Here is a 57,671-nt window from a genome sequence, read left to right as displayed (position 1 = left end):
CGCGCGGTTCAGCCACGCCAAGCGCGACGCCCACGCCGACCTGACCGGCAAGCGCGCGCTGCTGACCGGCGGCCGGGCGAAGATCGGCATGCACATCGCGCTGCGGCTGCTGCGCGACGGCGCGCACCTCACGATCACGACCCGCTTCCCGCGCGACGCCGTGCGCCGCTTCTCCTCTCTGCCGGACTCCGCCGACTGGCTGCACCGGCTGCGCGTGGTCGGCATCGACCTGCGCGACCCCGCCCAGGTGATCGCACTGGCCGACTCCGTCGCGGCGCAGGGGCCGCTCGACATCCTCATCAACAACGCCGCGCAGACCGTGCGGCGCTCGCCGGGTGCGTACTCCCTGCTGGCTGATGCCGAGCTCCAGCCGCTCCCGAACGGACCGCTGCCCGAGATGGAGACCTTCGGGCACACCGCCGACCCGCATCCGCAGGCGCTGCAGGCATCGGTCGACGCGCATCCGCTGCTCTCGGTCGCCGCCCTCGGCGGCACCGTCGCCGAGCAGGGCGGGCAGGCTCTGACCGCCGAGGATCTCGCCCGGCTCGCCATGGCGCCCGGCTCCTCGTCGCTGGAGAAGCACGCCGACGGCACCGCGATCGATGCCGGCGGTCTCGTGCCCGACATCAACCGCGTGAACAGCTGGGTGCAGTCGGTCGACCAGGTCGACCCGCTGGAGATGCTCGAGGTGCAGCTGTGCAACACGACGGCGCCCTTCCTGCTGATCAGCCGACTGCGGCCGGCCATGGCCGCGTCCACCGCGCGTCGCAAGTACATCGTGAACGTGTCGGCAATGGAGGGGCAGTTCTCCCGCCGGTACAAGGGGCCAGGGCACCCGCACACCAATATGGCCAAGGCCGCGCTCAACATGCTCACGCGCACCAGTGCCGGCGAGATGCTCGAGACCGACGGCATCCTGATGACCGCGGTCGACACCGGATGGATCACGGACGAGCGTCCGCACTACACGAAGGTGCGTCTGGCCGAGGAGGGCTTCCACGCCCCGCTCGACCTGGTCGACGGCGCCGCGCGCGTGTACGACCCGATCGTGCAGGGCGAGGCCGGGGTGGACCTGCACGGCGTGTTCCTGAAGGACTACGAGCCCAGCCCCTGGTGAGCCGCGCCGGGCCGCGGAGGCGGTGAGCGCGTCCCGATCTGCGGACAGAGTCACGATCTGCTGAAGGTCCGCTCGAACTCGCCCGCAGATCGGGACAGGCCCCGCAGATCGGGACGACTCGGACGCCGCGAAGGGTCGGATGCCCGGGCCCGAACGGGCGGATGCCCAGCATCACCGCGCCCGCGGCAGCCAGGCCTCCACGAGCAGGCCGCCCTCGGGGCGGGCGGTGAGGCGCAGCAGGGCGCCGTGCGCGCGGACGATGCTCTGCGCGATGGCCAGTCCGAGCCCCAGGCCGCGCTGCTCGCCCGGGGCGTCGAGCGGCTGCGTGTCCGTGCGCCGAGTGCGACCCGCGCCGCGCTGGAAGGGCTCCGCGAGCGTCGCGAGCAGGGCATCCGGGATGCGCGGACCGGTGTTCGCGACCGCCAGCAGCACCGAGGACTCGGTCGTCGAGATCCGCAGCCCGATGCGCCCGTTCTCGGGGATGTTGTGCACGATCGCGTTGTGCAGCAGGTTCGTGATCAGCTGCTGCAGCAGGGTCGGCGAGCCCACCACGAACCCGGGGTCGGTGGCCGACTCGATCACGATCCCGCGGCGCTCGGCCAGCGGCAGCAGCGTCTCCACCGCCTCCTCGGCGAGCAGCGACAGATCCACCGGCTCGCGATCGAACGCCTGCCCGTCGGCGCGCGCGAGCAGCAGCAGCGCCTCGGTCAGATCGATCGCATGCCCGTTCACCTGATGCAGCCGGGCGAGCACGGCATCCGCATCCCGATCCGGGTCCGCCTGCGCCACCTCCAGCTGGGTGCGCATGATCGCCAGCGGCGTGCGCAGCTCGTGCGAGGCGTTGGCCGCGAACCGCTGCTGCTCGGCCACCTGCGCCTCGATGCGGTCGAGCATCATGTCGAAGACGTCGGCCAGGTCGCGGAACTCGTCGCCCCTGCCCTCCAGGGCGACCCGACGCGAGAGATCCCCCTGCGCGGCGAGCCGGGCGATCTCCCCGATGCGCTCGAGCGGCGCCAGCATCCGGCCGGCGACGAACCAGCCCCACAGGAAGCCGATCGCGAGCAGCACGACGATGATCCCCACCGACCCCGGGATCAGGTAGTCGGCCAGGAACTGCCGCAGCTGCCACGGGATCGCCGTGTGCAGCAGCGCATCCAGGGTGGGGATGAAGCTGCGCAGCAGCTGCAGGGTCCAGCCGGCCGCCACGATCAGCGCGCCCGCCATGCCGAACGACCCGGCGTAGCTGAGCGTCAGCTTCATCCGCGCGCTGAGGCCGCGGCGGCGAGGGGACACCGGCGCCGTCATGCGTCGGCGTCGATCCTGTAGCCGACGCCCGGAACGGTCGCGATCACCCAGGGCTCGCCGAGCCGCTTGCGCAGCGCCGAGACCGTGATCCGCACGGCGTTGGTGAACGGGTCGGCGTTCTCGTCCCAGGCGCGCTCCAGCAGCTCCTCCGCGCTCACCACGCCGCCCTCGGCGCCCACGAGCACCTCCAGCACCGCGAACTGCTTGCGGGTGAGCGCCACGTACCTGCCGTCGCGGAAGACCTCGCGCCGGAACGGGTCCAGACGCAGGCCTGCGATCTCGCGCACAGGCGGCCTCGCGTGCACGCGGCGGCGGTCCAGCGCGCGCAGCCGCATGACCAGCTCTCGCAGCTCGAACGGCTTGGTGAGGTAGTCGTCGGCGCCCAGCTCGAAACCGGACGCCTTGTCGTCCAGGCGGTCCGCCGCGGTCAGCATCATGATCGGGATGCCGCTGCCGGACGCAACGATCCACGCCGCCACCTCGTCGCCGGAGGGCCCGGGGATGTCCCGATCGAGCACCGCCAGGTCGTAGGAGTTGATGCTCAGCAGCTCGAGTGCGGTGTCGCCGTCGCCGGCGATGTCGGCGGCGATCGCCTCGAGACGGAGCCCGTCGCGGATGGCCTCCGCGAGATAGGGCTCGTCCTCGACGATCAGCACGCGCATGTGAAGGATCCTACGCACCGGCGCATATCGGGAACATATCGAAAAGCGCATACGTCCTCGCAACGGGCGCGCGCGTGGACTGGTCAGCATGAACTCATCTGCCGCCGAGGCCCGGCGCAACCGACGGGCCGCCGCTCTTTTCGCCACCCTGGTGGTCGCGCTGATCGCCGTGGTCTTCGTGGTGCAGCAGGCCCTGACCGGGGCATCCGCCTCCACCAGCCCGCCGCCGCAGACCGGGCAGGTGCAGCAGGAGGCGCCGGTGAAGCAGGCCGGTGCCGACGACGACGGGCGCATCACGGCGGCAGACGGGCTGATCGCCGAGGGCAGGCCGGCGGGCGTGGACGACGACGTGCCCGCCGTGACCAACCTCGATCCCCAGCTGCTCGCGGCGCTGCGTCGTGCCGCCGCCGCGGCGTCGGCCGACGGGGTCGAGCTGAGGGTCAACAGCGGCTGGCGGTCGCGGGAGTTCCAGGACCGGCTGCTGGAGGACGCGGTGAAGAAGTACGGGTCGGCGGAGGAGGCCGCGCGCTGGGTGGCGACCGCCGATGCCTCCGAGCACGTCTCCGGCGACGCCGCCGACATCGGCCCGTGGAAGGCGGCCGACTGGCTGGGACGCCACGGCGCCGCCTTCGGGCTGTGCCAGATCTACGGCAACGAGCCCTGGCACTTCGAGCTGCGCGCGAAGGCGTCCGCAGAAGGGTGTCCGCGGATGCTGCGCGATCCCACGGAGCGGAGGCGATGAGCGTGCTGATCGAGGAGGGACGAGTGGACGAGATGACAGCCACGCGCTTCGAGGGGCCCACGCTGCAGCTGATCCGGGGTGCCGTCGCCGAGAACCTGCGACGGATGCGCACGGGAGGACCGGTCATGGCTGTGGTCAAGGCCGACGGGTACGGCCACGGCGCGCTCGCCGTGGCGAATGCGGCCGTGGACGCGGGAGCCGAGTGGCTGGGGGTCACCGACGTGACCGAGGGCGCCCTGCTGCGCGGGAGCGGGATCGGGACTTCGATCCTCGCCTGGCTGCATCCGGCCGGGATCGACGTGGTCGCCGCGGCGCGGAACCGTATCGACGTCGCCGTCGGCTCCGTTGACGAGCTCGCCGAGCTGATCGAGGATGCCGCGACGGCCCGTCTCGTCGACGAGGGGGCGCGCGTGCGCGTGCATCTGCACCTCGACACCGGCATGGCGCGGGGCGGCTGCCCCGTGCGCGACTGGGATCGGATGCTGCAGCTCGCACGTCGCGGACGGGATGCCGGGCTCCTGCGGATCGTCGGGGTGATGGGGCACCTGCCGCAGGCGGACCTGGCCGATCCTCGGGCGAACGTGCCGTGGGTGATGCGTCTGCGGCACGCCCGCGACACCGCCCTGCGCGCGGGTCTGGCCCCGCTGATCGCGCATCTCGGTGCGACCTCGGCGGCGCTGAGCGATCCGTCCACCCGCTTCGACCTGGTGCGGGTCGGCGCAGGGCTGGTCGGCATCGACCCGTCCCGCACGGTGGAGCTGGCACCCGCCGGACGGTTCACGGCACCGGTCGTGCACAGCGCGGAGGTCGACGCGCGCACCCCGATCGGGTACGGCGGCGCGCATGTCACGGATCGGCGCACGTGCATCTCGGTGCTGGGGGTCGGCTACGCCGACGGCATACCGAGGGAGCTGTCCCGTGACGCGTGCGTGGAGATCGGCGGCAGGAGGCATCGTGTCGTGGGGCGGGTGTCGATGGACCAGATCGTGATCGACACCGGTGACGTGTCGTACCCGCGCGGGAGCGTCGCGACCCTCTTCGGGCCCGGCGGGGTCGCCCCGACCGTGCAGGAGTGGGCCGACTGGGCGGGGACCATCCCGCACACCGTCGTCACCGGCATCGGTGCGCGAGTGGCGAGGACCGTCGCATGACCCGGGTGCTGGTGGTCGGCGGCGGGCAGAGTGCGGAGCACGAGGTGTCGCTGGCGGGCGCGGCCGGCGTCGCCGCGGCACTGCGCGAGACCGGGTTCGTCGTGGACGAGATCACGATCGGCCGCGACGGATGCTGGTGCAGTGACGGCGTCGCGCTGGGGGAGTCGCCCGCGCTGTCCCTGCGCGGTGCGCTGGAGGCGATGGCGCGGGCCGACGTCGTATTCCCCGTGCTGCATGGACTGAACGGCGAGGACGGCTCGCTGGCCGCGCTGTGCAACCTGGCCGGCGTGCCGGTGGTCGGGTCGGGTGTGCGGGCGGGCGCGATCGGCATGGACAAGTGGACCACCAAGCTGGTCGCCGAGGCCGTCGGCATCCGCACCGCGCGGGGAGCGCTGGTCGGCAGCGCCGACATCGGCGACGTGGAGTTCGAGAGCCCGGTGGTCGTCAAGCCCGTCGCGGCCGGTTCGAGTCACGGGGTGACACTGGTCACGGATGCCGGTGAGCTGCAGGACGCACTGTGGCGGGCGGCGCGGTTCGACGACCGCATCCTGATCGAGGAGGTCGTGCACGGACGGGAGATCGACGTCTCGGTGCTGCGTGAAGCCGGGGGCGTGCGCTGGGCGACTCCGCCGCTGGAGATCCACGCCTCTGCGGCGGACGGCTCGGCGCTGTTCGAAACCGCGGCGAAGTACGACGGCTCAGCCCGCTTCACGACGCCCGCGGACCTGACCCGACGGGAGCGCACGGCGCTCACCGCGGCGGCGGTGCGGATGTTCGACGCCCTCGGCTGCGCGGGCGTCGCCCGGATCGACTTCTTCCTCACGGAGGATGGCCCGGTGCTCAACGAGGTGAACACGATGCCGGGGATGACGGCGCACTCGCAGGTGCCGCGCATGTTCCAGGCCGCGGGGGTCGGCTACGGCGAGCTGGCCGGACGACTGGTGGAGGCGGCGCTGTCCGCGCACGCGAAGTCCGCGAACGCGCGGGCCGGCGCGGAGATCGCAGGATGACCGCCGGGAGCGGCACCGCGGCATCCTCCGCCGGAGGTGCTCCGGCCGGGACGACGAAGGCGGGGACCATGCCTCCCGCGGCCGCCCGGGCCAGGGAGAGGTGGCCGGATGTGATCAAGGGGGTCTGCATCATCCTCGTGGTGATGTGGCACGTCGTCGTCAAGCACAGCTCCGACCTGCCGTGGGAGGACGCGGCCGGCGTCCCGGAGATGTGGACCGTGGTGAGCGCCCAACTGCTGCCGCTGCGGATGCCGCTGTTCTTCGTGGTCTCGGGCATGTTCGCGGCGAGTGCGGTGCTCGCGCCCACGCGCGCGCGGCTCGCGACCCGGGCGCTGCGGCTCGCACTGCTGTACCTGCTCTGGGTCGTCATCCAGACCTTCGCGCTCGCCGCAGCCGGGCCGGACTTCGACACCGCACGGGCGACGGATGCCTGGAGCCTGCTCCTGCAGCTGACGGTCAGCCCGACCAATCTCTGGTACCTGCTCGCGCTGGCGCTGTACCTGCTCGTGGGCAGGGTGACTCGTCGCATCCCCGCGGTCTTGCTGCTTGCTCTCGGCTTCGTCGTCTCGGCGGTCGCGGCGGCCGGGATGCTGCCCGACAGCGGCAACCTCTGGCAGGTCGTGCAGAACGTCGTCTTCTTCCTGGCGGGCCTGCGCCTGCCGGGGCTGGTGCGCCGCTTCGCCGCGCGCGCGAGCTGGGCGACCGCCGCAGGGCTCGGCGTGCTCTACGCCGCCTCCCTGGTGGTCGTGTCGCTGCTGGGCGCGCGACAGTGGTTCGGAGTGTGGACACTGCTGTCGGCGCTCGCCGTGGTCGCGGGTATCAGCGCGTGCGCCCTGATCGACAGGTGGGAGCCGCTCGCGGCGCCGCTGCGCTGGATCGGCCGGCGGACCCTGCCGATCTACGTGATCCACATGATCCCGCTGGCCCTGCTGGATCGGATGCTGCGGGGCGTGGAGCCCTGGGTGTACCGCGGGCCCGTGCTCGCGATGATCGAGCCGCTGCTGATCACCGCACTGGTGATCGCCGCGAGCCTGGGCGCGCACGCGCTGCTGCGGCGGATGCGGGCTGAGGCGCTGTTCGACCCGCTGCTGCTGGGTCGGTTCGGTCGGAGGGCGGCGCGCGTCTGAAGGACGGATGACATTCTGAAGGATGCCAGGCGCACGGGCGTCCTTCAGAACCGCAAATGTCCTTCAGAAGCGGCGTGCCGCGGCGCGCGAAAGCGATGCGGCGGACGGACACGAACGCCAGATGGCCCCAAAGTAGGACTATCTTTGTGTGACCGTCGACCGAAGATGCAGGAGGCCTCCGTGCGATCGACAAGCCAGACCTCGCATTCGGCGGGCGAGCTGTTCGCGCTCGTCCGGGATGGGAAGGCGCACTCGCGCGCGGATCTCGCGCGGATGACGGGGCTCTCCGCATCGACCGTCGCGCTGCGGGTGGACGCACTGGTCTCCAGCGGCTACCTGGAGGAGGTCGGCCAGGGCGAATCGCGCGGTGGCCGGCGTCCCCGCGCCCTGGCGGTCAAGGCCGCCGGCAGCGTCGTCGCGGGCGTCGACCTGGGAGAGCGCCATGCGACGATCGTGCTGCTCGACCGGCGTGGAGAGATCGTGGGCGAGGCATTCGAGAACGTCTCGCTGCTCGACGGCGTGGAGGCCGTCGTGACGCAGGTGTGGGCGAGCACGCGCCGGCTCGCGGAGGAGAGCGGCGGGATGCCGCTGGCCGGCATCGCCATGAGCCTTCCCGGTCCCGTGGACTCCCGCACCACGCGACTGCTGTCGCCGACCCGGATGCCCGGGTGGAACGGCGTCGACGTCGGCGAGGTGCTCGGCGCCGTGACGGGCCTGCCCTTCCTGATCGAGAACGACGCCAATGCCATGGCGGTGGGGGAGTACATCGAGCGGGATGCCGCGTTCGAGCAGATGGTCTTCGTGAAGGCCGGGAGCGGCATCGGCTGCGGCATCGTGGTCGACGGCGCGGTGTACCGCGGCTTCCGCGGCGTCGCGGGCGACATCAGCCATGTCGCCCTGCACGACGCGCCTCCCGTGATCTGCTCCTGCGGGCGCGCGGGCTGCTTGGACGTGGTGGCCAGCGGCTCCGCCATCGTCGACGCGCTGAAGGAGGCCGGTGAGCGCATCGACAGCCTCGACGACGTGCTGGCGCTGGCGGAGAACGCGCATCCCCGCGCGACGGCGCTGCTGCGCGAGGCGGGCGCGCGCACCGGCGAGGTGCTCGCGACGATCATCAACTTCTTCAATCCGCAGGCGCTGGTCGTCGGCGGGCGCCTCGCGACGGCGGATGCCTTCGTCGCAGGCATCCGCCAGGCCCTGTTCACCCTCTGCCTTCCGATGTCCACCGATGCGCTGCAGATCGAGGTCAGCAGGGCCGGGGCGCTGGCGGGAGCACGCGGGGTCGGCTGGGAGCTGCTGGAGACCATGCTGTCTCCCGCGCGCATCGATGCAGAGCTGCGCGACGCCACCCCGGCCTCCCGATGAAAGTTCGATCAGCGAAGCATCTTTGACCAAAGCCGATTCAAGCGACCGGAGTTCGGTCGCTTGATTGAATAAGCTCTTTCGTATGTCCGAAACAGCTTCGCTTCCCCGCATCGCCATCGCCGGTATGGGCATCGAGTCCAGCACCTTCTCGCCGCATCGAGCCGGTGATCGCGACTTCCTGCGTCTGGAGGGCTCGGCGCTGGTGAACCGCTACGACGCGCTGCGCGAAGGGGAGCTCGCCGACCGGGCGGAGTGGCTGCCCGTCTATCACGCGCGCTCGATCCCCGGCGGCGCGGTGCTCGCCGACACCTACGCGTCGATCAAGAAGCGCATCTGCGACGGTCTCGCCGAGATCGTCGCCTCGGGAGACGGACTGGACGGTCTGCTGCTCGACATCCACGGCGCCATGAGTGTGGTGGGGATGGACGACGCGGAGGGCGACCTCATCGCCGCGATCCGCGAGGTGATCGGGCCGGACGTGGTCGTCTCGGCGACCATGGACCTGCACGGCAACGTCTCGCGCACGCTGGTGGAGAACGTCGATCTCATCACCTGCTACCGCCTGGCGCCGCACGAGGACGCCTGGGAGACGCGCGATCGCGCTCTCCGCAATCTCGTGGTCGCGCTCGAGAGCGGCACCGTGCCGCACCGTGCCTGGGTGCGCGTGCCGATCCTTCTTCCCGGTGAGAAGACCAGCACGCGGGTGGAGCCCGCGAAGAGCCTCTACGCCCGCATCCCCGAGATCGAGTCCCGTGCGGGCGTGGTCGACGCGGCGATCTGGATCGGTTACGCCTGGGCCGACGAGCCGCGCTGCCACGCCACCGTCGTGGTGACCGGCACCGACGAAGCCGTCACCGCCGCTGCGGCCGAGGAGCTCGGGCGGGCCCTGTGGGACGTGCGCGACGACTTCGAGTTCGTCGGCCCTCCCGGAACCCTCGACGAAGCGGTGGAGCGCGCCCTCGCCTCCGCGACCACCCCCTACCTGATCAGCGACTCCGGCGACAATCCCGGCGCCGGCGGCACCGGGGATGTGACCTGGACGCTCGCGCAACTGCTGCAGCGTCCCGAGCTCACCGGGCCGGACTCGCCCGTCACGCTGTGCGCCTCCGTGTTCGATAAGGGGGCGATCGACATCCTGCGCACGCATGCCGTCGGCGACGCGGTCTCGGTGGAGGCCGGCGCGCGCATCGACGACGGCCCGCACGGACCGGTGCGGGTGGAGGGCGTGCTGCACAGTCTGCACGAGGGCGATCCGGATGCCGGCGGCATCGCGGTCGTCCGCGTCGGGGGCCTGCACGTGATCATCACGGAGCACCGCAAGGCGTATCACGACGTCAGCGACTTCACCTCCATCGGGCTCGATGCGCAGAACGCGGCGATCATCGTCACGAAGATCGGCTACCTGGAGCCGGAGCTCTACGACATCCAGCGCGGCTGGACGCTCGCCCTCACGCCGGGCGGCGTGGACCAGGACCTCGGGCGTCTCGGCCATCACCGCATCCAGCGGCCGATGTTCCCGTTCGACGCGTTCTCTCGCGACCCGGACCTGACGGCCGAGATCGTGCGCTGACGGCATCCGATCTGCAGTTATTTCGCCACTCGAAACAAGTGTGTTATTCAAACGTGACGCATCGGCTTTGTTTCGCGCACTTGCTTCGTTCATAATTCAAAGTGCGTGACACATCGAACGAACGACCGACGAGGTCGGACGTCGCGAACAAGGAGGTTTCCATGCGCACCCAGACGCTGCGCCGCCGGATGCTCGCCCCGCTCGGGGCGATCGCGGTGGCGATGATCGCCCTGACCGGCTGCCAGGCCGCGCAGAGCGGCGACGCCGGCTCCGCCGGGGACAAGGACACGGTCAGCTACGCGCTGCCCGTCGGCACCGGTCCGAACTGGATCCTGCCGCTCTCGGCGCCCGACAAGATGGCGACCCACAACAGCGCCATCAAGGCGACCCTGTGGCCCCGCCTGTTCGAGTACAACGGGCAGTCCGGCGACATGGGCTGGGACAAGAAGGGATCGGCCGCCGAGTCCTACGAGTTCTCGGAGGACGGCAAGAGCATCACCATCACGCTGGGCGACCTCGACTGGTCGGACGGCAAGCCGGTGACCTCGCGCGACGTCGAGTTCTGGTTCAACCTGGTCAAGGCCAACGCCGAGAAGACCGGCGGCTACTCCAAGGGCAACATCCCCGACAACGTGACCTCGTTCACGACGGTCAACGACAAGACCTTCACGCTCACCATGGACAAGGTCTACAACCAGGACTACTTCGTGGGCAACCAGCTGAGCCTGGTCTACCCGATGCCGCAGCACGTGTGGGACAAGACGAGCGACGACGGCGAGATCGGCGACTTCGATCGCGACCCGGCCGGCGCCGTCAAGGTGTTCGACTACCTGTTCTCGCAGGCCGAGGACATGAAGACCTACGCCACGAACCCGCTCTGGAAGACCGTCTCCGGTCCGTACACCGTGAAGAGCTGGTCCGACTCGGGCCTGGTCGAGCTGACCGCCAACAAGAAGTACACCGGCGCCGACAAGGCGCAGATCGAGAACGTGCGCTTCCTGCCGTTCACCTCGGCGGACGCCGAGATGAACGTCGTCCGCTCCGGCGAGGTCGACTACGGCTACATCAGCGCGTCGCAGCTGACCAACGACAAGCAGTTCACCGACCTCGGCTACGGCGTCGAGCAGTGGGCAGGATGGTCGATCACGTACATGCCGTACAACTTCGCCGGACCGCACAAGAACCTGTTCAGCCAGCTGTACGTGCGTCAGGCCCTGCAGCACTCGATCGACCAGGAGACCATCTCCGACGCGATCTGGCACGGCGCGGCCACCCCGGACTACGGCCCCATCCCGCAGACCGTGCCCTCGGACCAGCTCTCCGACGCGCAGGCGAAGAACCCGTACCCCTTCGACCTCAAGAAGGCCGCTCAGCTGTTCACCGACCACGGCTGGAAGAAGAACTCCGACGGCGTGCTCGAGTGCGCGGCGCCGGGTGAGGGCGCCGACCAGTGCGGTGCCGGAATCGCAGCCGGCGACCTCGCCGAGTTCGTGATCACCACGCAGAACGGCTCGCAGGAGACCGACAACACCATGGCGGAGATCCAGTCGTCGCTGGCCAAGGTGGGCGTCAAGGTGACCGTCGACGCCAAGCCGCTGGACACCGTGCTGACGCAGGCTCAGGAGTGCAAGACCGGCGAGGGCACCAAGTGCACGTGGGACCTGGTGTTCTTCGGCACGGCGGGCAGCTGGTACTTCAGCCCCTACGCCACCGGTGAGCGCCTCTTCGCCAAGGACACGAAGTGGAACGCCGGCCAGTACTACAACGCCGAGGCGGAGTCGCTCATCCAGGAGATGATGTTCTCCTCCGACTCCGAGACGAGCAAGAAGTACTCCGAGCTGCTCGCGAAGGACCTGCCGGTGATGTGGATGCCCAACCCGGTGTACCAGGTCTCCGTCGTGCGCAAGGGCCTCGAGATCGGCACCCAGGACCCGGGCGGCAACTTCATGCCGCAGCGCTGGTCCTGGAAGTGACCGGCAGAGCCTGAAGGATAGGACATGAGCGTGGTGGACGCAGCGCAGCCGACGGCTGCGAAGAAGAAGAGCGACAGCCGATTCTGGTGGTACCTGCTGAGGCGGGTCGGCCAGGGTCTGATCGTGATCCTGCTCGTGACACTGATCGTGTTCGCGCTGCTCCACCTCGCCATGCCCGACGGGCCGGCCACCGGCATCCTGGGGATGCAGGCGACCCAGGCCCAGATCGACGCCTTCAACAAGGCGCACGGCTTCGACCTGCCCGTCTGGCAGCAGTACCTCAACTTCCTCGGGCAGATCGCGACGGGAGACCTGGGCGACTCGTTCAAGCTGAACCGGCCGGTCTCCGACGCCATCGCGCAGCGCCTGCCGAAGACGCTGATCCTCGCGCTCATCTCGATGCTGGTGGCACTGATCATCGCGATCCCGATGGGCATCTTCCAGGCGGTGCGCCGCGGCCGGACGTCGGACTACGTGCTGACCACGTGGAACTTCATCGTCTACTCGACGCCGTCGTTCTTCCTCGGGCTCATCCTCGTGATCGTGTTCTCGCAGTCGCTGCGGATCCTGCCTGCGCAGGCTCCGCAGGGCGAGAGCGTCGCCGCCGTCCTGGCGAACCCCGGCGGACTCGTGCTCCCCGTCCTCACCGCCGCGCTCAGCATCATCGCGACCTTCTCGCGCTACATGCGCTCGTCGACCATCGACAACCTCTCCGAGGACTACGTGCGCACCGCCCGAGCCAAGGGCACGCCGGTCGCCGTGGTCGTCGCGCGCCACGTGGTGCGCAACTCCCTCACGCCGGTCATCGCGATGCTCGGCTACTACCTGCCGGTGATGTTCGGCGGCATGATCGTCGTCGAATCCCTCTTCAACTACCCGGGCATGGGCCTGCTGTTCTGGACCTCGGCGCAGACGTCCGACTATCCGGTGCTGCTGGGCTGCATCCTGATCATCGCCGTCGCGACCGTCATCGGCTCCCTGCTGGCCGACATCATCCAGGCCCTGCTCGACCCGCGCACGCGAGAGGAGCTCTCGTGAGCACTCCCTCCCCGACCTCCACCGTGGCGCTCGCCACCCGCACGCTCAGCCCGCGCCAGCGCGGCATGCGCCGGTTCCTGCGCAACAGGCTCGCGGTCTTCGGCATCGTCACCATCGCGCTGTTCCTGCTGTTCTGCTTCGTCGGACCGCTGCTGTACCCGACCGATCAGGTGCACACCGACCTGCGCAGCACCATGCTGCCGCCCGGATCACCGGGGCATCCGCTGGGGACCGATGATGTCGGCTACGACATCCTCGGCCGTCTCATGGCCGGCGGGCAGATCTCGATCCTCATCGGCCTCGCGGCGGGCGTGCTCGCCACCGTGATCGGCACGCTGTGGGGTGCGATCGCCGGTTACGTCGGAGGCGTCGTCGACACCGTGATGATGCGCATCGTCGACGCGGCGATCGCGATCCCCGCGACCTTCCTGCTGCTGATCCTCTCGGCGGTGCTGCGCCCGAGCGTGCCCCTGATGATCTGCGTGATCGGACTCGTGTCCTGGCTCGTGCCCGCTCGTCTGGTGCGCGCCGAGTCGATCTCGCTGAAGTCCCGCGAGTATGTGCTGGCCCTGCGGGCCATGGGCGGCTCGCACTCCCGCGCGGTGCTCAAGCACGTGGTGCCGAACACGGTCGGCACGATCGTGGTGAACGCGACGTTCCAGGTCGCCGACGCGATCCTGCTGGTCGCCTATATCTCATTCCTGGGGATGGGACTGCAGAAGCCCGCGACCGACTGGGGCGCCATGCTGACCAGCGGCATGACCTACACCTACGCCGGCGCCTGGTGGCTGATCTTCCCCGCCGGCTTCTGCATCGTGCTCACCGTCTGCGCCTTCAACAGCATCGGCGACGGGCTCCGTGACTTCTTCGACGTGAAGGGGCGTGCCGCATGAGCGACGCACTGCTGTCGATCACCGGCCTGGCCGTGTCGTTCCGCACCGAGGACGGCCCGGTCGAGGCGGTCAAGGGCATCGACCTCGAGGTGACGGCGGGCGAGGTGCTCGCCCTGGTCGGCGAGTCCGGGTCCGGCAAGTCGGTCACGGCCATGGCCGTGCTCGGGCTGCTGCCCCGCACGGCATCCGTGACGGGCTCGATCCGCCTCACCGGCCGTGAGCTGCTCAGTCTGGACGAGGACGCGATGAACTCGGTCCGCGGCGGCGAGATCTCGATGGTGTTCCAGGAGCCGATGACCGCGCTCAACCCGAGCATGCGCATCGGCGACCAGATCACCGAGGCGATCCACAACCACCGCAAGACGGGCAAGGATGCCGCCTGGGCGCGCGCCGTCGAGCTGCTCGAGCGCGTCGGCATCCCCGACCCGGAGCGACGTGCGAAGAGCTACCCGCACGAGCTCTCCGGCGGGCAGCGTCAGCGCGTGGTGATCGCCATCGCGCTGGCCTGCGAACCGCAGCTGATCATCGCCGACGAGCCGACCACGGCGCTGGACGTGACGGTGCAGGCCGAGATCCTCGATCTGATCCGCGCGCTGGCGGCGGAGTCGGGCACGGCCTTCCTCCTGGTGACGCACAACATGGGCGTGGTCGCCGACATCGCCGACCGGGTCGCGGTGATGTTCCGCGGCACCATGGTCGAGGTGGGGAGCACCCGCGACGTGCTCACCGCGCCCCGTGAGGACTACACGAAGAAGCTGCTCGGCGCCGTGCCGACGCTGCCCGACGCTCCGTCGGCCGTCCGTGCGGATGCTGCGGAGCAGACGCCCGCGCCGGTGCTGGACATCGTGTCCGCGGCGGTGACGTACCGCCGCGGCGGCCGCTCGTTCAAGGCGCTCGACGGCGTCAGCCTGAGCATCGCGCCCGGCGAGATCGTCGGCCTGGTCGGCGAGTCCGGATCGGGCAAGTCGACGCTGGGGCGGGCGGCGCTGGGCCTGCTGCCGCTGTCCGACGGCACGATGACCCTCTTCGGGGAGCAGATCGGTCGCGGAGGCGTCTCGCGACGCCGGGAGCGCGAGCTGCGCGGCCGGGTCGGCGCGATCTTCCAGGATCCCGGTTCCAGCCTCGATCCGCGGATGACGGTGGGGGAGGCGATCGCCGAGCCGATGCTCGTGCAGCGTCGTCGCTTCCCGACCAGTCCTGCGCAGCGCAGGGCACGCGTGGCCGAGCTGCTCGATGCGGTGGAGCTGCCCCCCGGCTACGCCACCCGCTACCCCCATGAGCTCTCCGGAGGACAGCGCCAGCGCATCGGACTGGCCAGGGCCATCGCACTCGAGCCGGAACTGATCATCGCCGACGAGCCGACCTCGGCGCTCGACGTCTCGGTGCAGGCCGCGGTGCTGGACGTGCTGCGCGATCTGCAGCAGAAGATGCATTTCGCGTGCCTGTTCATCAGCCATGACCTCGCGGTCGTGCACGAGATCTCCGACCGCGTCGCGGTCATGCTGAAGGGCGAGATCGTCGAGACCGGCTCGGCCGACGACGTGCTGCTCTCCCCGCAGCACCCGTACAGCCGCAGGCTGCTGGGATCGGTCCCGGTGCCCGATCCCGCCAAGCAGGCGCTGCGTCGTGAAGCCAGGGCGGCGGCACTGCACGCATGACATCCCCTGCTGTCCTCGGTGTCGATGTCGGCGGATCCAGCGTGAAGGCGCTGCTCGTCGACGCCCGATCCCCTCTCTCGATCCCGCCGGAGCCGCTGTTCCGCGACCGGATGACGACTCCGCTGGCCGACCCCGTCGACGGCCTCGCCGAGATCGTTCGGCAGGTGCGGGGCGAACGCTCCCTGCAGCGCGTCGTGCTGTCGATCCCCGGCCTGGTCGACCAGGCGAACGGCGTCGTGATCCGCTCCACCAACATCCCGTCGCTGGACGGATGCCACCTCGGAGAGCGCCTGGGAGCACTGCTCGGCGTTCCCGTCGACGTGGTCAACGACGGGCACGCCGCCGCCGTCGCCGAGGCGACCTGGGGCGCCGGCGCGGGCAGCGACGACAGCTTCGTCCTGGCGCTGGGAACCGGCATCGCGGGAGCCCACGTCGTGGACGGGACCGTGGTCCCCGGAGCGCACGGATCCGCCGGCGAGCTGGGGCACATCACCGTCGAACCGGACGGCGCCCTGTGCTCCTGCGGGCGACGCGGCTGCCTCGAGACGATCATCGGCGCCCCGGCGCTGCGCACAGCCTGGAACAGTGCGGGAGGCGAGGGCGGTCCCCGCTCGCTGCTGGCCGCGTTCGGCGCAGGCGAGGCGCGCGCCCAGGGCATCGTGTTCCACGCGGCATCCGCTCTGGCGGAGGCGCTGCTCACCCTGTGCGCCCTCGTCGACCCGGGGCGGATCGTGGTCGGGGGCGGGCTCGCGCAGGCGCCGCACGCCCTGGTCACCCTGGCCGAGGGCCTCGTCGGCGAGCGGGCGACCTTCCACCGCGTGCCGCCGATCGTTCCCGCGACACTGGGCGGCTGGGCCGGCGCGAACGGCTGCGTGCTGCTGGGGCTTCAGGCGGGCTGAGCCCCGAAGCCGCTCTGCGCCCTGATCGGGGCGTTACAGCCGGTCGACGCCCGTGACGTGGATCACGGCTTCGCCGGCCTCGTCGGATGCCGCCAGGTCGACGGTCGCGGAGATGCCCCAGTCGTGATCCCCGGCGGGGTCGTCCAGGATCTGCCGCACGGTCCACTGCTCCGCGCCCTGCTCGATGAGCAGGAGGGCTGACCCGCGGGCATCCGCCCCGGTGAGGATCTCGTCGTGCTCGGCGAAGTACGCGTCGAGGGCGTCGGACCAGCCGTCGAAGGCGGGATCCAGGGCATCCAGCGACTCGAGGTCCTCGCGGGCGGCGAGCTGCACGCGACGGAACAACTCGTTGCGCACCAGGATGCGGAAGGCGCGCACGTTCGCGGTGAGCCGCTTGGGCGCGGGCGGGACGACCGGCCCTTCCTCATGGTCGACCAGCACGCCGCTCACCAGCTCGGCCCACTCGTCCAGCAGGCTCGAGTCGACCTGGCGCACCAGCTCGCCGAGCCACTCGATCAGGTCGCGCAGCTCCTCGGTCTTCAGATGCTCGGGGATCGTCTGAGAGGCCGCGCGATAGGCATCCGAGAGGTAGCGCAGCACCACGCCCTCCGACCGCGCGGTCTTGTAGAAGGCGACGTATTCCCCGAACGACATGGCACGCTCGTACATGTCGCGCACCACCGACTTGGGATGCAGCTCGAAGTCGCGGATCCACGGCTGTGCGGCGCTGAAGGTCTGGAAGGCGGCGGCGAGCAGCTCCTCGAGCGGCTTGGGCCACGTGATCTGCTCGAGCAGCTCCATGCGCTCGTCGTACTCGATTCCCTCGGCCTTCATCGCGGCGACGGCCTCGCCCCGCGCGATGAACTCCTGCTGCGAGAGGATCGCGCGCGGGTCGTCGAGGGTCGACTCGACGATCGAGATCATGTCCAGGGCGAAGGTCGCCGAGTCCGGGTCGAGCAGCTCGAACGCCGCGAGGGCGAAGGGCGACAGCGGCTGGTTGAGGGCGAAGTTCGGCTGCAGGTCGACCGTGAGCCGGATGCCCTCGGGACCGCTCTCCACCACGCCCGATTCGCGCAGCGTCCGGTAGATCCCGAGTGCTCTCAGGGCGAGGAGGCGCTGCTTCGCCCTGGGCTCGTGATTGTCGTATACCAGCGCGCGCATATTGCCGAACACGTCGCCGCCGCGCGCGATGACGTTGAGCATCATGGCGCTGGTGATCTGCATGTGCGAGGTGAGGGTCTCGGGCTCGGAGGAGATCAGCTTCTGGAACGACGGCTCGCCCCAGGACACGAACCCGTCCGGCGCCTTCTTGCGGATGATCTTGCGCTTCTTCTTCGGGTCGTCGCCGGCCTTGCGGATCGCCGCGAGGTTCTCGGTCTCGTGCTCCGGGGCCTGCGCGACGACCGTGCCCGCCGTGTCGAAGCCGGCGCGGCCAGCGCGCCCTGCGATCTGGTGGAACTCGCGGGCGTTCAGCTGCCGCATCCGCTGGCCGTCGAACTTGGTCAGCGCGGTGAGCAGCACGGTGCGGATGGGCACGTTGATGCCGACGCCGAGCGTGTCGGTGCCGCAGATCACCCGCAGCATCCCGCGTTGGGCGAGCTGCTCGACCAGACGCCGGTACTTCGGCAGCATCCCGGCGTGGTGCACGCCGATGCCGAGCCGCAGCAGCCGCGAGAGCGTCCTGCCGAACGCCGTGGTGAACCGGAACCCGCCGATGAGGTCGGCTATCGCATCGCGCTGCTCGCGTGTGGCGACCTTCGCGCTGGCGAGCGCCTGCGCGCGCTCCATCGCCGCGGCCTGCGAGAAGTGCACGATGTAGACCGGGGCGCGGTCCGTGTGCAGCAGGTCCTCGATGGTCTCGTGGATCGGCGTCGTCTCGTAGAAGAAGTGCAGCGGAACGGGCCGCTCCACGCCCGTGACCACGGCCGTCTCCCGTCCGGTGCGCCGGGTCAGATCGGATGCCAGCTCCGTGACGTCGCCGAGGGTCGCGGACATGAGCACGAACTGCGCCTGAGGGAGCGTGAGCAGCGGCACCTGCCATGCCCAGCCCCGGTCGGGGTCCCCGTAGAAGTGGAACTCGTCCATCACGACCTGGCCGACGTCGGCATCCGCACCCTCGCGCAGTGCGAGGTTCGCGAGGATCTCGGCCGTGCAGCAGACGATCGGGGCGTCGGCGTTCACCGCCGAGTCGCCGGTGACCATGCCGACGTTCGCGGCTCCGAACACGTCGACCAGGCTGAAGAACTTCTCGCTGACCAGCGCCTTGATCGGTGCCGTGTAATAGGTGCGGCGCCCCTCGGTCAGCGCGGCGAAGTGGGCGCCGATCGCGACCAGCGACTTCCCCGTGCCCGTGGGCGTGGACAGGATGAGGTTCTGACCCGAGACGATCTCGATGACCGCCTCGTCCTGCGCGGGGTACAGGCTGATGCCGGTGGACTCCGCCCACTCCACGAACGCCAGGTAGACGGCATCCGCATCGGCGCCGTTGACGGTCGTGGGATCGAGGAGGGTCACCCCTCGATCCTTTCACCCCTGCCGCGTCACCGATTCACTCGAGCTCGAGCTCGATCCTCAGGAACGCGCGCACCTCGGCGTCCTCCGGCAGGGTGATGTAGTCGCCGTCCGCGGCCTCGTCGGCGTCCTTCGAGGCCGGCCGAAGATAGCACTTTCCGGTGAAGGGACGGGTGCCTTCGGCTGTGACCGCCTCGCACTGGCCGATGATCTCGCCGTCGACGAGGGCGATGACGTCGGCCCAGGGACGCTCGAGGTCGGGAGAGAGGGAGGCCGGGATGACGAAGTCGACGGCCCCGTACTCGCGGTCGGCGGTGACCTGCGGTTCACCGATCTCGCCCGTGTAGGGCGATGCCGCGGCCGAGATCCTGGTCTGCTCGATCACGATCTCCGCGACCTCGTCGCGCTCGGCCCGCAGACTCGACGACGAGAAGACGCCCTCGCCGCCCGGCAGCAGGTCGGCGCTCCCGAGTGTGCGGTCGAGGATGCGTCCCTTCGAGTCGTACGCCGTGATGTCGTAGAAGGTCGACACGGCCTGCGTCTTGGAGGGGTTGCTCAGTGGTGCGAACAGCCGGGTCTCTCCGTCGGCCCACGGCGCGGCGACCACGGTGCCGAACTCGAGCGCCGTGTCACGGACGCTGACGGGGATGCCGTGCACCGTCTGCGGTTCGCGTGTCGCGGTCGGCGACGGCGAGGCGGACGGCCCAGGTGCCGCCGCCGGCCGCTGCCCCAGCATCCCGAACAGCAGGATGCCGGTGGTGACCGTCGAGGCCACCAGCACGACCGCGGCGATGCCCAGGGCGATGAGCAGGCCGCGCCGGAGGTCACGGGGTGCTGAGACGTTCTGCGGCGCGGTCATTGGATCGTGTCCAGGGTGTAGTAGCCGGCGACGACGGCGTCGTCCGGAAGCGTGGTGATCGGCTCCGGTTCGTCGCGTGAGGCCGGGTCGAGGGTGCAGCGGAAGTCGAATGCGCCGGATGCGGGGATGTTCTCGTAGTCCCAGCAGACGCCGAGCACCTCGTTGTCGACGGCGGCGACCAGGTACACGTGCGCGGCTCGCCCCTCGACGCCGAGCGTCGAGGTGTACTTGCCGCCGACCAGGCCGTTGTCGCCGCTGCGGGCCTCGTCGAGGACGACGGTGCCCGTGCTGCGCGGCTCCTCGTGCTTCAGGCTGGTCTGCTCGATCTTGATCGAGGCGACGTCCAGCATGTTCCCGATGGTCACGCCCGTGAAGAGCGTCACCTGCCCCGGAAGCATGTACACGCTCGAGGGCCAGCGGCTGAGAAGCACGGCATCCTCGTCGTACAGGCTCACGTCGAAGAAGACGCTGACCGCTCGCGTCTTGTCGTCGTTGCGGATCTGCGAGTACAGCGAGGTGAAGCCCTTGGCATCCGTGTCGGTCATGAAGAAATAGCCGAAGTCGATGTCGGACACGACGTCGACGGGGATGCCGTGCACCGTGCGGTCCCGGTCGACCTTCTCGGTCGGCTTGGGCGTCGGGGTCGAGCCGGGGTCCGCGGCCGCGCTGTCGTTCGTCACGGACAGGATGGCCGCAGCCGCGCCGAAGCCGAGCGTCGCGAGCAACAGCACGGCGCAGACGATGGACAGCGCCACCAGCAGGCCGTTGCCGCCCGCCCTGCGCTGCGTCGCGGCGGCGGGCGCCGCGGGCTCGGGCGCCTGGTGCGGGATCTCCGGTATCGTCATCGACTCGCCTCCTCTGGATCGGAGCATAGCGGCGGCCTGGCGCCCACGCCGATGGGGTGTTGTCCCCACTCTCCTGGAGGCTGGGTCAGGCCTTCTTCACCAGCGACGACTTCAGCAGCATCGCGCCGAAGCCGTCGACCTTGCAGTCGATGTCGTGGCCGTTCACCGGGTCGATCAGGCGGATGCCCCGCACCTTCGTGCCGGCCTTGATGCCCTGGGGTGAGCCCTTCACCTTGATGGTGGTCGTGACCACGACGGTGTCGCCGTCGGAGAGGACGTTGCCGACGGCATCCTTGACGACGGGCGCGGCATCGGTCTCGTCGGCGGACTCCGTCGCCGAGGGCGACCACTCGTGCCCGCACATCGGGCAGACGAGCAGTGCGCCCATCTCGTAGGCGTGCTCGCTGGAGCACTCGGGGCACAGCGGAAGCGCGTCGGTCATGCGACCACCATATCGCGATATGATGAATTCGTCATTCCATGCAGATGAGGAGGAGAGCGGATGCTGAGCGACCCGACCCGTCCGCTGTACGAGGTGAAGGCCGGCCTGTTCAAGGGCCTCGCGCACCCGATCCGCATCCGCATCCTGGAGGTGCTGTCGGCATCCCCCGAGGCGTCGGTGTCCGAGCTGCTCGACGACACCGGGCTGGAGGCCTCGCACGTCTCGCAGCACCTCGCCGTGCTGCGACGCAACCGGCTGGTCGTCTCCGAGCGGCGCGGCAGCCTGGTCTACTACCGGCTCGCGTATCCCGAGGTCGCCGACCTGCTGCGCGTCGCCCGCACCCTGCTCGGGGAGATCCTGCAGACCACCCAGCAGCAGCTCGTCGAGCACGACGGACTCCCCGAGATCCCGGTGCGGGCGTGACCCAGCGCGGGCTGCGGGGCCTGCTCCCGTCCCGCACCGACTACTCGGCGCTGCCGCGCACGTGGCGGGGCGATCTTCTCGCCGGCGTCACGGTCGGCATCGTCGCGCTCCCGCTGGCCCTCGCCTTCGGCGTGAGCTCGGGCGCCGGCGCGGAGAGCGGCCTGGTCACCGCGATCATCGCGGGCATCGTCGCCGCCGTCTTCGGCGGCTCGAACGTGCAGGTCTCGGGTCCGACCGGGGCGATGGTCGTGGTGCTCGCGCCCATCATGGCCGCTCAGGGCACCGGAGCCCTCGCGCTGATCTGCCTGCTCGCCGGTGTCCTGGTGCTGCTGGCAGGCATCCTGCGTCTGGGGCGCACGATCAGCTACATCCCCTGGCCGGTCATCGAGGGGTTCACCCTCGGCATCGCGGTGATCATCTTCCTGCAGCAGGTTCCGACCGCCACCGGGACGACGCCGGGAGAGAGCACGAACGCCGCCATCTCGGCGGTGCAGGCACTGCTGACGGCGTCCTGGCCGAAACTCGGCTGGTCGCTGCTGCTCGTCGCGATCGTCGTCGTGATCATGCTGGTCTCGCTCAAGCTCGCCCCGAAGTTCCCCGGCTCGCTGCTCGCGATCGTGATCGCCGGCTTCCTCGCCGCACTCCTCGGGCTGCCGGTCGACGTGATCGGTGAGCTCCCCACAGGTCTGCCGGCGCCGACGCTGCCCGACTTCTCGCACGCGGGCTCCCTGCTGGCCCCCGCCCTCGCCGTCGCCGCGCTCGCCGCGATCGAGTCGCTGCTGGCCGCACGCGTCGCCGCGAGCATCTCCGACACCGGCCCCTACGACGCCGACCGCGAGCTGGTCGGCCAGGGCCTGGCATCCATCGCCGCCGGGCTCTTCGGGGGGATGCCGGCCACCGGCGCCATCGCCCGCACCGCGGTCAGCATCCGCGCCGGCGCGCGCACCCGCCTGGCCGCCGTCGTGCACGGACTGCTGCTGCTCGCGGTGGTGCTGGTCGGGGCATCCGTGGTCTCGCACATCCCCCTCGCCGCGCTCGCGGGAGTGCTGATGGTCACGTCCTGCCGCATGATCGCGCCGTCCACGGTGCGTGCCGTGATGGGCTCCACTCGGGCGGACGCGGTCGTGTTCGTGATCACCGCGATCGTGACGGTGAGCGTCGATCTGATCTACGCCGTGCTGATCGGCCTGCTCGCCGCCGGGTTCTTCGCCCTGCGGCAGCTGGCCGGGGCCAGCGGCGTGCACCGCGAGGAGCTGCCGGGCGCGGCGCAGCCGGGCGACGAGCGGATCGCGCTGTTCCGTCTGGAGGGTGCACTGTTCTTCGGTGCGGCCGAGCGGATGCTGGAGCGCGTCACCGCGCTGCGCGACATCGAGGTCGTGCTGATCCGGATGTCGCAGCTGCAGATCCTCGACGCCACGGGAGCGCAGGTCATCACCGACATGATCGTGTCCCTGGAGCGCCGCGGGATCACGGTGCTGGTGAAGGGCATCCAGCCCCGGCATCTGAAGCTCGCCGAGCGGGTCGGCGTGCTGCGCTCGCTGCGTCACCAGAACCACCTCTTCGACGACCTGGACGCCGCCGTCGCGCACGCCAGGAGCCATGGGTTCGGGCCTCGGCCTGAGGGCCTTGGCGGGCTGCCGGGCAACCTGACCTCTCCTGGGGGTCAAGTCGATGAATCGGCTGGTGATCGCCTGTGAGCCGCGGCCAATATGTCAACTGGCTGTATGCCGTCCAGATCTGCGCCACTGAGGGGTGGGAGGGGTCTGGACATGAGGAGGGTGTGTTGAAGAAGCTCACTGCGGGTGCCGTTGCGCTCGCGACCGTGGCTGCGATGACCGTCGCCGTTGCGCCGGCCGCGATGGCTGATGCGGGCGACGGAACGATCACGCTGACGGTGGTCGAAGACGTCAATGCCAGCAGTGCGCGAGATGCCGTGGATACGCCGCTCAACGGCGTGACCGTGCGCATCGCGGATGCCGCTGGCCACACGGTCACGCGCACGACGAACGCCTCCGGTCAGGTGGTCGTGGCGGCAGGCGACGCAGGCAACACGCTTGTCGGCGGCAAGTACCGGATTGCCGTCACGAACCCGAACACGGGGCTCTACTCGGAGGCGCATGTCGTCGACGGGCACGCCGAGCCGCAGTTCGCGCCCGCCACGTCCTTCGTCGATGTCTCCGGTGGCAAGGTGGCCACGGTCTCTGTCGGCTACCTGGAACTCGCGGCCCTCGGTGCGGCGAACGCCACCATCTTCTCGGCAGTGCAGCCTGACAGCATCTGGCCGGGCGCCACCGAGAACAAGGAGATCTACTCGGTGCCGTACCGCCTCAACAAGGCACCGGTCGCGGTTACGCCCCGCGTCACCACGGGCTCGGTGTACGGCATCGGGATCGACCAGAAGGCGCAGAAGCTGTACGCCGGTGCTTACGCGAAGCGCGGTTCGGCCTATGGGCCGGGTGGCCCCGGTGCGATCTATCGGGTCGACCCGTTCACCGGCACCACCGACGTGTACGCCACCGTGGCCGACGCGGGCACCACGACGCACGACATGACCGAGACCAACCTCGCCGGCCACGCGTTGCAGGACTACTCGTTCCGCACCGCTGTCGGTCGCGAGAGCCTCGGCGATGTCGAGGTCACGCCGGACTCCAAGTTCCTACTCGCCGTGAACATGCACACCGACTCTGTGGTCGTCTATCCCGTGCAGGCGACGACGAACCCCGTGCCGGTCCAGACGCTGGCGGTCGCCCCCGTGAACTGCGCGGCCGACCAGGACTGGGCGCCCATGGGCATCGGCCTGAACGACGGCAAGGTCTACATCGGTGCCACCTGCGGTGCCACGTCGCAGGCATCCGTGATCGAGTACGCGATCTCGGCGCAGGGCATTCTGACGCCGACCGGTGTCGTGCTCTCCGGCGACCCGAAGACCGCTCCCGGACACAGCGTCGTCCCCTCGGGCAACATCCCGACGGCGGCAGAGTGCCAGAAGGTCGATTGGATGCCGTGGCGCGACGATGTGCCCCAGCCGTGCATCGACAACTCTGCGGCGGTCTCGCCGCCCGATCCTGCCGGGCAGGGCCTCGCACGGCAGTTCTCCGTGCCGCAGCCGATGCTGTCCGACCTGGAGTTCACCGAGACCGGTGGTCTGATCCTGGGCTTCCGTGACCGCGGTGGCGACCAGTACAGCTCGATGCTCTACTACGGCCAGCGCACCGCCGGCCAGCCCGCGTACTCGAACTACATCGCCACTGGCGACATCGTCGGCGTGTGCATCGACGGCTCGACGCTGAACTTCGACTGCCGGGGCAACCAGCTCCGCGGCGGCGACTTCGACGACTACGGCGGACTCCACAACGAGGCGGCATTCGGCGGAATGGTCGCCGTGCCCGGCACCAACCGGATCGTGATCAACGAGATGGATGCCACTGAGCTGTGGTCCAACGGTCTGCGTGCGTTCGACCCGGCCACCGGCAACAAGGCCGCGGGCTCGACGGGCACCGCCGACCGACTGGTCACCAACGACTTCCAGAAGGCGCAGGGCCTGGCCGACATGGAGGCGCTCGTCCTGAACGCATCCCAGCAGATCGGCAACCGCATCTGGCTGGACAGCGACGGCGACGGCATCCAGGACCCGGGCGAGCCCATTGCGGCGGGTGTGCAGGTCTCGCTGTACGACGAGGCCGGCGTGCTGGTCGCCAAGACCGAGACCGATGCCAACGGCGAGTACTGGTTCGACTCCGGCGACGGCCTGAAGCCGGCGACGAAGTACCAGGTGCGTCTGGACCGCCCTGCGGACTTCGCGGCCGGTGGCCCGCTGGCCGGCACCACGCCGACCGGTACGGCCGTCGGTGGCGACCGCGGCATCGACAGCAACGGCCGGACCGCCGATGTGTCGGGCACGCCCACCGTCGTGGCCGACATCACGACTCCGGCGGCGAACATCAATGATCACTCGATCGACTTCGGTTTCGTGCCTTCGCCGGTATCGATCGGTGACTACGTCTGGATCGACGCCGACAACGACGGCCAGCAGGATGCGGGCGAGACTCCGGTCGCCGGCGTCACTGTCACCCTGCGTGACCGCAACGGCGTCGTGGTCGCGACGACCACCACGGATGCTGACGGCTACTACGCCTTCAAGGACCTGCAGGCCAGCAGCGACTACACAGTGGTCTTCCCGACCACTGTCACGGTCGACGGCCGCAAGTACATGCTGACGCAGCCCGGCCGCGGCAACAGCAAGACCGACTCGAACGCGGCGGTCGACACGGGCAACGCCACTGTGCGCACCCCTGTGCTCGGGAGCAACCTGACCGCCCCCGGCAAGGCAGACGACCCGACGATCGACGCGGGTTACGTGTCGCTGGTCTCGGTCGGCGACTACGTGTGGATCGACGCGGACGCCGATGGCATCCAGGACGCGGGTGAGAAGCCGGTCCCCGGTGCGACGGTGAAGCTGCTGACGCCCGAGGGCGAGGTGGTCGCGACGACCACCACCGACACGAACGGGTACTACGTGTTCCCCGATCTGCGCCCGTCCACCGACTACGTGATCGAGTTCCCGACCAGCGTGGTCGTCGATGGCACGACTGTCGCGCTGACGAAGCCGGGCGCTGGTGAGGACGGCACGGTCGACTCGAACCCGGCCGTCGCGACGGGCCGTGCGCCGGTGACGACTCCGGCGGCGGGCGAGAACTCGACGGAGCCCGGCCAGGCCGACGACCCCACGATCGACGCGGGGTACATCGTGCCGCCGGTCTCGATCGGCGACTACGTCTGGATTGATGTCGACCGTGACGGTCAGCAGGATGCCGGTGAGAAGCCGGTTCCGGGCGCCACGGTGAGGCTGCTGTCGCCGGAGGGTGATGTACTGGCGACGACCAAGACGGACGAGGACGGGTACTACGCGTTCACCGATCTCGCTCCTGGTACGGAGTACGTGGTCGAGTTCCCGAAGTCGGTCACCGTCGACGGTGTGAGCCACGTGCTGACCACGCCGGCGCAGGGTGACGCCGCCACGGACTCCAACCCGGCGGTCGACACAGGCCGCGCGACGGTCACCACGCCGCTGAACGGCAGCAACTCGGGCGAGCCCGGCAAGGCCGACGTGCCGACGATCGACGCCGGCTACGTGCCGACGCTGGTGTCAGTCGGCGACTACGTGTGGATCGACGCGGACAGCGACGGCATCCAGGACGCGGGTGAGAGGCCGGTTCCCGGTGCGACGGTGCGACTGCTCACGCCGGAGGGCGACGTGGTCACCACGACCACCACCGACGCGAACGGGTACTACGTCTTCACCGACCTGCCCAACTCGACTGACTACATCATCGAGTTCCCCACCACGGTCATGGTCGACGGCACGCAGCTGCCCCTGACCTCGCCGGGCGCGGGCACCGACGGCAAGGTCGACTCGAACCCGGCCGTCGCCACCGGTCGCGCGCCGGTGACGACCCCGGCCACCGGCCAGAACTCGGCTGAGCCCGGCCAGGCCGACGACCCCACGATCGACGCGGGGTACATCGTGCCGCCGGTCTCGATCGGCGACTACGTCTGGATTGATGTCGACCGTGACGGTCAGCAGGATGCCGGTGAGAAGCCGGTTCCGGGCGCCACGGTGAGGCTGCTGTCGCCGGAGGGTGATGTACTGGCGACGACCAAGACGGACGAGGACGGGTACTACGCGTTCACCGATCTCGCTCCTGGTACGGAGTACGTGGTCGAGTTCCCGAAGTCGGTCACCGTCGACGGTGTGAGCCACGTGCTGACCACGCCGGCGCAGGGTGACGCCGCCACGGACTCCAACCCGGCGGTCGACACAGGCCGCGCGACGGTCACCACGCCGCTGAACGGCAGCAACTCGGGCGAGCCCGGCAAGGCTGGCGTCCCGACGATCGACGCCGGCTACGTGCCGACGCTGGTGTCGGTCGGCGACTACGTGTGGGTCGACGCGGACGGCGACGGCATCCAGGACGACGGTGAGAAGCCGGTCCCCGGTGCCGAGGTCAAGCTGCTGACGCCCGACGGTGACGTGGTCGCGACGACCACGACGGACGCGAACGGCTACTACGTGTTCCCGAACCTGCCCAACTCGACCGACTACGTGATCGAGTTCCCGACGACGGTGACGATCGGCGACGACCTGTACCGTCTGACGACTCCCGGCGCAGGCGGGGATGACGCTGCGGACTCGAACGCCGAGGTGGCGACCGGTCGCGCCCCGGTCACGACCCCGGCGAACGGCAGCAACTCCACCGAGCCCGGTGAGGCGGACGACCCGACGATCGATGCCGGATTCGTCCTGCAGCCGAAGCCGATCCTCGTCTCCGTGGGTGACTACGTCTGGTTCGACAAGGACCACGACGGCGTGCAGGACCCGGGCGAGAAGCCGATCGGCGGTGTGACCGTGAAGCTGTTCGACGAGAACGGCGCACTGGTGGCGACGACCAAGACCGACGAGAACGGGTACTACGCGTTCACGGATCTGAAGCCGAGCACCGAGTACACGATCGAGTTCCCGAAGAGCGTCACGGTCGACGGCAGCACGGTTCCGCTTACCTCGGCGAACCGCGGCGGCGACGATGCGCGCGACTCCGACGCGAACCCGAGCACAGGCCGCATCACGTTCGTGACGACCGCGTCCGGGACGAACTCCGCCGAGCCCGGCAAGGCCGACCTGCCGACGCTGGATGCCGGTTACGCGCCGGTCGAGCTCGCGACGACGGGCGGGGCCCTGCCCTGGACCCTCGGATCCATCGCGGCGCTGCTGCTCATGATCGGAGCAGGTCTGATGCTGGTGCGGCGTCGCCGTACGGCATCGATGGAGGAGCAGACCGGAACCGCCGGTAGCCTTCTCCAGTGACGAACGGATCGAAGAGAGCCGCCGCGATCATCGCGGCGGCTCTCGCCGTGCTCGCTTTCGCGGGCTGCAGCTCCGCGCCGGCAGAAGAGCCCGGGCTGAAGGTCGTGCACGTGCCGGCTGATGCGAGCCTCACCGATGCCGGCGGGCGTGTCGCCGACGGCGGCATCATCCTCATCTCGCCCGGCACCTATACGGAGACGCTCGACGTGCGCGCCGACGACGTGACCGTGCGGGGCGAGGACCGCAACGGCGTGATCATCGACGGCGAGCTCACCCGCGCCAACGGCGTCGTCGCGACAGGCGAGCGCGTCACAGTCGAGAACCTCACGGTGCGCGATCACCTGCAGAACGGCATCCTGATCACCGGCGCCACAGACGAGAACGGCGCCGGAGTCGCCCGCGGTCCCGACGGCTACCTGCCCGAGGACGTGCCGCCGCCCGTGCCGGGCTACCTCGTCCAGCAGGTCACCTCCACGAACAACGGCCTGTACGGCATCTACGCGTTCAACCGCACCGAGGGCGTGATCCGGGACAACCTCGCAAGCGGGGGATCGGATTCCGGCATCTATGTCGGTCAGTGCGCGCAGTGCAACGCCGTCGTCCAGGACAACGTGATCACCTTCAACGCCTCAGGGATCGAACTGGCCAACGCCTCGGCGGTCGTCGTCACCGGCAACCGCATCGTGCGCAACAGGATCGGCGTCAGCGTGCTCAGCAACTACCTCGAGGCGCACGGGCCCAGCCGGGGCGTGCAGATCGTGGGAAACCTGATCGCCGACAACAACGAGACGGCGACCCCCGTGCAGGCCGGCGGCGCGTTCGGGGTCGGCGTCGGGCTCGGCGGCACGACGGATGCCGAGGTGCGAGCGAACTCGATCATCGGCAATAAGGCTGTCGGACTGTGGATCACCTCCTCGGACGACTTCGCCCCGGTCGGCAGCCGCGTGCAGGGCAACGCGTGGAACGGCAACGCGCTGGACATCGCGATGGCGGCCAGCGAGGTCGCGCCGGGCGAGGACAACTGCTTCACTCTCACGACCGGCGTGCGCACGTCGCCGGAGGGCCTGGAAGGATGCGCGAACGCGAGCGCGCCGTTCACGCAGGAGCCCGCGCCCAAGGGCATCGTGTTCTCGAAGGTGGCGGTGCCGCCGCAGCGTCCGGGACTCGCCGATGTCGATGACACCCCACGCCGGCTGCCCCGCACGATCGAGATGCCCGATCTGGACGGCATCGTACCGCCGGCCGCCGATCTTCTTGCGGACGGGAAGTGAGCGTGCGGGGCATCTCACCGGCGCGTTCGCGCCGGTTCGTCCTGGCGGCCGTGCTGGTGGGGATGCTGAGCCTGACAGGCTGCAGCACGGGGCTGTCGGACGACGGCGAGCCCCTCACCGTGGAGCAGGCCGACACGCTCGCGCAGGTGCGCTTCCGGCTGGCGGCGCAGGGGGACGGCGTCGTGCGGGTCTCGACCGGGGCATCGGATGCCGTCGATCACGTGTCGGCGGAGCTGACCGTGGACTTCGATGACGGCATCGCCTGGGGCGATCTGAAGCGCGGGCCGGACGGCATCGCCGTCACCGAGCACGTCGCCTTCAGCGCGCGGACCTACCTGGTCGAAGGGGGCGCCGGATGGCAGGAGTCCAGTCCGCCCTCGCCGATGCTGACCGTGCTGTTCGCGCTCGGCGCGGACAGGCCAGAGAACGCGCAGCTGCTGAGGCAGTCGGACGCACGGTACCTGGGATCCGCCGAAGACGAGGGCGAAATGCTGCAGGTCTTCCGTGCGCCCAGTGCTGACGGAGAGCGGACAGACGGAGCGCGCGCCAGCACGCGGTTGTGGGTCGATGACAGGAGAGCGCTGCGTCGCATGGATGCCGGCGATGATGTCGCGCTGGTCATCCGACCCTCCGACGTCGAGCCCGCGGCGCGCATCCCCGAGGTGGACCGGATGCTCGGGGCGAGCGATGAGTGAGCAACAGACGACCGGCGGGCACACCCGCCGCGGACTGCTGCTCGCGCTCGGCGGCGCCGCGGCAGCAGGAACCGCCGGGTGGGTGCTGCGGGGATCGGCTGGCGCAGCGAACGTCGACGAGCCCGGACCCGCGCGCACGGCGTCCGCTTCTCCCGCGCCGCTGGCCGACGCGGATCAGCGGCCGGGCATCACCTTCCCCGCCGTGCCTCAGCGGCACGCGCTGGTGGAGGTGCTCGCCTTCGATCGACCCGACCCGCGCGATCTGCTGACGCGCGTGCGGGCGGCTCTCGCCGGGCTTCCGGATCTGCCTGCGGATGCCGGGATCGTGACGGTCACGTTCGGCTTCGCGCCACAGCACGCGCGCGTGCTGTGGCCGGAGCGCTCCGCTGCGGCATCCGATCTTCCCTCCTTCGTCAGTGACGCAGACGGCATGCTCTCCGGCGGTGACCTGGCCGTGCAGGTGTGCGGAGAGACCGTCGCCGGCGTGCGCGAGACCGCCTTCGCCGTGCGAGGCGCGCTGGGAGAGCCGGACGTGCGTTGGCGTCAGGCCGGCACGCGCGACGCGCCGACCGAGGACGGCACGGCGCGCACCGCCGCCGGGTTCATCGACGGCATCATCAACCCGCGCACCGCGGAGGAACTGGCAGCCGGGGTGTGGTCTGACCGGACGCGTCGGGATACGCATCTGGTGCTGCGCCGCATGCGCATCTCAGCCGACTTCGGCAGGCTGCCCGTGGCCGCGCAGGAACGCGCCGTCGGCCGTCACCGCGACACCGGTGCGCCGCTGTCCGGCGGCGGCAGTCGTGACCAGGTAGACCTGCTCGGCAAGCGGGCGGACGGCGAACTGCTCACGCCTCTGGACGCGCACGCCCGCCGTGCGAATCCGGTGAACATCGGCCGTGGTCTCATGCTGCGCCGCAGCTACAGCATCGACGGCGATGAGGGAGCCGGCCTACTGTTCGCCGCCTTCCTGTCCGACCCGTCCACCTTCACTCTCACTCAACGGCGGCTCGACGAGCGAGATGCGCTGATGGTGCACACCCGCACTGATGCCTCCGGCTGCTTCTTCGTGCCAGGGGAGCTCTGAGGGGCGCTCGAACGCTCCTCCCGAACGCGCGCGTCCGGCGGCCCATGATGGAAGCTCAGGCGTAACCGAACTGCTTGCGGGTGAGGGCGTCGAATGCGCGGTCGGGCAGGATCGTCGACAGCGCGACGGCCACGCCTGCGCCCGGGCCGATCCGGTAGCGGGTCTTCGGGCGTGCGGTGAGTGCGGCCTTCGCGATCAGCTCGGCCACGGCCTCGGGACTGGACATCTGCTTCGCCAGGGCCGGGCTGGAGAAGTACCGTCGCATCGCCGCGGCCATGCTCGCGTACGGGCCGCTCGCGGAGGCCTGCTCCAGACGCTCCATCGCCGTCTCGTGCCAATCGGTCGCCACGTAGCTCGGCTGCACCAGCGTGATCTCGATGCCGAACTGCGCGACCTCGCCCCGCAGCGAGTCGGACAGCGCTTCCAATGCGAACTTGGAGGCGTGATACCAGCCGCCCAGCGGTGCGGCGAACTCGCCGGCGAGTGACGACACGTTCACGATCCGGCCGCTTCGGGCCTGACGCATGCCGGGCAGCACGGCCTGGATCAGCCCGACGGCGCCGAGCACGTTGACCTCGAGCTGCGCCCGGGCGTCGGCCAGCGAGGTCTCCTCCACGCTGCCGAACTCGCCGTAGCCGGCGCAGTTGATCAGGATGTCGATCGGGCCGGTGGCGGATGCCGCGGCGGCGGCATCGCGGATTGAGGTCGCGTCGCTGAGGTCGAGCGCCACCGGGATCACGCCCTCGATCCGGGAGATCGCGCCCGTGCTGCGGGCGGCGCCGTGCACGGTGTGCCCCCGGGTCGCCAGTATGCCGGCGGCGCGTGCGCCGATGCCCGAGGATGCGCCGGTGATGAGGATGTTCGCCATGCCCTGCTCCTTACTGTGAATGTCGTTCACTGATGTGGGTACGTTACAGTGAACGTCATGCACAGTCAAGGTGATCGGGCGCTGCGTCAGCTCTGGGGCATCGATCCGCCCACCGTGCGCGGACCGAAGGCGCGGTGGAGCCCACTCGAGGTCGCCGACGCGGCGGTGGCCCTCGCCGACGCGATCGGACTGGAGGCGCTCTCGCTCGCCCGGGTGGCGGCGCGGCTGGAGATGACCACCACCGCGCTGTACCGATACGTCGACGACAAGGCGACGCTCATCGAGCTGATGGTGGATCGCGCCATCGGCGACGTGCCCGCGATCGACGGCGCCGACTGGCGGGACCGCTGCCGCCGGTGGGTCGAACTGCTCGCAGCGCGGTACGCGCAGCATCCGTGGCTCTCCGAGGTCTCCCCGACGGGTATGCCCACGCAGCCGCGCGCCTACGCCTGGATCGACGCTCTCGTCAGTGCGATCGATGTTGAATCCGTCGACGCGCTCAGGCTCGCGATGCTGCTGGACGGCCTGGTGCGCACCTACGCGAATCTGGAGCGCACGGTTCAGGGGGCGCCGCCGCCGTCGTGGCTGGGCGGGGAGATCGCCGACCGCTTCCCGCGGCTCGCAGGTGCCGAGAGCCAGGATGTCACGGATGCCGACGCCGAACGGCGGTTCGCCGTCGACGCGGTGCTGCGCGGACTGGGCTGAGGCTCAGGCCTCGTCGCGAAGCTCGCCGTGGATGCGGCGCAGGTCCTCCATGAGTGAGCCGACCAGGATCCAGTGATCGGATGCCGGTGGACGCACCACCAGCGGGGTGGTCAGCGCCGGGATCGTCGAGGTCATGGCATCCGGCTCCGGGGCGACGTCGGCCGTCTGCACGGCGAGCCGCATGTCGTGCCCCGCGCGGCGCAGCTGATCGCCGATCGCCCGCACCGCGGGATCCAGGGCGAGGGAGTCCTCGTAATGGTCGATGTACGCGCGCGTCATGCCGATCACCTGAGTGACCACGGGGGAGATGCGCTCGAACAGGGCGCGCAGCGCGGTCAGATCGTCGCGGTGCCTCCCCCGGCGCGGGTTCAGGGCGAGCGACTCCTCGGCCTCCTCGAGCGAGGCCTCCGCGGCATCCTTCATCGGGCGCAGCAGACGCGCCTCGAGCATCAGCTCCTGCAGCTGCGGAACGCTGCGGTTCGCGGAGAGCGCCTCCGCGAGGCGGTCGAGTGATGCCGCGAGCTCGCGCCCCAGCATCCCGATGTCGCGCCGGGCGGGTGCGGTGAGGACCGGTGGCACGATCGCGATGTTGATCACGAAGCCGATCGCGGCGCCGATCAGGGTCTCGATGATCCGGTCGAAGGCGTAATCCGGGTTCGAGGCGCCCAGAGCCAGCACGAGCACGGCCGAGATCGCGACCTGGTTCCCCGTGCCGGTGGAGGCCCGCATCGCCCAGGCAGCCAGCATCGCGACGACGACGGCGGCCAGCACGACCCAGCTCTGCGCGCCCAGCACCACAGTCAGCAGCACCGCGATGATCACGCCGAGGATCACGCCGGCGCTGCGCTCGATCGCCTTCGACAGCGACTGGTTCACGCTCGGCTGCACGACCAGCAGGGCCGCGATCGCCGCGAACACCGGCAGCGGGCCCGGCAGCACCCAGCCCGCGATCAGCCAGGCTGCGATCGTGGCGGCCGCCGACTTCAGCACCTGCAGCAGCGGGGCCCGTCGAGCCGAGCGGAGCGAGGCGGGGAAGCGCATGCGTCAACGGTAGCCGGGTGCGGCGTCAGCCCGGCATCCGGTGTGGCCCGCCCGCCGTCGCTCCGCCGTGGCCGTGCGGGTCCGCCCGTTCGGGTGGCGCGGTCAGCCCAGGCGTCGGACGGAATCGCGCACGATGAGCGGCATCGGGACCCGCTCGTGCGCGAGCTCGGCCTCGCCGACCAGCATCTCGATGCCGCGACGAGCCATCTGCTCGTAGGGCAGGCGCGCGGTCGTCAGTCCCGGCCGCTGGAAGCTCGCCAGCTCCTCGTCGTCGAAGGAGATCACCGAGACGTCCTCAGCGACCTTCAGGCCGCGTTCGGCCATCGCCTGGTACACGCCGAAGGCGACGTTGTCGTTTCCGGCGACGATGGCGGTGCGGTCGGGGTGCGCGTCGAGCATGCGGTGCAGCTGCTCGTATCCGATCTCCGGGCGCCAGTCGTCGACGTCGACCCGCGCGATGTCGACCCCCGCGCGGGCGAACACGTCGTCCAGGCCGGCGAAGCGCTCGGCGATGGTGGCGGAACGACGCGGATCGCCGACGACCTGAGGGATGTCGCCGATGATCCCGACACGGCGATGCCCACGCTCCACCAGGTGCTCGGCCACCGCGGCGCCGGCCGCGTACTCGTCGGGGAGGACGTTCGGATGATCGGCGCTCGAGACGCCGTTGACGAGGACGACGGGGACGCCGTGGGGGATCTTCGGCACGTCGATCATGCGCGCCGCCATCAGGCCGATGACGATTCCGTCCACCCGGCGATCGGTCATCTCCTGCACGGCGACGGTCAGATCGTCGCTGCCGCCGGTCTCCGTGATGAGCACGGTCCGCTCGCGGGTCTTCGCGGCTTCGAGCACGCCGCGGATCATGCCCGACGCGTAGCGGGTGATCGTGACCTGATCCGAGATGAAGCCGATGGTTCCCGTGCGACCGAGCCGCAGGCTCTGCGCCGCGGGATTCGGTCGATAGCCGAGCTCGTCGGCGGCTGCGCGCACGCGTGCCGCCGCCTCCGCGGAGAGCCGGGAGCCGGGACGATCGTTGAGGATCATGCTCACGGCGGCCTTGGACATCCCCGAGCGCGCGGCGACATCGGACAGGGTTGGGCGCCGGCCGGGTCGCGGCTCCGACATCGTGTCTCCGTCCTGTCGCGACCTGCGGGCTGCGACTCGCAGCTCTCCTCCCACCATAGCGATTCGAGCCGACGGAGCCGAGGTTTGCTGAATTAATTCAGCAAACCCTTGCGTGCTCGTCGAACACGTTGTTAGCATGCAGTGCTGAATCAATTCAGCACCCGATCGAAGAGGAGCGACGAAGTGGTTGACATCTCACGGCGGATGATGCTGGGCGCACTGGGCCTGGGCATCATCGGCACGGCGATCTCCTGGCCGAGACTCATCGGCACGGACATTCCCGGGCGCGGAAGCGATGCCCTGACGGTCGCGTTGCTGGGGACGGCGCAGGATGCGGCAGCACGGCAGAGCCTGGTGGACGGCTTCCAGCGCAAGCATCCCGACATCCCGGTCCGGATCGTGGCGATCCAGGGCACGGACTGGGGCGACTACTTCGCGAAGATCCTGACCATGGTCGCGGCGGGCACCTCTCCTGACGTCGTCACCGTCGCGACGGAGGGTGCGCAGCTGTTCGCGTCGCGGATGGCGCACCCGCTGGACGACTACGTGCGACGCGACGCGGCGGAGATGCAGGACTACTTCGACGATGTGCATCCATCGCTCGTCGAAGCGTTCCTGTACCAGGGGAGCCTGTTCCAGCTCCCGGACAACTTCAATGCGGCCAACGTCTACTACAGCACCAAGGCGATGGACAGGGCCGGCCTCGAACGCCCTTCGGACCACTGGACCGTGGACGACTTCTTCGGCGTCGCGCAGGCGATGAAGAAGTCCGGGCAGTCGCCGTTCCTCCCGTACTTCTGGAACAACCGGCTCTGGGGCGGCGTCGTCCCCTGGCTCTACATCAATGACACGAGCATCCTCACCGAGGAGAAGGCGGCCGGCGGCGACTGGTTCTGGAAGCAGTTCTACCCCGACGAGAAGCCGCGCGGAGGCGGCTACCTCTGGCAGAACGCGGATGCACTCAACGAGCGCACGATCGAGAGCTTCGAGGTGCTGCAGCGCATGGTCTCCGAAGGGCTCGCGGCGAACCCGGCACAGGGAGGCGGCAACGAGCTCGTGGCCCTGTTCTCCCGCGGCTCGGTCGGCATGACCCCCGCAGGCGGATTCTGGGTCAAGGGCCTCGCCGACGCTGGCTTCGCCAACGACGACTACGACGTCTCGTTCTTCCCGAGGATGCGCAGCCAGCGGCATCAGTTCGGGGCGGCCGGGTACGCGATCATGGAGACCTCGCACCGCAAGGACGAGGCCTGGGAATGGCTGAAGTACTGCGTCTCGGTGGAGGGCATGCGCACCGCGCACCCGCAGCCCGACTCGTCGCTGACCCGTCGCTCCCTGAACGACGAGCTGTACGGAGCAGGCGTGGGCCCCGCCCATTGGAAGGTGTTCTACGACACCCTCGACAAGTTCCCCACCACGGGGCCGATTCCCGCCCCACCCCAGCAGGCCGCCATCGAGCAGGCCCTGATCAAGAACGTCGTCGGCACCATCACCAACGGCCGCAGCGGAGTGCGCGCGGGCCTGGAGACTATGCAGCGCGACCTCGAGCTCGCCCTGAAGGGACGCTGATGTCCATCACCACGCCCACTGCGGCCCCCGCGACCGCCGCCATCACCGCGCCGGGAGCTGTCGCCGGAGCCTCCAAGCGCGGAGGCGGACGCGCGCTCATCGCGGTCTTCCTCGCCCCCACCGTGATCGGTCTCGGGCTCTTCAGCTTCATCCCGATCATCGCCTCCGTGGTGCTGGCCTTCTTCCGCTGGGACATCATCACGGCACCCCAGTTCGTCGGTCTCGACAACTTCGTGAGGGCTGCGACGAACCCCACGATCCGGGTGTCGTTCCTGAACACCATCGGCTTCGTGATCGTCGCGGTCGCGCTCCAGCTCGCGGTCGCGCTGCTGCTCGCCGTGCTCGTGCAGTCGAAGATGCCGACCTGGCTGCGGGCCTTCTTCCGCTCGACGCTGTTCTTCCCGCTGATCCTGTCGGCCGCCTCGGTCTCGCTGGTGATGGCCTACCTGTTCAATCAGGAGTTCGGTCTGGTGAACCAGTTCCTCGGGCTGCTCGGCATCGGCAAGGTCGGCTGGCTGACGACCGGGATCGGGGCGAAGGTCGTCGTGCTGCTCGTGTACGTGTGGCAGAACTTCGGCTTCACGTTCCTGCTCTTCCTCGGCGGTCTCGCTGCCGTGCCTCAGGAGGTGTACGAGGCGTCGTCGATCGACGGCGCGACGGGCTGGGCGCAGTTCCGGCAGATCACTCTGCCGCTGATCAGCCCCACGATGCTGGTCGCCACGGTCATGGCCATCATCAACGCGCTGCAGATCTTCGACCAGCCGTACGTGCTGACACGGGGCGGCCCTGGCGATGAGACGCGCACCGCGGTGATGGTCATCTACGAGTCGGCCTTCCGGCAGCTCGACTTCGGCGGGGCATCCGCGATCGGCATCGTCCTGACGCTGCTGATCATGCTCGTCACCGGCATCCAGTTCCAGCTCAGCAAGCGTTTCGTCTTCTACGGGTGAGGCCAGACATGTCTACTCAAGCAGTTCTCCCACGCGGACGCGGCTTCGCCATCGGCCGCATCGGCACCTTCGTCCTGCTGATCGCAGCGACTGTGCTGACGCTCGGTCCGGTGATCTGGACCGTCATCACGGCGCTCACTCCGTCGGATGCGGTGACGCACACCACCTCGTTCGGGTTCGCGGCCTTCGCCGACGTCTTCGCGAAGATCCCGGTCTGGCTGTACATCTGGAACAGCGTGCTCGTCACGCTGCTCATCGCGGCCGGGCAGATGCTCAGTGCGGCGATGGCCGGCTACGTGTTCGCGCGGTACGAGTTCCGTGCGAAGAAGCTCCTGTTCGGGATGATCCTGGCGACCATGATGGTGCCGCTGCAGGTGATCATCGTGCCGGTGTTCATGCTCGTGCGCGGCATGGGGGTGGCCGACACGCTGCTCGCCCTGATCATCCCGGCGCTTCCGACCGCGTTCGGCACGTTCCTCATGCGGCAGTACTTCATGGGCCTGCCCGCCGAGCTCGGCGAGGCCGCGCAGATCGACGGCTCCGGCCCGTGGCGGACGTTCTTCCGCATCTACCTGCCTCTGGCAACGCCGGGGCTCGCGATCGTGGGGATCCTCGCGTTCAACTACCACTGGAACGAGTTCTTCCGGCCGCTGATCCTGACGATCAGCGAACAGAACTTCACGCTCCCGCTCGGTCTGGTCACCCTGCAGGGCAACCTCGGAACGGGAAGCGTGTCGACGGTGCTGGCGGGCGTCGTGATCTCGATGATCCCCGCGCTGATCGTGTTCATCTTCGGGCAGAAGCCGCTTCGCGAGGGCCTGACCGCCGGAAGCGGGAAATGAGGGACATGCACTTCCGCCCCGCGCACAACTGGATGAACGACCCGAACGGGCTCGTGTTCCACGACGGTCGCTACCACCTGTACTACCAGTACAACCCGAACGGAGCCGACCACGGCTTCATGAGCTGGGGACATGCCACCAGCACGGACCTGGTGCATTGGGACGAGCATCCGGTCGCCATCCGATACACGGACGAGCATGAGATCTTCTCCGGCTCCGCCGTGTTCGACGAGCACGACAGCAGCGGACTCGGCACGGAGGGCACGCCTCCGCTCGTGGCCGTGTTCACGCTCGCCGATCAGCCCGGCCGCCACCAGGCGCAGGGCATCGCGTCGAGCACGGATGGCGGCCTCACCTGGATGCCGTACCCGGGCAATCCCGTGCTCGACCGCGGATCTTCGGACTTCCGCGATCCGAAGGTGTTCCGCTATTCGGGACCGGCCGGCGACCACTGGGTGATGGTGGCCGTCGAAGCGCAGGAGCGCCGTGTCGTGCTGTACCGCTCCGACGACCTGAAGGCGTGGACCTACCTGTCCGACTACGGGCCGCGCGGCGCGACCGGCGGGGTGTGGGAGTGCCCTGACCTGTTCCCGCTCGCCGTGGACGGCGATCCGGACGACGTGCGCTGGGTGCTGCTGATCAGCCTCAACCCGGGCGGGATCGCCGGAGGATCCGGGACGCAGTACGTGATCGGATCGTTCGACGGGGTGCGCTTCGTCGCAGACGAACCCGGGCCTCCGGCCGCGCCGGTCGAGGGCTGGGAGAACTCGCGCGCTCAGCTCGAGGCGTGCGACTGGCTCGACCACGGGCGGGACTGCTACGCGGGCGTGACCTTCTCGGGCCTGGCCGGTGAGGACCGGATCCTCATCGCCTGGATGAGCAACTGGGACTACGCGGGACAGCTGCCGGTGGACGCCGAGCACCCGCAGCGCGGTGCCATGACCCTCGCGCGTCGGCTCTCGCTCTCCCGGCGAGAGGGGCGGGTCCGGCTCATCCAGGAGGCGATCGGCCCTGCCACCGCCCCGCTCGACCCGGACCCGCGAGGTTCGACCTGGCCGCGAGAGGTCGCGGAGGGGGCGACGCTCGCTCTGGACCTGGCACCGCAGGCGCGGCTGCGGTGCCGTCTGCGTCCCTCCGGGGGAGCGGATGCCGGTCTCGCGGCCGAGCTGCGATTCCGCGACGCGCGCGGTGTCTCGGCGGTTCTGCGCTTCGCCGACGGGGTGCTGAGCCTGGACAGGCGGCCGGGGTCGGCGGGCCTGCCCTCCGCGTTCGGAAGCGTGCAGCGCGTCCAGCTGGCGGCGCCGGAGCTCTTCGATGCGGAGATCTGGCTGGACGGCGCGGACAGCGGACGGGGGTCGGTCGAGGTGTTCGCCGATGGCGGGGCCGTCGCCCTCACCGATCTGGTCGGCACCCGGATCACGCGCGTGGAGCTGGTCGCCGTCGGTGACGCCCTGCTCGTGGACGAGTGGTCCGCCGAGGTTCCCCGCACGATGCTCGCGGGAGCAGAAGGGCGTCAGGCGTGACGCGGATCGCCGTCATCGGTGAAGCGCTCGTCGATGTCGTCGTCGGAGGACAGGCCCACGCAGGCGGCTCGCCGATGAACGTCGCGGTCGGGCTCACTCGCCTGGGGTGGCCGGCCGAACTGCATTCCCGCATCGGGGCCGATGAGTACGGGGACCTCATCCGTGCTCACCTCGCAGCGGACGGTGTTCCGCTCGGAGCTCGCACGCTGGTTGAGGGGCCGTCATGGGCCGCGTCGGTGCGCCTGGATGCCGAGGGCAGGGCCGAGTACGACTTCGCACTGCACGGGGAGATCCCAATTCCCGCGATCGAGCACTTCGCGCTGGTGCACGCGGGGTCGATCGGCGCCTTGCGCGAACCCGGATCGACAGCCCTACTGGAGGCGTTCCGTGCTGCTCCTGCACAGACGCTGCGGAGCTTCGATCCGAACATCAGGCCCGACGTGACCGGGCCCGCCGATGAGGCCAGGGCCCGCGTGCTCGCGATCGCCGCGGCGGCACAGGTCGTCAAGCTCAGCGATGAGGACGCCGCGTGGCTTCGTCCGGGCGCCGAACCGGATGACGTGCTGCGGGAGCTCGCCGACAACGGCACGCGCTTCGCCGTGATCACCCGTGGCTCGCAGGGCGCGCTCGCGCTCGTCGACGGCGTGCCGTACGAGCGTCCCGCCTTGCCGGTCACCGTCGCGGACACGATCGGCGCCGGGGACGCGTTCATGTCGGGTCTGCTGTTCGCGCTGCTCCGCGACGGCACCGATCGGCTCATCCGAGAGGGACATCGTGTCCAGGGCGGCGCCGTGCTGAGCGCCCTGGACACCGCGCTCGCGTCGGCTGCGATCACCGTGTCGCGCGCGGGAGCCAACCCGCCTCATCCCGAGGAGCTCGCGCTGAGACTCCAGCGGTGACGCGCAGGACCCCCGGGTCGCCCGACCGACGTCGTGGGCGACCACCCGGAGCCGAACGGTCCGCGCGTCCGCCTCAGGCGGTCGCGGCGCGCAGCGCGATCTCGATCATGTCGCCGAACGTCTGCTCGCGCTCCTGGGACGTCGTCTCCTCGTGGGTGACGAGGTGGTCCGAGACCGTGCAGATGCTCAGGGCGCGGCGCTGCCGGTAGGCGGCGAGCGTGTACAGCGCGCTGGTCTCCATCTCGACGGCCAGGGCGCCGTGCGCGACCAGCGGCTCGGTCAGCTCGGGACGGGTCGTGTAGAACTGGTCGCTCGAGTAGAGCAGGCCGACGTGCACCGCGGCATCCAGCGTCAGGGACTCCGAGGCCTCGACGGCCGCACGCAGCAGCGAGAAGTCCGCGACCGGTGCGTAGTCCAGTCCGTGGAAGCGCGTGCGGTTGATGCCCGAGTCGGTGCAGGCACCGTTGGCGATGATGATGTCTCTCATGCCCACGCGCTCGGTCAGGCCTCCGCACGAACCGACGCGCACGATGGTCTGCACGTCGTAGGAGTCGAACAGCTCGTTGGCGTAGATCGACATCGACGGCTGGCCCATGCCCGAGCCCTGCACCGACACGCGGTGCCCGTTCCAGGTGCCGGTGAAGCCCAGCATCCCGCGCACCTCGCTGTACAGCTGCGCGTCGTCGAGGAAGTTCTCGGCGATCCACTTCGCCCGCAGCGGGTCTCCGGGGAACAGGACGATGGGGGCGATCTCGCCGGGCGCGGCGCCGATGTGGGTGCTCATGATCCCAGGTTATGTCCCCGCGGAGTGGTTGCATGAGGTCATGGACGTGGAGCGGATGCTGCAGCAGCAGAGACGGATGCTGTGGGCGACCGCCGTCTGCTTCGCTGTGGGACTGCTCGCCGGCACCGTGGTGCTGTGGGGCGGGACGCGCCCGTTCAGAGGCGACGGCCCAGTGCTGGTCTCAGGCGGAGTGCTGATGCCCGTCGCCGTGGTCGCCGGGATCATCGCGGCGGCGGCCTTCGCAGTGAGCACCCGGATGCATCGGGCAGGTGAGACCGCGCCGATGCCCGCCTGGCAGGCGGTGGTCTCCGACATCAGCGCGATCGCTGTGGCTCTCGCACTCGTCGGGGTGGCCGGTCTCGGGGTGCTGCTGGCCGGAGAGGTGCTGGCGACCGGGCTGCAGGGCCTGCAGCTGCCGGCGCTGGGCGGAGGGGTGCTGGCGGGCGTGGCGTCGGCGCTCGGCGGGCGGTTCGCGTTCCGCACCGGCATCCGGCTGAGCACGCGTGACGTGGCCTCGCTGCTGTTCGCGTTCCTCGTGATCGGCACGCTGTTCGCCATGCTCACCGCCACCGACACGGCCTGGTGGGACCGCAGCTTCTCGCAGCTCGGGATCGGCGCCGGCGGCTGGGCGTTCAACGGCACCGTGATGATCGCGGGTCTGCTCATCGCGACGACCGGCTCGTACGTCGGTCGGGATCTGCATCGGATGCTGGGCGACACCGCCCTGCGCGGCATCGCCGTCGTCGTGGTCACGTGGGCGGGAGCCGGGCTCGCGCTCGCCGCCGTCGGTCTTCTGCCGCTGGATCAGGTGCCGGTGCCGCACGCGATCGCCGCGTTCGCGACGCTGGGGCTGATCGTGGCGGCGGCGATCATGACCACCGTGCTGATGGGGGAGCTGCGGATGCTGCGCGTGCTGACGATCGTGCTGGTGGTGCTCATCGCGATCGCGGTGCTGCTCGCCTTCGCCCTTCGGATGCTGTCGGTGGCCGCACTGGAGGCGATCGTCGTCGGACTGGTGCTGCTGTGGCTGTCGACGCTGGTCCAGCTGCTCGGCATCCTCGCCCCCGATGAGTCCCGCCCCTCGGCCCGACGGCGCCCGCTGCGCGCCTAGATGCGGCACCCTCGGATCAGCCCTGGCGGCGGACCATCTCGGCGATCCAGATCGGCGCGAACGGACTGGTGCAGTTCGGCGGGGTGGGGTAGTCGGCCAGCACCTGCAGGCGGTCGCCGATCGCGACGGCACGGTCGCGGAGCGCCGGGTGATGGATGCCGATGTACGCGAGCGTCTCGTTCATCGCCCACTGCTCGCGCTCGGGAGCATCCTTCAGCTCGCGCTCGATGCGGTCCAGCAGGGCGTCGAGGTCCAGGCCTTCCGGATTCTTCTGCACCCGCGCCGAGGTCAGCGACCAGTACGCGGCGCGGGCGTCGGCATCCGCATCGTCCGACCAGCGCAGCCGCAGCTCCTCGGCGAGGGGCGACTTCTTGGCGATGTAGTTGACCAGCCAGTCGTGCGCCTTCGCGCTGCGGGTGCTGCGCAGCATCCGGTCGATCTCGTCGGCCGACAGCTCCCTCGGCTTCGCGATCAGCAGAGCGAGCAGCTGCCCGGCCACGTCGTCGCTGTCCCAGAGGGAGCGAGCCAGGTCGGTCGACAACCCGATCCGCTTGGCGAGCCCACGCATCTTCGACAGGTTCACGCCGTGCGCATCGCCGTGGCGTTCGTTCACGGCCCGTGCCTTCGGGTCCTCCAGGGCCGCGAGCTCGGCCAGTGCTTCAGGGGCGGTCATCGACATGAGAACAGGGTAGGCGAGAGGGGCCTGAACCTCCTGTGGGATCGACGGGCCCCGGTTGGGGAATCGCCGATGCGAGGCGCAGATCCGGCTCGTTAGCGTGCGTGCACGGCACTGTTCGTGCCGACCGACCCGAGCACGGAGCTTCACATGTCAACGTCGACTGCAACACCCCGGATCCGTTCCGCTCTCTTCATCCTGATGCTGGCCATGGTGGCCGAAGGCCTCGACCTCGTGGTCGCGAGCTTCGTCTTCCCCCGCGTCATGGAGGAGTGGGGCACATCCATCGAGGACATCACCACCCTCGTCACCCTCAGCGTCGTGGCGGGCGCGGTGGGCGGCTATCTCGCCGGGCCGCTTGCCGACAGATTCGGCTGCCGCCCGGTCATCGTCGTCTGCGCGCTCGAGTTCTCGGCGCTCACGATCGCGACGGCGGCGGTGCCCGGGATGGCCGGCCTGATGATCGTGCGGCTCGCGGCATGCCTGGGGCTCGGGGCCCTGGTGCCCGTCGTGATCGCGCAGGTGTCCGAGCTCGTCCCCGGACGCACCCGATCGCACATGGTGAGCCTGGTGTGGTCGGGCGGCGCATTCGGGTTCATCCTCGGAAGCGTGCTGGCGGCCGTCGTGATCCCCGCCGCCGGCTGGCGCGTCCTCGTCATCGTGAGCGGGGTGCTCTCCATCGTGCTGGTGCCGTTCCTTCTCCGGGTGCTTCCGCGCCGCGCCGAGCGTCTCGAGGAGCCGATCCCCGCCACCTCCCATGCCGAAGCCGGCACAGCAGTGGGCACCCTGTTCACGCATCGTTACCTCGCCTCCACGCTGCTGACGTGGATCTGCTTCGCCGTGGGACTCGGCGTCGCCTACCTCATCGCGACGTATCTGCCGCTCATGGTCGAGCAGTACGGCCTGACCGCGGGCGTGGCCGCGCTGGTCACCGGGCTGTTCGGCCTGTGCGGACTGCTCGGCCAGCTCGGTCTCGGATTCGCGCTGAGGCGCTGGGACCCGCGCTCCGTACTCGCCGTGGTGTGGGGCGTCGGCACCCTCGGGATCGTGCTGCTCGCCGTGGTCGACCTCGGCATCGCGGGATTCCTCATCGCGATCTCGGCGATCGCCTTCACCATCGCCGGATCCAATGCCGTGCTTCCGACTCTCGCCACCGCCCTGTACCCCGCACGCGCGAAGGCGACAGGCGTCTCGTGGGCCAACGGAGCGGGGCAGATCGGCCGGCTCGGCGGCGGCTGGGCCGGGGGAGCCATGCTCGCTGCCGGCTTCAGCACCACGCAGCTGTTCCTGGCCATCGCGGTGCCGACCGTGGCCGGGATCGTCGGCGCGGTGCTGCTACGACGTGCCCGCCGGACGGCAGAAGGACCGGTGGATGACGCTGGCCTCGCGCCTGCGGAGAGCCCTATCGTCGCCGGGACCACCACGACCGAGGCGCGCGCATGAGAGCGCCCCGGGTGCTCGCGGAGGGTCGCGCGTCGACCCTCCGCGTCGGAGACCTGCTGTTCCGCACGCTGTCCTGGGGCCCCGAGGACGGGACCCCCCTCCTCGCCCTGCATGGCTTCCCTCAGCACGCCGCCAGCTGGGCGCGGGTCGCGCCGCTGCTCGCGGAGCAGGGGATCCGGACCCTCGCGTTCGACCAGCGCGGATACTCGCCGGGCGCACGCGTGCCGCTGGATCAGTACACGCTGGATGCCGTGGTCGGCGACGTCATCGGCATCGCCGATGCGCTCGGGTGCGACCTCCTGCACCTGGCCGGTTTCGGGCAGGGCGCATTGCAGAGCTGGGCGACCGCTGCGGCGCATCCCGATCGGATCGCATCACTGACCGCGCTGCGCTTTCCGCACCCCGCGGCGTTCGCGCGCGGCGTCCGCACGGATGCCGAACAGCGTCGAGCGTGGGATGCGCTGGAGAGCATGAGTCCGCCCCGCCCCGCCGCCGAGCAGCTGCTGCGCGATGACGCTGCCGCGTTGCGATCGTTCCTCGCGGGATCCGGGATGCGCCCGGAGCTCGTCGCGCAGACCACGGCGCGCCTGCACGACCCGGAGGTGCTCGCGGCGGCGGTGGCCTGGCATCTCATCCCGGTCGAGGAGATGGCGCAGGTCCCGCCGGTCACCGTGCCGGCGCTCTACATCTTCAGCGAGGGGCCAGCCCTGCTCCCGGCAACGGCCGAGCTCTGCGCGGAGTACGCGCAGGGCGGCTACCGGATGGTCGCGTTCGAGCAGGGCGGTCACTGGCTGCTCGACACCGAGGCCGAGCGCGTCGCGGAGCAGATCGGCCGGCACATCCGGACTGTGGAGGACGGAGGTGCGAGTGCCTGAGGTGGTGGTGTCGACGCCCTCGGGTCGTCTCGCCGGCCGCCAGGACGACGGCGTGCTCAGATTCCACGGCGTCCCCTACGCCGAGGCTCCGGTGGGGGAGCGGCGGTTCGCCGCGCCGGTGCCGGCGCAGCCCTGGGAGGGCATCCTGTCCGCGTCCGCGCCCGGCCCGATCGCTCCTCAGCCCCTCAGCCCCCTCGCCGATGTCAGCCGGGGAATGAGCGAGGACTGCCTTCGCCTGGACATCGTCACGCCGGCCGTCCCTGGTCGGCGTCCGGTCGTGGTGTGGCTGCACGGCGGGGGATACTTCGCGGGCTCCTCACTGGAACCGGACAGCGACGGGACCAGGCTGAGCGCGGAGCACGACCTCGTGGTCGTCTCGGTGACGCATCGACTGGGCATCCTCGGGTTCCTCGACCTCGAACCCGTTGGCGTGCCCGGCTCCGGCATCGCCGGACACCTCGACCTCCTCGCGGCATTGCGGTGGATCCGGTCGCACATCACGGCGTTCGGCGGCGATCCGGAGCGGGTGACCGTGGTGGGGCACTCCGGGGGCGGGGGGAAGACATCGATGCTGCTCAGCACGCCGTCCGCAGCGCATCTGATGCACGGTGCGGTGATCATGGCAGGGCCGGAGTTCGATCTCAACGATCCGTCGCGCGCCGCCGCGACGAGGATCGCCGTCGCCGACGCGCTGGGGCTCGAGGGCACAGCGGAGCAGCTCGCGGAACGGCTCCGGCGCGTTCCCGTCACCGACCTCCTCCAGGTGCAGGAGCACCTCGGCGCGGGCGCCGTCCCCGGCCCGCACAGCATGCGATTCTCGCCCGTCGTCGGACGAGACCCGTTGCCCCTCGCGCCGACCGCCGCCGCGAGGGCCGGCATCGGAGCAGGCATCCCCCTCATCATCGGCACGGCGCGCGACGAGTCGCACATCGCGCTCGGTGCCGATCCAGGGGCAGCATCCCGTGAGCTGCCAGCGGAAGCACTGCGCGGGCTCGTCGCGGATGGGCTGGACAGACCGGACGACGCAACGCGCATCCTGCAGCGGTACCACGAGCTGCTGCCGGACTCCCCGCCGGGAGAGCTCTGGCTGTCGATCGCCTCCGACCAGTTCCGGATCCGCAGCCTCCGTCTCGCCGAGGCGCGTCTGGCCGGCGGCGCGGCCGCGACGTACGTGTACCGCTACGACGTGCCCGACGCGGCGGGATCGGCCCCGCACGGTGCGGAGGTCGCGGCGTTCTTCGGCGGGACTGCGGATGCGGCGGCGTCGCACTGCCTCGCAGCCTTCGCCCGCACCGGCTCTCCGGGGCCTTCCTGGGAGGTGTACGAGGAGGAGACGCGGTACGAGCACCGATTCCGGGAGACGGGTGCGGCGGACATGCCGGACCCGGATGCCGAGCGTCGGCTGGCCTGGGACGGCATCGGCACCGGTCCCCGGTCTCATCCGTGGGCGAGACTGCTCGAACCCGCGGAGTAACCTGCATTCCACGACGAATCGCCCTTCGCCCGGGAGAGGCATGACAACGAGGAAGCAGACCGCGGTGCAGAAGGCGTGCGCCAGGGTCGAGGCAGGGATCGGCCCGCTGACGGCCTCCGCCACCGATCATGTGCGCGCCGAGCTCCCCCGGTACGCCCTGGTGCCGCTGGAGCTGCACCGCGGAACCGTGCGCGACACAATCCAGTCACTGCTGCACGCGCTCGCCGGGGAGGGCGGCTTCTCGGTCGAGGATGCCAAGGCGATCCGCTACGCGGCGATGCGCCGCGAGGGCACCGGCATCCCGGTCCAGGATGTCCTCGCCGCGTTTCATGTGGTGGGACGGGACGTGTGGGATGCCCTCGCGCATGTCGATGGGATCTCGGCCGGCACGCTGGTGCAGCTGGCCGATCCGCTGTGGTCATGGATCCAGCGGGCGAGTGCGCTGGTCGCCGAGACATCGGCCGCAGGCGGCGGCGCGCAGGGGCGTCAGGTCGTGCTGCGTCAGCGCCTTCTGGAATCCGTCCGTGCCGGCGACGCGGCGGAAGGCGAGGCCGTGGAGAACGCCCGTCGGCTGGGGTTCGTCCCCGGGGGCAGCTTCCGCGCCGTGTGCACTGAAGCTTCACCCTGGGTGGAGGGCGATCTGGAGCTGCTGCAGAGGGGCCTCGCGCGCCTGCCAGGAACGAATCACGCGGGGCTGCACGGAACGCTGATGATCGTGCTCTGCCAGGGCGCATCCCCGCAGGCGGTGGCCGAGGAGGTGCACCGGCAGCTGCCCGGCCATGGCAGCGTCGGAGTCGGCCTGGAGCGGCCCGGCGTCTCGGGGGCGGAGACCAGCATCGGCGACGCCGAACGGGCGCTGCGGGTCGCGTGGCCGGAATCCGTCTCGTTCTTCGAGCGTGCATGGCTGCACTCGGGCCTGGTCGATGCGCGCACGCGTCTCACGCCCCTCTACGGGGAGGCGAAGGCGATCGCCGCGGAGCATCCCGGTCTCGCACAGGCCGTGCGGGCCTTCGCGGATGAGGGCTTCAGTCTCGCTGCGGCCGCGGCGGCACTCCAACTGCATCCGAACACCGTCGCCTACCGCCTGGATCGCTGGTACGAGCTCACCGGACACGACCCGCGACGGTTCGACGGCCTGGCTCTGTCGATGCTGTCGATCGGGCCGCCGCGCTGACGCTTCTGAGGCGCTCGGCCCTGCCGACAGGGCTTGAACGCCGACGCGTTCTTGTTCTTCGTGGAATCCACGAAGAACAAGACCTGAAGAGCAGCCATCCGCCGAGGAACTCGGCATCCTCGTCCTCTTAGTGTCATCGAAACGACAGGCACGAGGAGGAGTCATGGTCGACGAGGTCAGGCATCGCGCATGCGGTTGCTGAGCGTGGGGCCCATCGGCGCCGAGGAGCCTTTCGTGCTCGTCGACGACGCCGGGGCCGACGGCCCGCTCTCCCCGGAGGCGATGATCGTGCCGCTGCGCCCGCTCGCCGCGCAGCACGGGATCCGGGTCGATCAGCTGAGCGACGTGCTGGACCGGCTTCCGGACCTCGCCGGCTGGCTGGCCGAGACCCACGTGCGCGACGGCGCGGAGCGTCTCGGCGATCGCCGCATCGGCTCCCCGATCCCCGCGCCGCGCCTCGTGGTCGGCATCGGCATGAACTATCCGGCGCACGCGGCCGGGCTCGACAGCCGCGTCGGGGATCCCGTCCTGTTCCTCAAGCCGCCGACCGCCGTGTGCGGGCCCTACGACGACATCGTCCGCCCGCCCGAGACGACTGCGCTGGACCACGAGGTCGAGCTCGGTGTCGTCATAGGGGCGGCCGCTCATCGGGTCCCCGCGGAACGCGCCCTCGCGCATGTGGCGGGGTACCTCGTGGCAGATGACGTCTCTGCCCGGGACATCGCCCTCGGGGCGGGGCTCGCGCACCCGCTCTCCCTGCAGCTCACCCGCGCCAAGGGATTCCCCACCTTCTGCCCGCTCGGGCCCTGGCTGCTGACGGCGGATGACGCGCAGTGCCCTGCCGACCTGCTTCTGGAGCTGAGTGTGAACGGCTCGGTGCGCCAGCGGGCACGAGCCGCGGAGATGATCACGGGCATCGCAGAACTCGTCGCCTTCGTCAGCGCGGGCATCCCGCTCGAGCCGGGCGACATCATCCTCACCGGATCCCCACCGGGGTGCGGATTCGAGCAGGATCCTCCGGTGTTCCTACTCCCCGGCGACGTCGTCGAGGCCGGAGTCACCGGGCTCGGACGCATGCGCACGCGCGTCATCGACGAGCCGGACCCATCCAGGCGAGAACCGCCGACCGTCAACCCGAGGAGCGCCACATGATCCGCACCGCACGCCCGTTCATCGAGGCGATCAACCCGTCCCGTCTCGCGCCGCCCGCGGGGCATTTCGACCGTGCGGTGCGGATCGGCCCATGGCTCACCGTCTCCGGCACCTCCGCGCTCACGAACCTCACCGGCCCGGTCGAGGAGCGGCGCCTGCCCGCCGACTTCCGCGCGCAGGCGGAGCTGGCCTTCGACAACATCGCCGTCGTGCTCGACGCCGTCGACGCCGGCTTCGAGCACGTCTACGAGATCCACGCGACCCTGGCGCGCGCCGAGGACTTCGGCACGTTGAACGACATCTTCCGCGAGCGGATCCCCGAGCGCGGCTTCGTGGGCAGCGGTTACGTCGCCGAGTTCCTCGGCCCCGGGATGCTCATCGAGGTCGAGGTCAGGGCCTACCTCCCGCATTTCGCCGACGACACCGTCCCTCCTCACCCGATCATCCCGAACGGAGCACACGCATGACCATCCACACCCTTCTCGGATCGCGCATCGTCGATCTGACCACGCCATTGGGTCCGTCCACCCCGGTGGTGCCCGTGCCGGAGCCCTTCGCCCCGACGGCCGCTCTCACCTTCACGCCGGTGAGCGACTTCGACGAGCATGGCCCCGGCTGGTCCTGGAGCGACATCACTCTCGGCGAGCACGCCGGCACCCACGTCGACGCGCCGCGGCACTGGATCAGCGGGCGCCACGGCCGCTCGGTCGACCAGATTCCGCCGGAGCGCCTGGTGGGTCCGGTCGGTGTGCTGGACTGCACGGCCGCGGTCGCCGAGAACCCGGGCTACCTCGTCTCTGTCGCCGACCTGGAGGGCTGGGAGGCGGAGCACGGCCAGATCCAGCCGGGCACGTGGTTCTTCGTCCGCACCGGCTGGAGCTCGCGCGGCGACGATCCAGCACGCTTCCTGAACGACAACGTCTGGCCCGGCCTCACCCTGAAGGCCGCCAAGTGGCTGGCGGCGCATCCGAACGTCTCCGGCCTCGGCGTCGAGGCGATCGGCATCGACGGCCTCGGCGCCGGACCGGATGGGGACGACGCCCAGGACGACCCTGGAGCCTTCGGCCCCGGCCACTACTACCTGCTCGGATCGGACAAGTACGGCCTGACCTCGCTGCGCAATCTCGACGCCCTTCCGGCGACCGGCGCGTGGGTCGTCGTCGCGCCGCTGCCGCTCGTCGGCGGCACCGCCGGTCCGGCTCGGGTGTTCGCGTTCGTCCCGGAAGGCGGTGAGGGGGAGTGAGCGTCCCGCAGGAGACCGCACCACTCGACCTGCTCGTCATCGGCTGCGGAGCGGGCGGGCTGACCGTCGCGGAGGCTTTCCTCGAAGAGGCGGAGCGCGAAGGCCGCTCACCGCGGGTCCTGCTCCTCGAACGGGCACCGCGAACCGAGCGCGGCGGAGCGACCCGATGGTCCTGGGTCAACGTGACCGTCGACAGCGAGGGGGTCGTCGATCCCGGCGTCATCGCGCGCATCCTGACCTCGCATCCCGATGTGGACGAGGACTACTTCCGGGTGATCGAGCGGGAGGGTGCCGCCACCGTGGCGTGGCTCGAGGAGCACGGCGTGCAGATCGCCCACCAGCGTCCGCCGTTCGCGATGGCGAACGACTACGGCGCGATGGTGGGTGGTGGCGCGAGCCTGGTCGAGGCCTTCTGCTCGCTGCTGGAGGCGCGCGACGGCGTGGAGATCCGCTACGACACCGAGGCCCTGCGCCTCACGACCGACGAGGAGGGGCGGGTCGACGGCGCGATCGTGCGCGGTCCGGACGGACTGACCAGTCCGCTGGCGGCGGATGCCGTGGTCCTTGCGACGGGCGGGTTCGAGGGCAGTCTGGAGGCCGTGACCCGCTATGTCGGCCAGCGGGCCGGGCAGATCCGCCACGTCGTCCCGGGACTGCGGTTCAACACGGGCGACGGCCTGCGGATGGCGACCGAGCTCGGCGCGGCGACGGCGGGTCAGTTCGATCGGCTGCACGTGCAGCTCGTCGACGAGCGGACGACCAAGCCCGATGCCGGCATCTTCGGCATCCCCTACGGTGTGATCGTGGACGGCCGCGGCCGGCGATTCGTGGACGAGGGCTCCGCGACGGCCGAGGCGCTCAACGCACCGCTCGCCTGGTCGGTGTGGCGCGACCACGACGCCACCGCCTCCTTCGTGTTCGACGCCCGAGCCGCCCGGATCCCGGGCTGGGAGTTCCTGAACCAGAGCGACATCGAGCCGTACCGGGCCGACACCCTCGCCGAACTCGCGGGGCTGATCGGCGTCGACCCGGCCGCGCTGGAGGAGGAGATCACGCGATTCAACGCCGCGGTCGGCGACGGCGACTTCGATCCCGGGGTGCTCGACGGCAGGCGCACGAACGGGCTGGACATCGACAAGACGAACTGGGCGCTGCCGATCGAGGAGGCCCCGTTCTTCGCGTACCCGCTGGCGACGGCGTCGACGTTCAGCTATGGCGGAATCCGCATCGACCTGCAGGGCCGCGTGGTCACGCCGCGCGGGACCGTCATTCCCGGCCTGTACGGGGCGGGCGTCGTCACCGGTGTCTGGTACGGCGAGTATCCCGGGGCGATGTCGGTGCTGCGCACCGTGACCTTCGCCCGACGGACCGGAGGCGAGATCGCGGCCGCGAGGATGCCCGCGCGCTGAGCGATCGGGTGGTCGGATCCGCCCGTCGGATCCGACCGCGGGGAGCGGATGCCGGCGGCACGGCGCCCGAGGGGGAGGCGCCGGGCCGCCGGACTCGACCCGCCGGACTCAGTTCGCCGGGCCGAGGTCCCGCATCGGCAGCCCGGCCTTGAGGTTGGCGGGCTTGACCTTGCGGCGCTGTCCGTTCACGATGACGACGACGTTCGACATGTTCGGCGCCCGGTCCGCCACGACGTCGTACGACACCACCCTTCCGTCCCGCCATTCGCAGCTCACCCGGTAGCCGCCGCGAGCGCGCAGGCCGGTGAACGAGCCCTTCTCGCCCCAAGCGGCGGGCAGTGCAGGCAGCAGGCGGATGGCGCCCTCGTGGCTCTGCAGCAGCATCTCGGCGATCGCCCCGGTGATGCCGAAGTTCCCGTCCAGCTGGAACGGCGGATGGTTCGCCCACAGGTTGGGCAGCGTGTTGTAGGTGAGCAGCCCGCGCACCATGATGCCGGCGCGCTCCGCATCGCCGAGGCGGGCGAACAGGCCGGCGCGCCAGGGCCAGGTCCAGGAACGGCGGCTGTCGCCCGAGACGGTGCCGGCGGTGAACGGCACGCCCTCCTTCTCGCCGCAGCGCGCCTTCAGCGACACCAGCGCGGCCGCGGCGAGCTCGGTGTCGTCCACGGTGATCTGCCGGCCGGGGTAGACGGCGAACAGGTGCGAGGTGTGCCGATGGATGTCCTTCGGATCGTCGCGGTCGGTCTGCCACTCCTGCAGCTGACCCCAGCTGCCGATCCTGTTCGGCGCGAGCCTGCTCTGCATGTCGGCCACCGTCGCCCGGTAGTCCAGGTCGACGTCGAGTGCCTCTGCGCAGTCGAGGTAGTTCTGGAAGAGGTCCCAGATGATCTGCTGGTCGTACATCACGCCGTCCTCGCGGGGCCCGTGCTCGGGCGACCATCCGTTCGGCGACACCAGCGTGCCGTCCGGGAGCGTCTTGAGGCGGTCCTCCCAGAACTCGCAGATCTCCTTGATCAGCGGGTAGGCGTGGTCGCGCAGGTATCGCTTGTCCTGCGTGAACGCCCAGTGCTCGTAGAGGTGCTGCGCGTACCAGGCGCTGGCGACGGTGTTCCACTCCCAGGAGTTGCCGCCGAAGATGCTCTGCGAGGTGCGCGCCGTCCAGCCCCGCACGTCGCCGAAGGCGTTCCGGGTGGCGACGCGGCTCGGCACGGCGACCTGCTCGATGAACGCCGCAAGCGCCTCGTGGGCCTCCGGCAGGTCGGCGGTCTCGGCGCCCCAGTAGTTCATCTGGATGTTGATGTTGGTGTGGTAGTCGCTGGCCCAGGCCGGCTGGTTGCTGTTGTTCCACAGCCCCTGCAGGTTGGCCGGCAGCCCGCCGGGCTTGGACGAGCTCAGCAGCAGGTAGCGCCCGTAGGCGTACATGGTCTGCTCGAGCGTCGGATCGGACTCGCCGGCGGCATAGCGGGTCAGCCGGCGCTGCGTCGGCAGCGCCAGCACCGCGTCCGCGGTGCGGCCCCAGTCCACCTTCGCTCGTGACATCAGAGCCGACACCTCGGCGACGTGCGCCGAGCGCAGCTCGTCGAAGGAGCGGGCGGATGCCGCGGACAGGGCCTTCTCGATCCCGGGCAGGGGCGCGGCGCCCCGCCATCCCTTCGCGGCATCCATCAGGTAGTCGGTGCGCGCATCGAGCAGCAGGGTGATCGAGGTCGCGCCGGTCACGCGGAGCCCGTCTCCCGCCGCCGCGACCTCGCCGTCCGTGTCGGCGATCTGCAGCACGGCCGCGTGGCTCAGCTGGTTCGCCATCGTGCCCGCGAACGACAGGCGGCGCCTCGCAGCATCCGCTGTCGTCTTCGCCTCCTGCGCCGAGACCATGCCGATGTCGGCGTTCAGCGAGCTGGCGCGATCGGTGGAGTATCTCAGCACGATGACGTCGGCGTCCCGCGAGGCGAACGCCTCGCGCAGCACTGTTCCCGCGGTGGTGGCGAAATGCGTGCTGTACGTGCCGTCGGCGATGTCGAGGGCCCGGCGGTAGTCGACGACCGTGCGGGCCCCGGCCGTGCTGAACGCCCCGGCGGTGAAGGCGATCCCGGCTACCCGGAACGCCGAGGGGCCCGTGAAGAGGATGCGGTACACCGCGTACGCCTTCGTGTTGGAGAACGTGAAGACGCGGGTCTGGCCGCGTTCGGCGAACGTCTCGGCGGTAGCCTGATGCAGAGTCGTCCAGGTGAGGCCGTCGTCGGACCCCGCGACCGTCCAGTCCCGCGGATCGCGCGCGGCGTCGTCGGCCGCGGACGTGAGCGCGTAGCCGGTGAAGGCGCGCTTCGTGGCGGACTCGACCTGCCAGCTGGCCCCCGACCCGACCTCGTCGACCTGCCACACCGTGCGGGCGTCTCCGTCGACGCTGCCCAGCAGCGAATCGGCGTGCCCGCTCGGAGATGAGACGTACCAGCCGTCCCCGCCGGTGAGCGCCACGCCCGCCAGGCCGATCTCGGACAGCTGGAAGTGGCTGACGCCGGCCTTCGGCACGAACACGAAGCGATAGTGCCGGTAGGTCCCCGGGTTCGCCACTGCGTACGTCTTGGTCTGGAACCGGCTCTCGAAGGGAGCTCCGGTCCGCGCGTCCAGCGTCGTCCAGGACGAGCCATCCGCGGAACCCTGGAACGTCCACTGCTGGGGGTCGCGGGCGGGGACGTCGTTCGCGCTGGTCAGGCTGTACGAGGCGACTTCGGCCGGGTCCGCCAGGTCGGCCTGCCAGAGCACCTGTGCGGGCGGGCCGTCGATGCACCATTTGGTGCGGGAGTCGCCGTCGTAACTGCGGTCGACGCCCTCCGAGCCCGAGGTCCGGTAGGGCCCGCCGGGTGACGTCACCGTGGTGGTCCCGCCGAACGAGACGGTCACGGTGCCGAAGTCCCGGTACGAGCCGAAACCGGTCACCGAGGTGTCGTAGGCGCCGTCGCCCTGGCCGGCGAGGGCGTTGTCGTAATCGTTCACGCCTCCCCACATGCTCTGCTCGTTGAACTGCACCACATCGGCGGTGGGGTCGCCGAACAGCTTCGCGCCGAGACGCGCGTTGCCGATGGGCAGTGCCTGCGACTCCCAGTCCTTCGCCGGTGTGCCGTACCAGAGCGCGTACCGGGAGAGCTGCGGCCGGGGGACGGCCCCGGCGGCCGATGCTGCGGAGTGCGGTGCGCCCACGGCGGCTGACGCCGGCCGGGCGGCGAGGAAGGTCGGAGCCAGTGCGGCGAGGGCGGCGAATCCGCCTGCCTGCAGTGCCTGTCGGCGGGAGATCGGAATGTCGAGCACGGATGCCTCCTGAGCGTCATCGATCGGGGAGTGATGCCCGAGGAATGAGGCATCGTGTGGCATTCTTACCCACCGAATGATCGGATGTCTAGGGTGATCGCAGATCGCATCCAGCCCCCGAGCCTGGTCTTCACGCCGCATTCATCCGATGCATGGGGCTCGAGTGCGCGCATCCGCCCCTGGTCAGGAGTGGTTTCGCCAAAGCAAGTGTTTGCGCTCTACAGAGAATTCATCTCTGGCGATTCGTCAACACGTTCTTCGCAGTGATAGCCAGAAGTCCAGGGTTGTTTCCGCAAACATCATCTGCGATCATCGTGACCGAACGCCGATTCGAAGGAGAACCAGGGTGAAGAGAACGCAACGACGCTGGGCGGGGGTGGGCCTGACCTGTGCGGTCGTCGCGGCCGGCCTGTCCGCCTTCAGCACCGCCCCCGCATGGGCGGCGGACGACGGACAGGTGGTGCTGCGCACCGGCGTGCTCGAGGTGCGAGCCTCCAGCGTCTTCCCGCAGGTGGTCCAGTACATCGATCGCGCCAGCGGCGCCGTCATGCGCGGCAATGACAGTGCGCTCACCTCGATCCAGATCAACGGCACCCTGCAGCCGGTCTCGGTGAGCTCCGCCCGGATCGACGGGAGCACGGTCGAGTACGTGCTCACCCCGACCGCCCTCGACGGCGTGCGACTCACGGCGCGCCTGAGCGTGAAGAAGAACGTGGTCACGCTGAAGTTCACCGACATCCAGGATCCCGGCAAGAAGGTCGCGACCCTGCGCATCCCGGGACAGAACCTCGTGACGGTCTCGTCGGCCGACGAGGGATCGGCCGTCGCGGCGGCGAACCTCTCGGTCGACCGTGCCGTCTCGGGCGACACCTTCATCCCGGTCACCGCGCAGACCCCGCTGAACGCCTCGCCGGTGTCGTCGAACACCGTCATCGCGAACACCGGACGGCTCGCGGCGGCCTTCACGACCAACGCCATGTACGACGAGTCCAGCGGCCCCGCCAACAAGGACTCCGGCAACTTCTGGCGCCAGGCCGTCAAGGACGGCGACGACGTCGAGGTCGGCATCTCGAGCGGCCAGTGGCTTTACCGGGCCAAGGGGGCGCCCGAGCCCGAGGAGCTGCCCTGGGTCAAGGTCGCGATCACCCCCGACGCGAACGGCGACGGCACCGTCGACTGGCAGGACGGCGCGATCGCGCTGCGCGACCTCCGCGTGGCGCCGTTCAAGGGTGATCAGACCCCCGACAACGTCGTCACGCACATCCCGTTCAACTTCGCCTCGCAGGCCACGCACCCGTTCCTGCGCACGCTCGACGACGTCAAGCGCATCGCGCTGAACACCGACGGGCTCGGTCAGGTCGCCATGCTGAAGGGCTACACCAGTGAGGGCCACGACTCGGCCAACACGGACTACGGCGACAACTTCAACGAGCGGGCAGGCGGACTGGACGAGCTCAACGACGCCCTCGCGGCCGGCAAGAAGTGGAACGCCTCGTTCGGCGTGCACATCAACGCCACCGAGATCTACCCCGAGGCGAACTCGTTCAGCGACGACATCATGAACCCGAAGTCGCCGGGCTGGAACTGGCTCGACCAGTCGTACTACATCGACCAGCGCTTCGACACGAACTCGGGCCGGCTCGACAAGCGCATCGGCGAGCTGGCGGATGCCACCAACGACAACCTCGACTTCGTCTACGTCGACGTCTACTACCAGTACGGCTGGCTGGCGAAGAAGATCCAGGAGTCCCTGGTCGACCACGGCTTCCGCGTCGGCTCGGAGTGGGCCGACAAGCTGCCCGCCAACAACACCTGGTCGCACTGGGCGAACGACGAGAGCTACGGAGGCTCGACGAACAAGGGCATCAACTCGAAGATCCTGCGCTTCGTGAACAACACCGAGGCCGACGTCTGGAACCCCGACCCGCGACTCGGCACCAGCCACATCGTCGAGTTCGAGGGCTGGACCAACCAGAACGACTTCAACGGGTTCCTGAAGA

The 57,671-nt window shown here is 70.0% G+C and carries 46 protein-coding genes (2 of these 46 cut by a window edge); 34 read left to right on the top strand and 12 right to left on the bottom strand.

Annotated features, from left to right (window positions below):
* A protein-coding gene (locus ACTJJ4_RS17705; protein ID WP_440944545.1) for an SDR family NAD(P)-dependent oxidoreductase crosses the window boundary here: on the top strand, window positions 1-1,117 show its 3' portion. 419 nt of this gene lie to the left of the window's left edge; the window shows 1,117 of its 1,536 coding nt (coding positions 420-1,536); its start codon lies beyond the left edge, outside the window; its stop codon occupies window positions 1,115-1,117.
* A 171-nt stretch (window positions 1,118-1,288) separates the two neighbouring features.
* Here the strand turns inward: ACTJJ4_RS17705 and ACTJJ4_RS17700 are convergent, their stop codons facing one another.
* Window positions 1,289-2,422: a sensor histidine kinase gene (locus ACTJJ4_RS17700; protein ID WP_440944544.1), complete on the bottom strand. Its 1,134-nt coding sequence runs from the start codon at window positions 2,420-2,422 to the stop codon at window positions 1,289-1,291.
* The gene (locus tag ACTJJ4_RS17695; RefSeq protein WP_440944543.1) at window positions 2,419-3,084 is read right to left on the bottom strand and encodes a response regulator transcription factor; all 666 of its coding nucleotides are present in this window, start codon (window positions 3,082-3,084) and stop codon (window positions 2,419-2,421) included. Before ACTJJ4_RS17695 ends, ACTJJ4_RS17700 begins: the two co-directional genes overlap by 4 nt.
* Before the next feature lie 88 nt (window positions 3,085-3,172).
* Here ACTJJ4_RS17695 and ACTJJ4_RS17690 point away from each other — a divergent pair, with 88 nt between their 5' ends.
* From ACTJJ4_RS17690 to ACTJJ4_RS17640, 11 genes are all read left to right on the top strand, one after another.
* On the top strand, window positions 3,173-3,826 hold the full coding sequence (locus ACTJJ4_RS17690) for a M15 family metallopeptidase (RefSeq protein ID WP_440944542.1): 654 nt from the start codon (window positions 3,173-3,175) through the stop codon (window positions 3,824-3,826).
* The gene (gene alr / locus ACTJJ4_RS17685; protein WP_440944541.1) at window positions 3,823-4,977 is read left to right on the top strand and encodes an alanine racemase; all 1,155 of its coding nucleotides are present in this window, start codon (window positions 3,823-3,825) and stop codon (window positions 4,975-4,977) included. The genes ACTJJ4_RS17690 and alr overlap by 4 nt, the downstream gene beginning before the upstream one ends.
* Window positions 4,974-5,987, top strand: a complete 1,014-nt coding sequence (locus ACTJJ4_RS17680) for a D-alanine--D-alanine ligase family protein (protein WP_440944540.1) — start codon at window positions 4,974-4,976, stop codon at window positions 5,985-5,987. The genes alr and ACTJJ4_RS17680 overlap by 4 nt, the downstream gene beginning before the upstream one ends.
* A complete protein-coding gene (locus tag ACTJJ4_RS17675) occupies window positions 5,984-7,114 on the top strand; it encodes an acyltransferase family protein (protein ID WP_440944539.1) in 1,131 nt (376 codons plus the stop codon). The genes ACTJJ4_RS17680 and ACTJJ4_RS17675 overlap by 4 nt, the downstream gene beginning before the upstream one ends.
* 180 nt (window positions 7,115-7,294) lie before the next feature.
* Entirely contained in the window at window positions 7,295-8,479 is a 1,185-nt protein-coding gene (locus ACTJJ4_RS17670) for an ROK family transcriptional regulator (RefSeq protein WP_440944538.1), read from the top strand.
* Between the two features lie 82 nt (window positions 8,480-8,561).
* Window positions 8,562-10,049: a M81 family metallopeptidase gene (locus ACTJJ4_RS17665; RefSeq protein ID WP_440944537.1), complete on the top strand. Its 1,488-nt coding sequence runs from the start codon at window positions 8,562-8,564 to the stop codon at window positions 10,047-10,049.
* 161 nt (window positions 10,050-10,210) lie between these two features.
* Entirely contained in the window at window positions 10,211-12,022 is a 1,812-nt protein-coding gene (locus ACTJJ4_RS17660) for a peptide ABC transporter substrate-binding protein (protein WP_440944536.1), read from the top strand.
* Window positions 12,023-12,046: 24 nt separating this feature from the next.
* Entirely contained in the window at window positions 12,047-13,060 is a 1,014-nt protein-coding gene (locus ACTJJ4_RS17655; RefSeq protein ID WP_440944535.1) for an ABC transporter permease, read from the top strand.
* Window positions 13,057-13,953, top strand: a complete 897-nt coding sequence (locus tag ACTJJ4_RS17650) for an ABC transporter permease (protein WP_440944534.1) — start codon at window positions 13,057-13,059, stop codon at window positions 13,951-13,953. The genes ACTJJ4_RS17655 and ACTJJ4_RS17650 overlap by 4 nt, the downstream gene beginning before the upstream one ends.
* On the top strand, window positions 13,950-15,611 hold the full coding sequence (locus ACTJJ4_RS17645) for an ABC transporter ATP-binding protein (protein WP_440944533.1): 1,662 nt from the start codon (window positions 13,950-13,952) through the stop codon (window positions 15,609-15,611). The genes ACTJJ4_RS17650 and ACTJJ4_RS17645 overlap by 4 nt, the downstream gene beginning before the upstream one ends.
* Window positions 15,608-16,510 carry an ROK family protein gene (locus ACTJJ4_RS17640; protein ID WP_440944532.1) on the top strand — a complete coding sequence of 301 codons (903 nt, stop codon included), beginning with the start codon at window positions 15,608-15,610 and terminating at the stop codon, window positions 16,508-16,510. Before ACTJJ4_RS17645 ends, ACTJJ4_RS17640 begins: the two co-directional genes overlap by 4 nt.
* Window positions 16,511-16,543: 33 nt before the next feature.
* Here the strand turns inward: ACTJJ4_RS17640 and ACTJJ4_RS17635 are convergent, their stop codons facing one another.
* The 4 genes from ACTJJ4_RS17635 to ACTJJ4_RS17620 form a co-directional block, all read right to left on the bottom strand.
* Window positions 16,544-19,024: a DEAD/DEAH box helicase gene (locus ACTJJ4_RS17635; RefSeq protein WP_440944531.1), complete on the bottom strand. Its 2,481-nt coding sequence runs from the start codon at window positions 19,022-19,024 to the stop codon at window positions 16,544-16,546.
* A 34-nt stretch (window positions 19,025-19,058) separates the two neighbouring features.
* A complete protein-coding gene (locus ACTJJ4_RS17630) occupies window positions 19,059-19,880 on the bottom strand; it encodes a hypothetical protein (protein ID WP_440944530.1) in 822 nt (273 codons plus the stop codon).
* The gene (locus ACTJJ4_RS17625; RefSeq protein ID WP_440944529.1) at window positions 19,877-20,725 is read right to left on the bottom strand and encodes a hypothetical protein; all 849 of its coding nucleotides are present in this window, start codon (window positions 20,723-20,725) and stop codon (window positions 19,877-19,879) included. Before ACTJJ4_RS17625 ends, ACTJJ4_RS17630 begins: the two co-directional genes overlap by 4 nt.
* Before the next feature lie 85 nt (window positions 20,726-20,810).
* Window positions 20,811-21,167, bottom strand: coding sequence for a zinc ribbon domain-containing protein YjdM (locus tag ACTJJ4_RS17620; RefSeq protein ID WP_440944528.1), 357 nt, complete (start codon window positions 21,165-21,167; stop codon window positions 20,811-20,813).
* A 60-nt stretch (window positions 21,168-21,227) separates the two neighbouring features.
* Between ACTJJ4_RS17620 and ACTJJ4_RS17615 the strand changes: the two genes are divergently transcribed.
* From ACTJJ4_RS17615 to ACTJJ4_RS17590, 6 genes are all read left to right on the top strand, one after another.
* Window positions 21,228-21,590 (top strand): ArsR/SmtB family transcription factor, encoded by a 363-nt coding sequence (locus tag ACTJJ4_RS17615; RefSeq protein WP_440944527.1) that lies wholly within the window; start codon window positions 21,228-21,230, stop codon window positions 21,588-21,590.
* Window positions 21,587-23,287, top strand: a complete 1,701-nt coding sequence (locus ACTJJ4_RS17610; RefSeq protein ID WP_440944526.1) for a SulP family inorganic anion transporter — start codon at window positions 21,587-21,589, stop codon at window positions 23,285-23,287. Before ACTJJ4_RS17615 ends, ACTJJ4_RS17610 begins: the two co-directional genes overlap by 4 nt.
* 86 nt (window positions 23,288-23,373) lie before the next feature.
* Complete coding sequence (locus ACTJJ4_RS17605; RefSeq protein WP_440944525.1) at window positions 23,374-28,452, top strand: SdrD B-like domain-containing protein; 5,079 nt, start codon at window positions 23,374-23,376, stop codon at window positions 28,450-28,452.
* Window positions 28,449-29,723 carry a NosD domain-containing protein gene (locus ACTJJ4_RS17600; RefSeq protein WP_440944524.1) on the top strand — a complete coding sequence of 425 codons (1,275 nt, stop codon included), beginning with the start codon at window positions 28,449-28,451 and terminating at the stop codon, window positions 29,721-29,723. The genes ACTJJ4_RS17605 and ACTJJ4_RS17600 overlap by 4 nt, the downstream gene beginning before the upstream one ends.
* Window positions 29,724-29,725: 2 nt before the next feature.
* Window positions 29,726-30,418: a hypothetical protein gene (locus ACTJJ4_RS17595; protein WP_440944523.1), complete on the top strand. Its 693-nt coding sequence runs from the start codon at window positions 29,726-29,728 to the stop codon at window positions 30,416-30,418.
* The gene (locus ACTJJ4_RS17590; RefSeq protein ID WP_440944522.1) at window positions 30,411-31,505 is read left to right on the top strand and encodes a Dyp-type peroxidase; all 1,095 of its coding nucleotides are present in this window, start codon (window positions 30,411-30,413) and stop codon (window positions 31,503-31,505) included. Before ACTJJ4_RS17595 ends, ACTJJ4_RS17590 begins: the two co-directional genes overlap by 8 nt.
* Window positions 31,506-31,560: 55 nt before the next feature.
* Here the strand turns inward: ACTJJ4_RS17590 and ACTJJ4_RS17585 are convergent, their stop codons facing one another.
* A complete protein-coding gene (locus tag ACTJJ4_RS17585; protein ID WP_440944521.1) occupies window positions 31,561-32,373 on the bottom strand; it encodes an SDR family NAD(P)-dependent oxidoreductase in 813 nt (270 codons plus the stop codon).
* A 57-nt stretch (window positions 32,374-32,430) separates the two neighbouring features.
* On the opposite strand from ACTJJ4_RS17585, the gene ACTJJ4_RS17580 reads away from it, so the two are divergent.
* Window positions 32,431-33,078: a TetR/AcrR family transcriptional regulator gene (locus ACTJJ4_RS17580; protein WP_440944520.1), complete on the top strand. Its 648-nt coding sequence runs from the start codon at window positions 32,431-32,433 to the stop codon at window positions 33,076-33,078.
* Between the two features lie 3 nt (window positions 33,079-33,081).
* Here the strand turns inward: ACTJJ4_RS17580 and ACTJJ4_RS17575 are convergent, their stop codons facing one another.
* Entirely contained in the window at window positions 33,082-34,119 is a 1,038-nt protein-coding gene (locus ACTJJ4_RS17575) for an FUSC family protein (protein WP_440944519.1), read from the bottom strand.
* A 102-nt stretch (window positions 34,120-34,221) separates the two neighbouring features.
* Complete coding sequence (locus tag ACTJJ4_RS17570; RefSeq protein WP_440944518.1) at window positions 34,222-35,247, bottom strand: LacI family DNA-binding transcriptional regulator; 1,026 nt, start codon at window positions 35,245-35,247, stop codon at window positions 34,222-34,224.
* 183 nt (window positions 35,248-35,430) lie between these two features.
* Between ACTJJ4_RS17570 and ACTJJ4_RS17565 the strand changes: the two genes are divergently transcribed.
* Genes ACTJJ4_RS17565 through ACTJJ4_RS17545 form a run of 5 tightly spaced genes read left to right on the top strand, consistent with a single transcriptional unit; the run spans window position 35,431 to window position 41,027 of the window.
* Complete coding sequence (locus ACTJJ4_RS17565; RefSeq protein WP_440944517.1) at window positions 35,431-36,813, top strand: extracellular solute-binding protein; 1,383 nt, start codon at window positions 35,431-35,433, stop codon at window positions 36,811-36,813.
* Window positions 36,813-37,763, top strand: a complete 951-nt coding sequence (locus ACTJJ4_RS17560; protein ID WP_440944516.1) for a carbohydrate ABC transporter permease — start codon at window positions 36,813-36,815, stop codon at window positions 37,761-37,763. The genes ACTJJ4_RS17565 and ACTJJ4_RS17560 overlap by 1 nt, the downstream gene beginning before the upstream one ends.
* Window positions 37,764-37,771: 8 nt before the next feature.
* Window positions 37,772-38,605 carry a carbohydrate ABC transporter permease gene (locus tag ACTJJ4_RS17555; protein WP_440944515.1) on the top strand — a complete coding sequence of 278 codons (834 nt, stop codon included), beginning with the start codon at window positions 37,772-37,774 and terminating at the stop codon, window positions 38,603-38,605.
* A gap of 5 nt (window positions 38,606-38,610) precedes the next feature.
* Window positions 38,611-40,128: a glycoside hydrolase family 32 protein gene (locus tag ACTJJ4_RS17550; protein ID WP_440944514.1), complete on the top strand. Its 1,518-nt coding sequence runs from the start codon at window positions 38,611-38,613 to the stop codon at window positions 40,126-40,128.
* Window positions 40,125-41,027, top strand: a complete 903-nt coding sequence (locus ACTJJ4_RS17545; RefSeq protein ID WP_440944513.1) for a carbohydrate kinase family protein — start codon at window positions 40,125-40,127, stop codon at window positions 41,025-41,027. Before ACTJJ4_RS17550 ends, ACTJJ4_RS17545 begins: the two co-directional genes overlap by 4 nt.
* A 73-nt stretch (window positions 41,028-41,100) precedes the next feature.
* On the opposite strand, the gene deoD is transcribed toward ACTJJ4_RS17545, so the two are convergent.
* Window positions 41,101-41,811: a purine-nucleoside phosphorylase gene (gene deoD, locus ACTJJ4_RS17540; protein ID WP_440944512.1), complete on the bottom strand. Its 711-nt coding sequence runs from the start codon at window positions 41,809-41,811 to the stop codon at window positions 41,101-41,103.
* Window positions 41,812-41,851: 40 nt separating this feature from the next.
* Between deoD and ACTJJ4_RS17535 the strand changes: the two genes are divergently transcribed.
* Window positions 41,852-42,922: a DUF998 domain-containing protein gene (locus ACTJJ4_RS17535; protein ID WP_440944511.1), complete on the top strand. Its 1,071-nt coding sequence runs from the start codon at window positions 41,852-41,854 to the stop codon at window positions 42,920-42,922.
* A 16-nt stretch (window positions 42,923-42,938) separates the two neighbouring features.
* Here ACTJJ4_RS17535 and ACTJJ4_RS17530 read toward each other — a convergent pair whose 3' ends face one another.
* Window positions 42,939-43,601 (bottom strand): DNA alkylation repair protein, encoded by a 663-nt coding sequence (locus ACTJJ4_RS17530; RefSeq protein WP_440944510.1) that lies wholly within the window; start codon window positions 43,599-43,601, stop codon window positions 42,939-42,941.
* Between the two features lie 147 nt (window positions 43,602-43,748).
* On the opposite strand from ACTJJ4_RS17530, the gene ACTJJ4_RS17525 reads away from it, so the two are divergent.
* The 8 genes from ACTJJ4_RS17525 (at window position 43,749) to ACTJJ4_RS17490 (ending at window position 52,368) form a co-directional block, all read left to right on the top strand.
* Window positions 43,749-45,041 carry an MFS transporter gene (locus ACTJJ4_RS17525; RefSeq protein ID WP_440944509.1) on the top strand — a complete coding sequence of 431 codons (1,293 nt, stop codon included), beginning with the start codon at window positions 43,749-43,751 and terminating at the stop codon, window positions 45,039-45,041.
* On the top strand, window positions 45,038-45,916 hold the full coding sequence (locus ACTJJ4_RS17520; RefSeq protein ID WP_440944508.1) for an alpha/beta fold hydrolase: 879 nt from the start codon (window positions 45,038-45,040) through the stop codon (window positions 45,914-45,916). Before ACTJJ4_RS17525 ends, ACTJJ4_RS17520 begins: the two co-directional genes overlap by 4 nt.
* Complete coding sequence (locus ACTJJ4_RS17515; RefSeq protein WP_440944507.1) at window positions 45,909-47,390, top strand: carboxylesterase/lipase family protein; 1,482 nt, start codon at window positions 45,909-45,911, stop codon at window positions 47,388-47,390. The genes ACTJJ4_RS17520 and ACTJJ4_RS17515 overlap by 8 nt, the downstream gene beginning before the upstream one ends.
* Window positions 47,391-47,430: 40 nt before the next feature.
* The gene (locus ACTJJ4_RS17510; protein ID WP_440944506.1) at window positions 47,431-48,564 is read left to right on the top strand and encodes a PucR family transcriptional regulator; all 1,134 of its coding nucleotides are present in this window, start codon (window positions 47,431-47,433) and stop codon (window positions 48,562-48,564) included.
* A 189-nt stretch (window positions 48,565-48,753) separates the two neighbouring features.
* A complete protein-coding gene (locus ACTJJ4_RS17505; RefSeq protein WP_440944505.1) occupies window positions 48,754-49,716 on the top strand; it encodes a fumarylacetoacetate hydrolase family protein in 963 nt (320 codons plus the stop codon).
* A complete protein-coding gene (locus tag ACTJJ4_RS17500) occupies window positions 49,713-50,183 on the top strand; it encodes a RidA family protein (RefSeq protein WP_440944504.1) in 471 nt (156 codons plus the stop codon). Before ACTJJ4_RS17505 ends, ACTJJ4_RS17500 begins: the two co-directional genes overlap by 4 nt.
* Entirely contained in the window at window positions 50,180-50,959 is a 780-nt protein-coding gene (locus ACTJJ4_RS17495; RefSeq protein ID WP_440944503.1) for a cyclase family protein, read from the top strand. Before ACTJJ4_RS17500 ends, ACTJJ4_RS17495 begins: the two co-directional genes overlap by 4 nt.
* On the top strand, window positions 50,956-52,368 hold the full coding sequence (locus tag ACTJJ4_RS17490) for an FAD-binding protein (RefSeq protein ID WP_440944502.1): 1,413 nt from the start codon (window positions 50,956-50,958) through the stop codon (window positions 52,366-52,368). The genes ACTJJ4_RS17495 and ACTJJ4_RS17490 overlap by 4 nt, the downstream gene beginning before the upstream one ends.
* Before the next feature lie 108 nt (window positions 52,369-52,476).
* Here ACTJJ4_RS17490 and ACTJJ4_RS17485 read toward each other — a convergent pair whose 3' ends face one another.
* A complete protein-coding gene (locus ACTJJ4_RS17485) occupies window positions 52,477-55,671 on the bottom strand; it encodes a glycosyl hydrolase family 95 catalytic domain-containing protein (RefSeq protein WP_440944501.1) in 3,195 nt (1,064 codons plus the stop codon).
* Between the two features lie 346 nt (window positions 55,672-56,017).
* Between ACTJJ4_RS17485 and ACTJJ4_RS17480 the strand changes: the two genes are divergently transcribed.
* Window positions 56,018-57,671, top strand: partial view of an endo-alpha-N-acetylgalactosaminidase family protein gene (locus tag ACTJJ4_RS17480; RefSeq protein ID WP_440944500.1) — the beginning only. 2,210 nt of this gene lie beyond the right edge of the window; the window shows 1,654 of its 3,864 coding nt (coding positions 1-1,654); the start codon lies at window positions 56,018-56,020; its stop codon lies off the right edge, out of view.

It is taken from the genome of Microbacterium sp. 22195, from assembly GCF_052056515.1.
Taxonomy (GTDB): Bacteria; Actinomycetota; Actinomycetes; order Actinomycetales; family Microbacteriaceae; genus Microbacterium.
This window is presented reverse-complemented; position numbering and strand designations above follow the sequence as displayed.

Coding starts and splice junctions, on each gene's coding strand:
- ACTJJ4_RS17700 (WP_440944544.1), bottom strand. CDS start 2,422: ATGACGGCGCCGGTGTCCCCTCGCCGCCGCGGCCTCAGCGCGCGGATG.
- ACTJJ4_RS17695 (WP_440944543.1), bottom strand. CDS start 3,084: ATGCGCGTGCTGATCGTCGAGGACGAGCCCTATCTCGCGGAGGCCATC.
- ACTJJ4_RS17690 (WP_440944542.1), top strand. CDS start 3,173: ATGAACTCATCTGCCGCCGAGGCCCGGCGCAACCGACGGGCCGCCGCT.
- alr (WP_440944541.1), top strand. CDS start 3,823: ATGAGCGTGCTGATCGAGGAGGGACGAGTGGACGAGATGACAGCCACG.
- ACTJJ4_RS17680 (WP_440944540.1), top strand. CDS start 4,974: ATGACCCGGGTGCTGGTGGTCGGCGGCGGGCAGAGTGCGGAGCACGAG.
- ACTJJ4_RS17675 (WP_440944539.1), top strand. CDS start 5,984: ATGACCGCCGGGAGCGGCACCGCGGCATCCTCCGCCGGAGGTGCTCCG.
- ACTJJ4_RS17665 (WP_440944537.1), top strand. CDS start 8,562: ATGTCCGAAACAGCTTCGCTTCCCCGCATCGCCATCGCCGGTATGGGC.
- ACTJJ4_RS17660 (WP_440944536.1), top strand. CDS start 10,211: ATGCGCACCCAGACGCTGCGCCGCCGGATGCTCGCCCCGCTCGGGGCG.
- ACTJJ4_RS17655 (WP_440944535.1), top strand. CDS start 12,047: ATGAGCGTGGTGGACGCAGCGCAGCCGACGGCTGCGAAGAAGAAGAGC.
- ACTJJ4_RS17645 (WP_440944533.1), top strand. CDS start 13,950: ATGAGCGACGCACTGCTGTCGATCACCGGCCTGGCCGTGTCGTTCCGC.
- ACTJJ4_RS17640 (WP_440944532.1), top strand. CDS start 15,608: ATGACATCCCCTGCTGTCCTCGGTGTCGATGTCGGCGGATCCAGCGTG.
- ACTJJ4_RS17630 (WP_440944530.1), bottom strand. CDS start 19,880: ATGACCGCGCCGCAGAACGTCTCAGCACCCCGTGACCTCCGGCGCGGC.
- ACTJJ4_RS17625 (WP_440944529.1), bottom strand. CDS start 20,725: ATGACGATACCGGAGATCCCGCACCAGGCGCCCGAGCCCGCGGCGCCC.
- ACTJJ4_RS17620 (WP_440944528.1), bottom strand. CDS start 21,167: ATGACCGACGCGCTTCCGCTGTGCCCCGAGTGCTCCAGCGAGCACGCC.
- ACTJJ4_RS17615 (WP_440944527.1), top strand. CDS start 21,228: ATGCTGAGCGACCCGACCCGTCCGCTGTACGAGGTGAAGGCCGGCCTG.
- ACTJJ4_RS17590 (WP_440944522.1), top strand. CDS start 30,411: ATGAGTGAGCAACAGACGACCGGCGGGCACACCCGCCGCGGACTGCTG.
- ACTJJ4_RS17585 (WP_440944521.1), bottom strand. CDS start 32,373: ATGGCGAACATCCTCATCACCGGCGCATCCTCGGGCATCGGCGCACGC.
- ACTJJ4_RS17580 (WP_440944520.1), top strand. CDS start 32,431: ATGCACAGTCAAGGTGATCGGGCGCTGCGTCAGCTCTGGGGCATCGAT.
- ACTJJ4_RS17575 (WP_440944519.1), bottom strand. CDS start 34,119: ATGCGCTTCCCCGCCTCGCTCCGCTCGGCTCGACGGGCCCCGCTGCTG.
- ACTJJ4_RS17570 (WP_440944518.1), bottom strand. CDS start 35,247: ATGTCGGAGCCGCGACCCGGCCGGCGCCCAACCCTGTCCGATGTCGCC.
- ACTJJ4_RS17560 (WP_440944516.1), top strand. CDS start 36,813: ATGTCCATCACCACGCCCACTGCGGCCCCCGCGACCGCCGCCATCACC.
- ACTJJ4_RS17555 (WP_440944515.1), top strand. CDS start 37,772: ATGTCTACTCAAGCAGTTCTCCCACGCGGACGCGGCTTCGCCATCGGC.
- ACTJJ4_RS17550 (WP_440944514.1), top strand. CDS start 38,611: ATGCACTTCCGCCCCGCGCACAACTGGATGAACGACCCGAACGGGCTC.
- deoD (WP_440944512.1), bottom strand. CDS start 41,811: ATGAGCACCCACATCGGCGCCGCGCCCGGCGAGATCGCCCCCATCGTC.
- ACTJJ4_RS17535 (WP_440944511.1), top strand. CDS start 41,852: ATGGACGTGGAGCGGATGCTGCAGCAGCAGAGACGGATGCTGTGGGCG.
- ACTJJ4_RS17530 (WP_440944510.1), bottom strand. CDS start 43,601: ATGTCGATGACCGCCCCTGAAGCACTGGCCGAGCTCGCGGCCCTGGAG.
- ACTJJ4_RS17525 (WP_440944509.1), top strand. CDS start 43,749: ATGTCAACGTCGACTGCAACACCCCGGATCCGTTCCGCTCTCTTCATC.
- ACTJJ4_RS17520 (WP_440944508.1), top strand. CDS start 45,038: ATGAGAGCGCCCCGGGTGCTCGCGGAGGGTCGCGCGTCGACCCTCCGC.
- ACTJJ4_RS17510 (WP_440944506.1), top strand. CDS start 47,431: ATGACAACGAGGAAGCAGACCGCGGTGCAGAAGGCGTGCGCCAGGGTC.
- ACTJJ4_RS17505 (WP_440944505.1), top strand. CDS start 48,754: ATGCGGTTGCTGAGCGTGGGGCCCATCGGCGCCGAGGAGCCTTTCGTG.
- ACTJJ4_RS17500 (WP_440944504.1), top strand. CDS start 49,713: ATGATCCGCACCGCACGCCCGTTCATCGAGGCGATCAACCCGTCCCGT.
- ACTJJ4_RS17495 (WP_440944503.1), top strand. CDS start 50,180: ATGACCATCCACACCCTTCTCGGATCGCGCATCGTCGATCTGACCACG.